Origin of the sequence: Pseudorhodoferax sp. (assembly GCF_047601025.1) — a bacterium.
In the GTDB taxonomy this organism is placed as follows: domain Bacteria; phylum Pseudomonadota; class Gammaproteobacteria; order Burkholderiales; family Burkholderiaceae_C; genus Pseudorhodoferax.
The window spans coordinates 56,141-111,487 of the sequence record NZ_JASGJZ010000001.1 but is presented as its reverse complement, the minus strand read 5'-3'; the positions used below and the strand labels follow the sequence as shown (position 1 = coordinate 111,487).

Here is a 55,347-nt window from a genome sequence, read left to right as displayed (position 1 = left end):
CCACCAGGTCGTCATCGTCTGCGGCGAGACCGGCTCGGGCAAGACCACGCAGCTGCCCAAGATCGCGCTGGCCATGGGCCGCGGCCGGCTGAACGCGCCGCAGGGCAAGGGCCGGCTGATCGGCCACACGCAGCCGCGCCGCATCGCCGCCAGCTCGGTGGCCAAGCGCATCGCCGAGGAGCTGAAGACGCCGCTCGGCGAGGTCGTGGGCTTCAAGGTGCGCTTCCAGGACCGGCTGTCGCGCAACGCCTCGGTCAAGCTGATGACCGACGGCATCCTGCTGGCCGAGACGCAGACCGACCCGCTGCTCAAGGCCTACGACACGCTGATCATCGACGAGGCCCACGAGCGCAGCCTGAACATCGACTTCCTGCTCGGCTACCTGCGCCGCATCCTGCCGCAGCGGCCCGATCTCAAGGTCATCGTCACCTCGGCCACCATCGACGCCGACCGCTTCGCCCAGCATTTCAGGAGCGGGCAGGGGCCTGCGCCCATCCTCTACGTCTCGGGCCGCATGTTCCCGGTCGAGCAGCGCTGGCGGCCGTTCGAGGAGTCGCGTGACCACGGGCTGAACGAGGCCATCGCCGAGGCGGTCGACGAACTCTGGCGCGATCCCCGCCAGGCGGGCGACATCCTGGTCTTCCTGCCCGGCGAGCGCGAGATCCGCGAGGCCGCCGACCACCTGCGCGGCCACCTGCAGCACCAGCCGGTGCTGCGCGACGCCCAGGTGCTGCCGCTGTTCGCGCGGCTGTCGCAGGCCGAGCAGGACCGCATCTTCGAGCCGCACGGCCAGCGCCGCATCGTGCTGGCCACCAACGTGGCCGAGACCTCGCTGACCGTGCCCGGCATCCGCTATGTGATCGACGCCGGCACCGCGCGCGTCAAGCGCTACAGCCTGCGCAGCAAGGTCGAGCAGCTGCTGGTCGAGCCGATCAGCCAGGCCGCGGCCAACCAGCGCGCCGGCCGCTGCGGCCGCGTGGCCGACGGCATCTGCATCCGCCTGTACGCGCAGGACGATTTCAACGCCCGCCCGCGCTTCACCGATCCCGAGATCCTGCGCAGCTCGCTGGCCGGCGTGATCCTGCGCATGAAGTCGCTGCACCTGGGCGAGGTGGAGGACTTCCCGTTCGTCGAGGCGCCCTCGAAGCGCGCCATCACCGACGGCTACCAGCTCCTCAACGAACTGGGCGCCGTGGACGAGCAGAACGTGCTGACCCCGGTCGGCGCCGAGCTGGCGCGGCTGCCGCTGGACCCGCGCGTGGGCCGCATGATCCTGGCCGCGCGCGAGCGGCAGGCCCTGAGCGAGGTGCTGGTGATCGCCGCGGCGCTGTCGGTGCAGGACGTGCGCGACCGCCCGCTGGACGCGCAGGCCCAGGCCGACCAGCAGCACGCCAAGTTCGACGACGAGAAGAGCGAGTTCAGCGGCTACCTGCGGTTGTGGCAGTGGCTGCACGACAGCCGTGGCGGGCGCCCCGCCGCCCGGCCAGCCCCCGCGGAGGGCAGCGAACCGCACGCAGGGGGGAGCGCGGCGGCCACATCCCAGACCCACAAGCTCAGCAACCGGCAGTACGAGCAGCTGCTGCGCCAGAACTTCATCAGCATGCGCCGCGTGCGCGAATGGCGCGACATCCACAGCCAGCTGCTGACCGTCGTGACCGAGCACCGCTGGAGGCTCAACGAAGTCCCTGCCAGCTACGAGCAGCTGCACAAGGCCATGCTGTCGGGCCTGCTCGGCAACGTCGGCTGCAAGCCCGAGGACGAGGACGTCTACCTGGGCGCGCGCGGCATCAAGTTCCACCGCCACCCGGGCGCGCACCTGAAGAAGCGGCCCGGCCGCTGGATCGTCGCCGCCGAGCTCGTGGAGACCACGCGGCTGTTCGGCCGCGGCATCGCCAACATCGAGCCGCAGTGGCTGGAGGAGGTCGGCGCCCACCTGCTGAAGAAGCAGCTGCTGGACCCGCACTGGGAGAAGAAGGCGGCCGAGGTCATCGCGCTGGAGCGCGCCACGCTGTACGGCCTCGTGGTCTACAGCGGCCGGCGCGTGCCCTACGGCCGCGTCGACGCGCCGGGGGCGCGCGAGATCTTTATCCGCGAGGGGCTGGTCGCCGGCGGCTGGGAGACCCGGCTGCCGTTCGCCGCGGCCAACCAGCGCACCATCGCCCAGGTCGAGGCGCTGGAGCACAAGTCGCGCCGGCAGGACGTGCTGGTCGACGACGAGCTGATCTTCGCGTTCTACGACGCGCAGCTGCCGGCCGAGGTCTGCAGCGGCCGCAGCTTCGAGGCCTGGTGGCGCGAGGCGTCCAGGGCCAACCCGAAGCTGCTGCAGCTCACGCGCGAGGAGCTGATGCGGCACGAGGCCGCCGGCATCACCACCGAGGCCTTCCCGCGCACCGTGCGCTTGGGCGGCGTGGACTGCGCGGCCAACTACCTGCACGAGCCCGGCAACGCGCGCGACGGCCTCACCGCCACGGTGCCGCTGTTCGTGCTGAACCAGGTCGCCGAGGAGCGCTGCGAATGGCTGGTGCCCGGCATGCTGAAGGAGAAGATCCAGGCGCTGCTCAAGAGCCTGCCGCAGCGCCCGCGCTCGCGCTTCGTGCCGCTGCCCGAATCGGCGGCGCGGCTGGCGGCGGAGCTGCCGTTCGCGCAGGGCAGCCTGATCGACGCGCTGCTGAAAGCCGTGCGCGACCAGACCGGGCTGGACGTGAAGCGGGCCGACTTCAAGCTCGACATGCTGGCCCCGCACCTGTTCATGAACCTGCAGGTCGTCGACGAGCACGGCCGCCAGCGCGGCATGGGGCGCAACCTCGGCGCGCTGAAGGCCGAGCTCGGCACGCAGGCGCGCGGTGCGTTCCAGGCGCTGGCGGCGCTGAAGACCGGTGCGCCGGCGCCGGCGCGGCAGCCGCCCGCGGCCGGCCCGCAGCCCGCCGCGGCGCCGGCGGCCAAGGCCCCGCCGGCCGCGCCGCAGCCGCCGGCCGGGCAGCGCCACACGCAGTGGGACTTCGGCGAGCTGCCCGAGCTGATGGAGATCCGCAAGGGGGGCCAGAGCGTGGTCGGCTTCCCGGCGCTGGTCGACGACGGCGATGCCGTGCGCATCGAGATCTTCGACGAGCCCGACCTGGCCGCCGCACGGCACCGCGCCGGGCTGCGCCGGCTGGTGGCGCTGCAGATCCGCGACGCGCTGAAGTACCTGGAGAAGAACATCCCCGACCTGCAGAAGATGGCCGTGGCCTACATGCCGCTCGGCACGCAGGAGGAACTGCGCGCCCAGGTCATCGGGCTGGCGCTGGAGCGCGCCTTCCTGGCCGATCCGCTGCCCGCGGACGCCGCCGCCTTCAAGCGCCGCGTGGAAGAGGGCCGCGGCCGCCTGACGCTGATCGCGGGCGAGGTCGCGCGCCTGGCCGGCACCATCCTCGCCGAGTACGCCGCGGCCCAGCGCAAGCTCAGGGACGCCCGCCCGCCGGCGGACGTGGCGGCCGACGTGCAGCAGCAGCTGCAGCGCCTGATGCCCAAGAACTTCCTGGCCGCAGCGCCCTGGGCGCAGCTGCAGCATTTCCCGCGCTACCTGAAGGCCGTGGCGCTGCGGCTGGACAAGCTGCGCGCCGACCCCGCGCGCGACGCGGCGCGCCTGGCCGAGCTCAAGCCGCAGGAGCAGCGCTACTGGCGCCTGGTGGCCGAGCGCAAGGGCCAGGCCGACGCGCGCATGGCCGAGCTGCGCTGGCTGCTGGAGGAGCTGCGCGTGAGCTTTTTCGCGCAGGAGCTGCGCACGCCGCAGCCGGTCAGCGTCAAGCGGCTGGACAAGACCTGGGCGCAGCTGCACCAGTGAGCCGGCGCCGCATGGGCCGGCGTCACAGGGCGCGCGGCCGCGGCGCCTTCGCACCTGGCGCGGTGGCCGCCAGCGCGTCCTGCCAGGCCTGGCGCCGTGCGGCCCGCCGCGCCGCCAGGTCGGCCGGCTTGTCCAGCACCAGCTTGTGGGGCGATCCCTGCCGCAGCGTCTGCGCGCCGATCGGTGCCGCCGCGGCCTGCAGCTGCGACTGCACGTGCGTCCGCCGCGCCTCGGCCATGGCCAGCACCAGCGGCTGCGCCGCGGGCTGGCCGGCCCAGCGGATCACCTGGCTGCAGTCGGCGCAGCGGCAGGTCCATTCGATGTCGAGCGCGTCGAGGCTGGCGTCGCTGGCGTCCGGTGCCGGGCGGGCCAGCGCCTGCCGCAGGGCTTCCGCCACGGCTGCCTGCAGGGCGCGCACTTCGGGCGCGGCTGCGGTGTTCCTCGGTAGCACCTTCCACAGCGGCGCCAGTTCGCGCAGCGGATACGCCAGGGGATGCGCCCGCAGGTGTTCCAGCAGACTGCGCTGCTGTGGCGTGGCCTGCGCCGGCCAGGGCTGCAGCGCGTCGGCCAGTTCGCACACGGCGGCCAGGCGCAGCGGCAGCGTCGCCTGGCGCTGCGCCGGCGTCGCGCGGGCGAGCGCCTTGTCGGCGCCGGCCAGCAGCGCCAGGCAGTGTGTCCGCATGGCGGCGCCCAGCGCGGCGGGTACGCCGGCTGCCGAGCAGGCGTCCAGGAACGCGCGCAGCGGGCTCGGCCACAGCCGCGGCTCCTGCTCGGCCTGGTACCAGGGCGAGGACCATGGCGATGCCGGCAGCGGGGCCCAGGCCTGCTCCAGCAGCTGCTGCGTCCAGGCGGCGCCGAACCGGCCGGCCAGCCGGGCCAGCGCCGGCGCGTCGCCGGGCTGCAGGTCGGCCCAGCGGAAGCCATCGCACAGCGCACGGGCCTGGGCCGCATCGGGCAGCGCGCAGGCCAGCTCCGCGTAGGCGGCGAGCACGGCGCGGCCGCGGTTGCGGCAGTGGAACTGCAGCGCCCCGCGCGCCGCGGCCAGGCGGCGGGCCAGCGCCTCGCCGCCGCCGGGCTGGCGGGCCAGCGCCAGCGCGTCGTCCAGCGCGGCGCCGATGTCGGAGACGAAGCGGCTGGCCTCGGCCCCGTGCGGCGTCTGCAGTACCAGGGCGGCGCGGCGGTACCAGAAGTCCAGCGTCTCGCCGTAATTGCCCATGTAGCCTTCGTAGGCCTCGTCGACCAGGAAGGACTCGCCGGTCTCGCTGAAGCCTTCGGCGTCGCGGGGCGACAGGGCCAGCGCGGCCCCGCGCCGCGGCTGGTCGTCGGCGTCGACCCAGAAGTCCAGCCCGATGTCCTCGTCGATCAGCTCGTCGGCCTCGGGCTCCTCGCGGCCGCGCCGTCCGGGCTGCATGACCGCGGTCCAGCTTTCGTGGATCTCGGCCAGCGCCAGGTGCATCCGCAGGCCCAGGGCCTGGGCGGCGGCGCGCAGCGCGTGGACGTGCAGCCGGTCGTCGCCCTTCAGCAGCGCCCAGCGCAGGCCGTGCTCGGTGTACTCGTGCTCCAGCAGGAAGGCCCAGGGCTCGGACCGGGGGCCGTCCGGCGTCTCGAACCGTGCGCGCAGCGCGGCCAGCAGCGCCGGATCGGGTGCGGACGGCCGTGCCGGCGCGCCGGGCGGCAGCACCAGGTCCAGCGTCAGCACCACGCGCCAGCCCTCGGCCACGGGCAGCACTTCGTGCCGGCAGTCCGCGTAGAAGGCGAACCAGCGCAGGCCGGGGGCCTGCAGGTGCTGCGACGCGAAGCCGGCCTGCGCGTCGCCGTGGCGCACGCGCAGTTCGCCGCCGATGTGGGCCGACGGCCAGACCAGCACCAGCGTGGCCACCATGCCGGGGTGCTTCTCGGTGTCCTGGTGCGGCTTGAAGAACTGGCCGGGGCCGTAGACCAGCAGGTTGTGCACGCGGGCCTGCAGGCCGGGCAGCCCCAGGCGCTGCGCCACGTCGGCCAGCAGCGCCGGCAGCGCGCCGTCGCGCCAGTGCAGTGCCAGCGCGCCGGCCGCGATCTCGCCGGTGTCGCGCACCCGCCGGTCCAGCCGCGTGGCTTCGCGCAGGCCGTGGCGGGCCGGCGTGCTGGCGCCGTGCAGGGCCTGGGCGGCGGCCGCGGCGAGCGGCTGCGCCAGCGGGCCGACGCCTGCGACCTCCACGGCCAGGGCGTCGAGCGCCAGCATGCCCTCGGCGCTGAAGCCGGGCGTCCCGGCAGGGGCGGTCTCGCGCGGCAGTTCCTGCAGCGCGCGCAGGATGGGGGAGAGGCTGTCGGACGGGGCGTGCATGGCGGTCGATCGGTCGGGCCGGGCATTGTCCCGCTACAGTGGCCGCCTGCCCCACGACTCCCACCACCATGAGCACCCTCGAACCCGCCGACATCTACACCGAACCGTATCCCGTCGACGTCGACACCCTGGCCAACCTCGGCCCGCTGCGCCCGCTGGCCGGCATCTGGGAGGGCCAGCGCGGGCTGGACGTCAAGCCCAAGGCCGAAGGCCCGAAGAAGCAGGCCTACGTCGAGCGCATCGAGCTGCAGCCGATCGACCCGCAGACCAACGGCCCGCAGCTGCTGTACGGCCTGCGCTACCACACGCACATCACCAAGCCCGGGCAGGTCAAGACCTACCACGAGCAGGTCGGCTACTGGCTCTGGGAGCCGGCGACCGGCACCGTGATGCACACGCTGACGATCCCGCGCGGGCAGACCGCCCTGGCCGGCGGCACCGTGTCGCCCGACGCCACCTGCTTCACGCTGGAGGCGACGCAGGGGCACGCGTACTTCGGCATCTGCTCGGCGCCGTTCCTGGAGCACAACTTCCAGACCGTGAAGTTCACGATCACCGTCACGGTGAACGCGGACGGTACCTGGAGCTACGACGAGGACACGGTGCTGATGATCCGCGGCCAGGCCGAGCCGTTCCACCACACGGACCGCAACCTGCTGGTCCGCAAGATCGCCGAGCCGACACCCAACCCGCTGGCCCGCCCGCCGGCCGCCTGAGCCCGGCCGGAGCAGCCGCCACGGCCGGGCCCGCCGCGACCTACAGCCGCGCCAGCCGCTCCAGCGCCGTGCGCAGCGTCGTTTCTTCCTTGGCGAAGCAAAAGCGCACCACGCGCTGGTCGAAGCCGCTCTCGTAGAACGCCGACAGCGGGATCGCCGCCACGCCGATCTCCGCGGTCAGCCACAAGCAGAACTCCGACTCGCTGAGCGGGCTGACCTGCGAGATGTCCACGCACTGGAAGAAACTGCCCTCGCTGGGCAGGATGCGGAACTTGGTGCGCGCCAGGCCCTCGCGGAACAGGTCGCGCTTGCGCTGGTAGAAGGCCGGCAGCTGCAGGTAGCGCTGCGGGTCCTCCATGTAGCGGGCCAGGCCGTGCTGCATCGGCGTGTTGACCGTGAACACGTTGAACTGGTGCACCTTGCGGAACTCGGCCGTCAGCGGCGCCGGCGCGGCCACGGCGCCGACCTTCCAGCCGGTCACGTGGTAGGTCTTGCCGAAGCTGGAGACCACGAAGGCGCGCGCCGCCAGGCCCGGGAAGCGCGCGGCGCTCTCGTGCTGGCGGCCGTCGAACACCATGTGCTCGTAGACCTCGTCGCTGATCAGCAGGACGTCGGTCGGTGCCAGCAGGTCCTGCAGCCGCAGCATGTCCTCGCGCGACCAGATCGTGGCGCTGGGGTTGTGCGGCGAGTTGACCAGGATCGCGCGGGTGCGCGGCGTGATGGCCGCGGCGATGCGGTCGAAGTCGGGCCGGAAGCTCCCCGGCGTCAGCGGCACGCGCACCACGGTGCCGCCGGCCAGCTCGATGTTGGGCACGTAGCTGTCGTAGCAGGGCTCCAGCACGATGACCTCGTCGCCCGGCCGCACGACGGCCAGGATCGCGGTCAGGATGGCCTGCGTGGCGCCGGCGGTGATGGTGATCTCGTCGGCGGCGCTGTAGCTGTGGCCGTGCAGCGCCGCGATCTTGGCCGCGATGGCCTCGCGCAGCGCCGGCACGCCGGCCATCGGCGGGTACTGGTTCAGGCCCGCGCGCATGGCGTCGGCCACGGCGTCGACCAGCTGCGGGTCGCAGGGAAAGTCCGGGAAGCCCTGGCCCAGGTTCACGGCGTTCTTCTCCGCGGCCAGCGCGGACATCACGGTGAAGATGGTGGTGCCGACCTTGGGCAGCTTGCTCTGCAGGGTGGGGGTGCGGGGTTCAGAGTTCATAGTCGTTGCCGTGGCCGGCCATCGCCTTGGCCACGAGATGGCGGTCCAGCCGGTCGCTCAGCAGTTCGGCGAAACGATAGACGAAATTGCGCAGGTAGGCGCCGCGCTTGAAGGCCACGCGCGCCACGTTCATGCCGAACAGCTGGCCCATCGGCCGCGCCACCAGGTCGGAGTTCGGGTCGTCGCGCACCGCCATCTCGGCCACGATGCCCAGGCCCAGGCCCAGGCGCACGTAGGTCTTGATCACGTCCGAATCGATCGCCTCCAGCGCGATGCGCGGCGCCAGGTGGCGCTGCGCGAAGGCGTGGTCCACCCGGGTGCGGCCGGTGAACGAGGGGTGGTAGGTGATGATGGGCTCGGCCGCGATGTCCTCCAGCGTCAGCCGCTCCTTCTGGGCCAGCGCATGGTCGCGGGGCAGCACCAGCATGTGCTGCCATTCGTAGCAGGGCAGGGTCAGCAACTCGTCGTAGTTGGACAGCGATTCGGTGGCGATGCCGATCTCGGCCACCTCGTCGATCAGCATGCGGGCCACCTGGTCCGGCGCGCCCTGGTGCAGGCTCACGTTGACCTTGGGATAGGCCTCGCGCAGCTTCGCCACCGGCACCGGCAGCACGTAGCGCGCCTGGGTGTGCGTGGTCGCGATCGACAGCGTGCCGCTGTCCTCGGCGCTGAACTGCTCGCCGATGCGCTTCAGGTTGCCGACCTCGCGCATGATCAGCTCGATGCTGCGCAGCACGTGCTGGCCCGGCTCGGTGATGCGCTTCAGGCGCTTGCCGTGGCGCGCGAAGATCTCGATGCCGAGTTCTTCCTCCAGCTCGATGATGGCCTTGGAGACGCCGGGCTGCGAGGTGTGCAGGGCCTTGGCGGCCTCGGTGAGGTTCAGGTTGCGCCGCGCAGCTTCTTGGACGAAGCGAAACTGGTGCAGATTCATAATGATTTCGCCTAAAGACGAGCTTCATTATGACTTGATTCGTCTATAGGAGAGCCAGTTCGGCGAACAGCTCCAGCGCGCGCGGATGCTCGCCGACCGGGGGCAGCACCTGCACGGCCAAGTCCGGGTGCTGCGCGCGCACGCGCCGGGCCAGCGCCGGCAGGTCCTCGCGCGCATGGCGGCCCAGGCCCAGGAACATCGGCAGGATGCGCAGCTCGTCCACGCCCAGCGCCGCCAGCTCGGCGGCGGCGGTGGCGAGGTCCGGCGCGCACAGCTCCAGGTAGGCGCAGCGCACCGGCACGCCCGGGGCGCGCCCGGCGACGCGCGCGGCCACGGCCTCGATCGGCGCGCGCCAGGCCGGGTCGCGCGAACCGTGGCCGAACAGCACGACGCCCTTCATCGCCGCAGCACCAGCCAGCCGAAGGCCGCCAGCGAAATGGCCGAATAGATCAGCCCCGGCGCCGCGGCCGTCAGCCAGGGCTGCCAGTTCTGCAGGTTGCCGATGTAGCCGAACACGTTGTTCAGCAGGAAGAAGCTGATGCCGGCCATGACGCCGCCGAACACGTAGCCGGTGATGCCGGTGTTGCGGAAGTGCAGGTAGGCGAACGGCAGCGCCAGCACCACCATCACGACGCAGCTGACCGGGTAGAACACCTTGCGCCAGAACTCGATCTCGAAGCGCTGGGCCGACTGCTGGTTGGCGTTCAGGTGCTGGATGTACTGGAACAGGTCCAGCGTGCTCATGCGGTCGGGCTTGAGCAGGGCGGTGGTCACCATCTCGGCGGTGATGGTGGTCGGCCAGCGCAGCGTGGGCAGCTGCTCGCGCTCGATGCGGGCCTGCGCGCCCTCGTGCCGGTAGACGGTGCGGCGCACGTTGTCCAGCTCCCAGGCGCCCTGGGTGAAGCGCGCGCGCTCGGCCTGCACGGCCGAGCGCAGCGCGTTGCGCGCGTCGAACTCGAAGATGCGCACGCCCTGCATCTGCCCGTCCGGCGCCAGCGCGGCGACGTTGGCCGCGTAGGAATGCTCCTGGCCGCCTTCCTTGAGCCAGGCGCCGGTCTGGCCGATGGTGATGCGGCCCTGGTAGCGCGCCTTCAGCAACTGGCCGGTGCGGTCGGCCAGCGGCGCCAGGTAGTCGCCGACCGCGAAGGTCAGCACCACGAACGCGAGGCCCAGCGTCACTAGCGTGCCGAGCGCACGCCAGGGGCCGAGGCCGCTGGTGCGCAGGATGGTGTATTCGGAGCTCTGGGCGAAGCGCGCCATCACGAAGATGGTGCCGATCAGCAGCGTGATCGGCAGCAGCTCGTACAGGTGGTTGGGCACCTGCAGCGCCACGTAGGCCAGCGCGTGCGTGAGCTGGTAGCCGGCGGCGCCGTAGCGGCCCACGTCCGACAGCTCGTCGACGAAGTCGAAGAAGAAGAACAGCGCCAGGAAGCCCAGCGTGACGAAGCCCACCGCGGTCAGCTGCTCGCGGTAGATCAGGCGGCGGATGGTCTTCATGCCGGTGCTCCGGCGGTCGGCGCGGCGGCGCGCCGGCTGCGCAGCCAGCCGCGCAGGCTGAAGCGGTAGTGCCGCTGCGCCAGCGCGGCCAGCGCCAGCAGCAGCACGCCGCCGTGCAGCGCCAGCAGGAAGGGCACGAAGCCCATGCGGCCGGCCGCGATCCAGCTCTGGCCCAGGTTGATCAGGTTGTAGTAGGCGACGAACGCGAACAGCGACAGCACCAGGTTGCCGCTGCGCGCCGAGCGCGGGTTGCCGCCGGCCAGCACCAGCGACAGCAGCAGGAAGTTGAAGGCCGCCAGCGCGAAGCCCAGCCGCCACGACAGCTCGGCCAGGTTGGCCGGCGAGGGGTCGGCCAGCAGTGCCGGCGTGGCCAGCGTGCGCGGGTTCGCGCGCTGCGGGCCGCTCGCGCCGCCGTCGCCGATGCGCGTGCCGTATTCCTGGAACTCGCTGATGCGCATGCCGTCCTTGCCGGGGGTGGTCTCTAGCCGCTGGCCCTCGGTCAGCAGCACGAAGCGGTCGTTGCCGCGCACCTCGGTGCGGGCCGCGCGCGCGGAGGTCACCGACTCCTTGTCCTTGTCCTGCTGCGACATGAAGACGTTGGTCACGCTCTGGGCGCTGGGCGAGTCGCGGTCCACGAAGAACACGCGGCTGCCATCGGCCGACTCCTGGAACTGGCCGGGAGCCACGCGCTCCACGTCGCTGCGCTGCTCGAAGCGCGTGCGCAGCTCCTGGATCTGCAGGTTGGCCCAGGGCCAGACCAGCAGCGCCAGGCTGGCCACCACCAGCAGCACCGGCCAGGCGAAGCGCAGCATCGGCCTGAACAGGCTGGCCAGGCCGCGGCCGGCGGAGAACCAGATCACCATCTCGCTGTCGCGGTACATGCGCGACAGCGTGGCCACGCAGGCCACGAACAGGCTCAGCGTCAGGATGGTCGGCAGGTGGCCGAGGATGGTGTAGCCCAGCACCAGCATCACGTCCGAGGGGTTCACGCGCCCCTTGGAGGCCAGTCCCAGCGTGCGGATCAGCAGCATCGTCATCACGATGGTGATCAGGGCGACGAAGGTGGCGCCGAAGCCCCGGGCCAGCTCCTTGCGCAGGGAGGAATGGAATAACATCGCCGCCGGATAAAAGGCGGGATTATGAACTTCGAACTCAAGTCCCTCGACGCCGCCGGATGCGCTGCCGCCAAGTGCGACGCGCTGCTCGTGCTTGTGCCCGAGGACTTCAAGCCGGGCGCCGACGCGCTGTCCGGCTGGATCGCACAGGCCCGCAAGGCGGGCGACTTCGAACCCAAGCCCGGCAAGACGCTGGCCCTGTACCGCCCGCAGGGCGTGGCCGCCACGCGCGTGGTGCTCGCCGGCAGCGGCGACGGCGCCGCGCGCCAGGTGCGCCAGGCCGTGCTGGCCGGCATGGGCACGCTGCGCCAGGCGCGGCGCCTGGTGCTGGCGTGCGCCGGGCCCTGGGCCGAGTCGGCGCTGCGTGCCGCCCTGTGCGCGGTGGCCGACGCCACCTACGCCTACACCGCCACCAAGTCCCGGCCCGAGCCGCGCAAGCTGGCCCAGGTCGTCGTGGCCGTGGCCGACGTGGCCGCTGCGCGCGCCGCGTTCGACCAGGCCGTGGCCCTGGTGGCCGGCGTGGAGTTCGCCAAGGAATGGGGCAACCGGCCGGGCAACCACGCCACGCCCGCGCTGATCGCCGGCGCCGCCAAGAGCCTGGCGCGCCACGGCGGCATCCAGTGCGAGGTGCTGGGCCCGCGCGAAGTCGCCAAGCTCGGCATGGGGGCCTTCATGGCGGTGGCCCAGGGCTCGCAGGAGCCGCTGCGCTTCATCGTGCTGCGCTACAACGGCGGCGCGCGCGGCACGGCGCCGACGGTGCTGGTCGGCAAGGGCATCAGCTTCGACACCGGCGGCATCTCGATCAAGCCGGCCGCCGAGATGGACGAGATGAAGTTCGACATGTGCGGCGCGGCCAGCGTGCTCGGCGTGTTCCGCGCGCTGGCCGAGCTGCGGCCCGCCGTCAACGTGGTCGGCCTGATCGCCAGCTGCGAGAACATGCCCGACGGCCATGCCATCAAGCCCGGCGACGTGGTCACCAGCATGAGCGGCCAGACCATCGAGATCCTGAACACCGACGCCGAGGGCCGGCTGATCCTGTGCGACGCGCTGACCTACGCCGAGCGCTTCAAGCCCGCGGCCGTGATCGACATCGCCACGCTGACCGGCGCCTGCGTGGTCGCGCTGGGCGGCGTGCGCAGCGGCCTGTTCGCCAACGACGACGCGCTGGCCGCGGCGCTGCAGGCCGCCGGCGAGGAGGCGCTGGACCCGTGCTGGCGCCTGCCGCTGGACGACGACTACGCCGATGGCCTGAAGACCCATTTCGCCGACGTGGCCAACGTCGCCGGCCGCGCCGCCGGCGCCGTGACGGCGGCCAAGTTCCTGCAGCGCTTCGCCGGCCAGCAGCCCTGGGCGCACCTGGACATCGCCGGCACGGCCTGGAAGAGCGGCGCCGCCAAGGGTGCGACCGGCCGGCCCGTCGGCCTGCTGCTGCACTACCTGCTGCAGGCGCAGCCCGCCGCCAAGGCGGCGCCGGCCCGCAAGCGCCGCAGCGCCGCCGCTGGCTGAGACCCGCCGTCCCGGGGCCATGACCGAGGTCGCGTTCCACTTCAACGCCCCCGACAAGCTGGCCTACGCCTGCCGCCTGCTGCGCAAGGCCCTCGTCCGGCAGACGCGCGCGGTCGTCACCGGCCCGGATGCGCTGCTGGGCCGGCTCGACCAGCAGCTGTGGACCTTCTCGCAGCTGGACTTCGTGCCGCACTGCCAGGCCGGCAGCCCGCCGCGGGTGCTGGACGCCTCGCCGGTGGTGCTGGCGCCCGACCCGCTGCAGGCGCCGGTGCACCCGGTGCTGGTCAACCTGGGCGACCTGGTGCCGGCCGGCTTCGAGCGCTTCGAACGGCTGATCGAGGTCGTCAGCGGCGATGCGGAAGACCGTGCGCTGGCGCGCGAGCGCTGGCGCCACTATGCCGCGCGCGGCTACGCCATCGTGCGGCACGACCTGGACCTCCAGCGGTGACCGGTCCGCAGCAGCCGCCCCGCACGCCGCCGCGCTACGTGCCGGTGCTGACCGAGATCGCCGATGCGCCGCCGGCGGTTCCGGCCGGCCCGACTGCCCCGGCCGCCGCGGCGGTGGTGCCCGCCGCCTCCGCCGGGCCGCAGCTTCCGCCGCCGGCCCCACCGCTGGCCGACGCGCAACTGCTCGAGCATGCGCTGGGCCGCATCGACGAGGCGGTCGAGCGCCAGGTGCAGCGGCTGCTGCCCCGCCTGCGCCAGGAGATCGGCGCCGCCGTGCGCCAGGCCCTGGCCGAAGCCCTGGCCGCCGCGCCGCCGCCGCGCCAGGGCCGGTGAAACCCCTGTGGGTTTTCTGCCGAGCCGGCGCCGGCCGGCCCGCGAACGGCCGGGGCGGCGCGGTATAAACACATTTTTCGTTCGTTCCGTCTCTGGAGGATTGATATGCAGTTGAAATGGACCGCGGTCGCCCTGGCCGCCATGGCGCTGGTCGCGTGCGGCAAGAAGGAAGAGCCCGCTCCGGCTCCGGCACCCTCCGCGGCTGCTCCGGCTCCGGCAGGCGAGACCATCACCGTCAAGATCGGCCACGTCGCGCCCACCAGCGGCCCGATCGCCCACCTGGGCAAGGACAACGAGCTGGGCGCGCGCATGGCCATCGACGAGCTCAATGCCGCCGGCTTCAAGATCGGCGACAAGGTCGCCAAGTTCGAACTGCTGGCCGAGGACGACGCGGCCGATCCCAAGCAGGGCACGGCCGTGGCGCAGAAGCTGGTGGACAGCCAGGTGCAGGGCGTGGTCGGCCACCTGAACTCCGGCACCACCATCCCGGCCTCCAAGATCTACAGCGACGCCGGCGTGCCGCAGATCTCCCCGTCGGCCACCAACCCCAAGTACACCCGCCAGGGCTTCAAGACCACGTTCCGCGTGGTGGCCGACGACGTGCACCTGGGCGGCACGCTGGGCAAGTACGCCGTCAACGAGCTGAAGGGCAAGTCCATCGTCGTGATCGACGACCGCACGGCCTACGGCCAGGGCGTGGCCGAGGAATTCGAGAAAGCCGTCAAGGCCGCCAACGGCAATATCGCCGGCCACGAGTTCACGACCGACAAGTCCACCGACTTCAACGCCATCCTGACCAAGCTGAAGGCGGCCAAGCCAGACATCCTGTTCTACGGCGGCATGGACGCCGTGGCCGGTCCGATGCTGCGCCAGGCCAAGCAGCTGGGCCTGAAGGTCAAGTTCATGGGCGGCGACGGCATCTGCACGACCGAGCTGGCCAAGCTGGCCGGCGATGCGCTGGCCGACGACCAGGTCGTCTGCGCCGAGGCCGGCGGCGTGGACGGCGACCTGAAGGCGGGCGTGGACAAGTTCAAGGCCGACTTCCAGCAGAAGTTCAACGTCGACGTGAAGCTGTACGCGCCCTACGTGTACGACGCGGTCAAGGTGCTCGCCACGGCCATGCAGAACGCCGGCTCGCCCGCGCCCGAGAAGTACCTGCCCGAGCTGGCGAAGATCGACTACAAGGGCATCACCGGCAACATCGCCTTCGACGAGAAGGGCGACATCAAGAACGGCGCGCTGACGCTGTACACCTACAAGGGCGGCCAGCGCGAGCAGATCGCCGTGGTGCGCTGACGTTCTCCCGGCACTGCCGGCAGCGTGATGAGAGGGCCTTCGGGCCCTCTCGTCGTTTCAGCGCCGCGGATCGACCGCCGCCGCCAGCCGCGCCGGCACGGGCAGCGGCTCGCCGTGCAGCCGGGCGGCCAGCAGCTCGGCCATCAGCGGCGCCAGCGTGAGGCCGCGCGCGCCCAGCGCCGTCAGCCCCCACAGCCCGGGCGGCGCCAGCGGGCCGGCCAGCGGCAGCCGGTCCGGCGCGGCGCAGCGCACGCCGGCCCAGGCCTGCGGCGGCGGGTGCTGCGCCAGCGCCCGGGCCGTGGCCGGCAGCAGCACGGCCAGGCGGTCCAGGTTGTAGGCCAGGTCCGCGTCGCGCACGTCCGTGCGCTCGTCGCCGCGGCCGAAGCTGGAGCCGGTGATCCACCGCGGGCCGTCGTCGCCCGGCACCGGCGCGATGAAATGGCCGTGGCCGTTGACCGGCCAGGGCGGTGCCGGCAGGTCCGGCGGGCACGGGCCGAAGCTGACCTGGCCGCGCACGGCGCGCAGGTCGGGCGGGGCATCCAGCGCGGTGCGCAGCAGCGCGGCGCTGCCGCTGCCGCCGGCCACGACCAGCAGCGCGGTGTCGCCGAGCACGGCGCCGCCGGCGCCCTGCAGTTGCCAGCCGCGGTCCGTGGGCTGCAGGCGGGCGACGGCGCAGCCGCCGCGGAACGCGATGGCCGGATGCCGCAGCAGCGCCTGCACCAGCCGCGCCGGCCGGACCCAGCCGGCGAGCGCATGCCAGCGTGCCGGTGCGTCCGCGTCGAGCCCGGCGAGGCGCAGCAGGTCGGCGGGCGCAGGGCGGCTGAAGCGGTCGTCCGGCGTGCCGGCAGGCCGTGCGCCGGCACTGCGCAGGCGCCGCTCCAGCACGCCGCTCAGCGCGAAGTCCACGCCCGGCGCCAGCAGGCGCTGCAGCAGCGTGGCCGTGCAGCGTGCGCCGGCGCGCGTGAGCTGCGACAGCGGCGTGTCCTCGGCCGTGTCGTGCGGCGCGAACAGGCCGGCGGGCAGGGCCGAGGCGCCGGCCGCCGGCGCCGGGGCGGCGTCGAGCACCTCGACTTGCCAGCCACGCTCGGCCAGCGCGCGCGCCACGCAGGCGCCGGCCAGGCCGGCGCCGAGTACGGTGCAGCGGCCGGGCGCGGGCAGCGGCCCGGCATGCTCCCAGGGCTGCGGGCGGTGGCGCGGCGTCCAGGTCGGTGCGTAGACGGCCTGCAGCCGCTCGCGCTTGGGCGGCACGCCGGGCACGCGCTCGCACTGGAAGCCACATTGCGCCAGCGCGTCGCGCACGGCGCGCGCCACCGTCCAGGTGGCGAGGCGGGTGCCGCGCCGGCAGTGGCGCGCGACGGCTTTCAGCGTGGCGAGGTCCCAGATGCCGGGATTGAGCGCCGGGCTGAAGCCGTCGAGGAACACCGCGTCGGCCTCGCCGGCCAGCTCGCGCAGCATGGGTGCGGCCTCGCCGATGGCCAGCGTCAGCAGCACGCGCCCCTGCTCGAAGCGCAGGCGGTGCACGCCGGGCCGCAGGCCCCAGTACTGCGCGGCCAGCTCGGCGGCCAGCGGCTGCAGCTCCGCGTGCGCGGCCACGCTGCGCAGCAGGTCCTCGGCCGAGGCCGGGTGCGCCTCGACCGAGACGAAGTGCAGCCGCCCGGGCCGCGCGGGGTCGCCGCGCCAGGCGTGCCAGGCGACCAGGAAGTTCAGTCCCAGGCCGAAGCCGGTTTCCAGGATCGTCCAGTGCGGGTGCTGCGCCCAGGCGCCGGGCAGGCCGCAGCCGTGCAGGAACACGCCGCGCGCCTGGTCCAGGCCGCCGCCGGCCTCGGAGCGGTAGCGGTCACCGTAGCGCGGGTTGTAGGGGGCGCCGTCGGCCAGCCACTCGACCGGCTCGCTCACGCGTTCACTGCGCGGGCGGGACGTAGCCTTGCGCGACGTCGGCGCCGGCGCCGAAGAAGTGGTTCTCCATCTGCCGCGCCAGATACTGGCGGGCGCGCTGGTCGGCCATGTTCAGCTTGTTCTCGTTGATCAGCATGGTCTGCTGGCGCAGCCAGGCGGCCCAGGCCTCCTTGCTGACGTTCTCCCAGATGCGCTTGCCCAGCGGGCCGGGGTAGGGGGGCAGGTCCAGGCCTTCGGCTTCGCGGCCGAGCTTGACGCAGTTCACCATGCGTGCCATGTCGAATTCCTCCGTGCGGGCCGTGGGCGGCCCGGTGCAAACCGCGGGATTATCGGCCGCCCAGCAAGTCCTCCGTGATCAGCCGCCAATGCGCCGGCTCGACCGGCGTGATCGACAGGCGGTTGCCGCGCCTGAGCACCTGCAGCTGCGCCAGCTCCGGGTGCGCGCGCAGCTCGGCCAGGCCCAGCAGCCGCGTCTTGCGCAGCGCCTGCACGTCGCGCAGCAGCCAGCGTGGCGCCTCGGGTTTGGACGCCGGGTCGTGGTAGGGCGAGGACGGGTCGAACTGCGTCGGGTCCGGATACGGGCCGGAGGCCACGCGCGCGATGCCGGCGATGCCCGGCTCGGGGCAGCTGGAGTGGTAGAACAGCACGCCGTCGCCGACCTGCATCGCATCGCGCATGAAGTTGCGCGCCTGGTAGTTGCGCACCCCGGTCCAGGGCACGGTGCGGCCGGGCGCGGCCAGCGCGTCGTCGATCGAGCATTCGTCGGGCTCGGACTTCATGAGCCAGTAGCGCGGGGCGTCGGAATTCATGGCGGGCGGCGGGTGGCGGGCGGATACGTCCCGCGCGAGCATGCCACAGCGGCACCGCCGTGCTGGTGCTGCGCGCCGCCGCGCCAAGCGCGTAGAGTCGCCAGCCCATGCTGAGCCACCGCCAACTGCGCTACTTCGTCGAGATCGTGGACGCCGGCGGCTTCAGCGCCGCGGCCGAGCGGCTGTTCATCGCGCAGTCCGCGCTGAGCCGCCAGGTGCGCGAGATGGAGCAGGCGCTGCAGGTCCCGCTGCTGCTGCGCGACAGCCGCAGGCTGCAGATGACGGCCGCCGGCCGGGCGCTGTACGCGGATGCGCGCCGCATCCTGGCGGCGCTGGAGTCCGCCGTCGCGCATGCGCGCCACGCCGGCCGCGGCACGGCGGGCCAGCTGCAGCTGCTGCATTCCAGCTCGGTGCCGCTGGACGCGCGGCTGCAGGCCGTGCTGCGCGCGCACGCGGCGCAGCAGCCGGGCGTCGCCATCGAGATCGCGCAGGCCTCCTCCGAGGCGCAGGCGCTGGAGATCCACGAGGGCCGGGCCGACCTGGGGCTGGCGCGCGCGCCACTGCTGCGCCGCTACGAGGGCGTGGCCTACCAGCCGCTGTGGCGCGAGCCGCTGCTGGCGCTGGTGCCGGCCGGCCATGCGCTGGCGGGCGCGGCGGCGGTGCCGGTGGCGGCGCTGCGCGGGGAGGCGTTCGTCGCCACGCCGCACCTGGAGCGCGGCGGCCTGGGCCAGTGCGTGGCCGCGCTGTGCCGCGCGGCCGGCTTCGCGCCGCGGCCCGCGCCGGTGCGCTCGCGCAAGTGGACGCAGCTGGCGCTGGTGCAGGCCGGCCTGGGCATCGCGGTCGTGCCGCAGTCCATGGCGCGGCTGGCGCCGCCGGGCGTGCAGGCGCTGGCGCTGGACGACGCACAGGCCACGAGCGAGGTCGTGGGCCTGTGGCGGCACGACGCCGGCGAGATGGTGCAGCGCTTCGCCGCGCTGCTGCGGGCCGCGATCTGATTTCGAGAAGCTCGGCGGCCGTTTTCTGTATTGGCGCCGGCGCGCGGCGGCCGCTAGATTGCCCGGCATGGATGCCGTTCTCGCCGCCTTGCCGATCCCGCCCGACCAACTGCTGCCGGCCCTGGCCGGCGTCACGGCGGCCTACGTGGTGTTCGGCCTGGCCGGCTTCGGCACCGCGCTGGTGGCCGGGCCGGTGCTCGCCCACTGGTGGCCGCTGGCCACCATCGTGCCGCTGCTGGCCTTGCTGGACTGCGCGGCGGCGGCCCTGGGCCTGCTGCGCGACGGGCGCCAGGCCGAGCGCGGCGAACTGCGCCGCCTCGTGCCCTGGATGGCGCTGGGCAGCCTGGGCGGCGCGGCGCTGCTGCTGGCGGGCCGGCCGCAGGCGCTGCTGCTGGCGCTGGGTGTGTTCGCGGCGGGGCATGCGTGCTACCAGCTGCTCGTGCGCCGGCCGCAGCGCCGCTTCGGCCCGGGCGCGGCGCTGCCGTTCGGCCTGGTCGGCGGCCTGTGCTCGGCGCTGTTCGGCAGCGGCGGCTTCCTCTACGCGATCTACCTGTCCGGCCGCGTGGCGGAGCCGACGCGCCAGCGCGTCACGCAGTCGGCGCTGATCGGCCTGTCCACGCTGACGCGGCTGGTGCTGTTCGCGCTGGCCGGCGTGTACGCGCAGCGCGGCGTGCTGGTGCTGGCGGCCTGCCTGCTGCCGGCCATGCTGCTGGGCAGCGCGATCGGGCGCCGGCTGGTGCTCGGCATGCCGCGCGAGCGCTTCCTGCGGCTGGTGCACCTGGTGGTGCTGGGCTCGGGCCTGTCGCTGCTGGCGCGCTACGCGGCGGGTTGAGCCGGAAATCCCGGTCCGCCGTGCTCAGCGCGAGGCCGGCGTGCCGGGCGCACCGGCGGCCGGGGCGGCATCGGGCACGCGGCGCGCCTCGAACGCGATCGGCGGATTGCTGCTGTGCCCGCCGCTGATCTCCAGCCTGAAGGCCAGCACCTCGTCGGGCGGCTGGCCGCGCAGCTCGGCCGCGTAGGCGTGCGTCAGCTCCTTGCTGGAGTCGCCGACGCGCTCGATGCTGTGCGTCTCGAAGTGCAGGTTGCCGCCGTCCACGCGCAGCCGGCCGATGGCGCGCGGATAGCCCAGGAAGGTGGCGCTGCCGGTCAGTTCGCCGGCATGGCGCTGGAATTCGAAGCGTTCGTCGTAGCGGTCGCCCCAGGCGTACCGCACCGGGCCCTGCCAGCTGCCGACGAAGCGCGCCGCCGCGTCCGCCGGCGCGCCGCCGCCGGACCGCCAGGCCACGCCGGCGGCCAGCGCCGCCACCAGCACGGCCGCCAGCACGCCGCCGACCAGCAGCGGCCGGCGCGCGCGGCGCGGTGCGCCGTCGATGCCGGCGGCCAGGCGGTCGACGTCGGCGTCCCAGTGCGGGTCGCCCAGTTCCAGCGCGTTGCGCCGCGCCAGCGCCTTCAGCGGCTCGGGCAGCTCGGCCTCGGCGGGCATGCGCGTGCCGGGCAGCAGCACCGGGATCACCTGCGCGCCGCCGTGCAGCGCCACTTGCACTTCCAGGCGCACGAAGTCCTGCGGGTCGTCGATGCGGCGGGCGCCGCCCGGCGCCTCGCCGGCCCAGCGCGGGCCGATCAGCACCAGCACCGTGCGCGCGCCGGACAGGCTTTGGCGGATGGTGTCGACGAAGTCGGCGCCGGGCGGGATGTCGAGCAGGTCGCGGAACACGCTGCCGTGGCCCAGGCGCTTCTCCAGCGCTTCTTCGAGCCGGCCGGCGTAGCCCGCCGCGTCGTCGCGCCGGTAGGAGATGAACACGCGCTCCGCTGCGGCCATGGCGCGTCTCCTACAGCATGGTCAGCGGCGTCGGCCCGTCCGGCGGGGCGAACAACCGGTCCAGCTCCGCGCGCAGTCCGTCCGGCAGCGGGCGGTCGCGCGCGGCGGCGTTCTGCCGCACGCGCTCGGCGCTGCCGCTCTTGGGGATCGCGACCACGCCGTCCTGCGCGAGCAGCCAGGCCAGCGCGGCCTGCGCCGGCGCCAGGCCGTGGCGCTGCGCGCAGGCGGCCAGCGCCCGGTGGCGCAGCAGCCGGCCCTGGTCGAATGGCGAATAGGCCATGACGGGCAGGGCGTGCTCGCGCTGCCAGGGCAGCAGGTCCCATTCGATGCCGCGCTCGCCGAGGTGGTAGAGCACCTGGTTGGCCTGCGCCGCCTGGCCGCCGGGCGTGCGCCACAGCTGCTGCATGGCCCGCGCGTCGAAGTTGCTGACGCCGAAGTGGCGGATCTTGCCGGCGCGGCGCAGCGCCTCGAAGGCCTCCACCGTCTCGGCCAGCGGCACGCTGCCGGGCCAGTGCAGCAGGTACAGGTCGATGGTCTCCACGCCCAGGCGCCGCAGGCTGGCCTCGCAGCTGCGCGGCATGGCCCGGGCCGAGGCGTTGTGCGGGTAGACCTTGCTGACCAGGAACACCTCGCCGCGCCGGCCGGCGATGGCTTCGCCGACCAGCTGCTCGGCGCGGCCGTCGCCGTACATCTCGGCCGTGTCGATCAGCGTCAGCCCCAGGTCCAGGCCCTGGCGCAGCGCGGCGATCTCCTCGCCGCGCCGGGCCGGGTCGTCGCCCAGGTTCCAGGTGCCCTGGCCGAGCGCGGGCACGGCTTCGCCGCAGGGGAGCCGCCGTTGCAGGCGCATTGGCCCGCCCTCGGGCCTGCGGCCCGGTTCCTCCGGGTGGGCATGCGCCCCTTCGGGCGGCGGGGCGGGGCTCATGCCGGCGCTTTCGGCGGCGTGTCGAAGTCGCGCGCGTCGTGGCGCTCGCGCAGTTGGCCGGCCGGGCCGTCCGCGGTGCGGTTGACCATGCGGCCGCGGCGCACGGCCGGCCGCGCGGCGATCTCGGCCGTCCAGCGCTGCAGGTGGCGGTATGCCTGCACCTGCAGGAACTCGCCGGCACCGTACAGCTCGCCCAGCGCGAGCTGGCCGTACCAGGGCCAGATGGCCATGTCGGCGATGGTGTAGGCGTCGCCGGCCACGTAGCGGCTCTCGGCCAGGCGGCGGTCCAGCACGTCGAGCTGGCGCTTGGTCTCCATCGCGTAGCGGTCGATCGCGTACTCGATCTTGGCCGGCGCATAGGCGTAGAAGTGGCCGAAGCCGCCGCCCACGAACGGCGCGCTGCCCATCTGCCAGAACAGCCACGACAGGCACTCGGCCCGCCCTGGCGCACCGGCCGCGGGCACGAAGGCGCCGAACTTCTCGGCCAGGTACAGCAGGATCGCGCCGGACTCGAACACCCGCACCGGCTGCGCGCCGCTGCGGTCCACCAGCGCCGGGATCTTGGAGTTCGGGTTGACGGCCACGAAGCCGCTGCCGAACTGCGCGCCCTCGCCGATCGGGACCAGCCAGGCGTCGTACTCGGCGCCATCGTGGCCGGCCGCCAGCAGCTCTTCCAGCAGCACCGTGACCTTCACGCCATTGGGCGTGCCCTGCGAGTACAGCTGCAGCGGGTGGCGGCCCACCGGCAGCTCCTGCTCGTGCGTGGCGCCGGCCACGGGCCGGTTGATGTTGGCGAAGCGCCCGCCGCTGGCCTTGTTCCAGGTCCAGACGGCTGGCGGGGTGTAGGGCGTCGTGTCGTCGTCGCGCATGCGGTGGGTCCTTTCGTGGTGTGGCGCGGCCAGTCTATGCAGGCTGGCGCGGCGTGCCGGCATCGAGCAGAAAGTCCGTGACCTCGTCCGAGAAACGCTTGCGCCGGCCGTCGAGCAGCACCGTGTCCGCCGCCTGCGGGTCGGGCCGGGCGCCGGGCATGCCGTGCGCGACCAGCGCCTGCGCGCAGCCCAGCCAGTCGCCGGGGCCGTCGGGCCGGTTGACCGAGGCCCAGGACAGCGTGCCGCTGCAGTCGTCGCCGAAGCCGTGGCGCTCGGTCCACTGCGCGCCATGGGCCAGCAGCAGCCGGGCCATTTCCGCATCGCCGCGGAACACGGCGTGGTTCAGCGCCGAGGCCTGCCAGTCCCCGCCCGGCGTGGCGACCGGCCAGCCCAGCCGCAGCATGCAGCGCACGCCGTCCAGGCAGCCCGTGGCCGCCAGTTCGGGCAGCAGGCGCAGCTGCGCGGGCGCCAGTGCGGCCGGCCAATCCGGATGCCGGGCCTGCAGGCACCGCGCCTCGGCCTCGTCGCCGCGGGCGCAGGCGGCGACGAACAGCTCGTCCGGCGCCTGCGCCGCGCTGGGCGGCAGCAGCCCGGCCGCGGCCAGCAGCGCCGCCACCTCGGGCAGGCCGTGGCGCAGCGCCAGCGTGGCGGCGTCGGTGCCGTCCGGCGTGCGGGCGCGCGGGTCGGCGCCGGCGCGCAGCAGCGCGGCCACGTGCGCGGCCGAGCGGCGCCGGCGGATCGCCCACAGCAGCGGGCGGCCCCAGTCGCTGGTGGGCGGGCCGGCCGCCGGCTCGTTCGGATCGGCGCCGTGCGCCAGCAGCAGTTCCAGCTGGGGCAGGGCGTCCAGGTCCAGCACGCGGTACAGCGCGTTGGTGCCGGTGACGCGCGCGCCGGCTTCGAGCAGCAGCCGCGTGCATTCCGGATGCTCCAGCGCGTGGTAGAGCGATTCGCCGTCGTTCGGGTCGGCCCCGGCGGCCAGCAGCAGGCGCGTCAGCGCCGCGTCGTGGTTCTGCCCGGCCGCGCCGTACAGGGCCGAGAGCCGCTCGGTCGCGGAAGGCGCCTGCAGCGAGGCCGGCGGCCAGCGGCTGCCGACCTGCTGGCCGGGGTCGGCGCCGGCCGCGAGCAGCCGCTGCGCGCAGGCGTGCAGCCCGGCGCGGAAGGCCGGCAGCCGCAGCAGGCTGGAATGCGTGACGGCCAGCAGCGGTGGCAACTGCAGCGGCCCGCCCGGCCGGTGCACCCAGCCGGCGTCGCGCGCGATCGCGGCCTCGACGGCCGCCAGGTCGCCCACCGCGCAGGCCAGCAGCGGATCGCCCGCGGCCAGCCCGGGCTGCGCGGCCAGCAGCCGCGCGGCGACGGCGGGCTGCGCGCCATCCAGGCTGCCGGTGAGGTCGCCGGCATAGACCAGGCCCAGCCAGTGCCGCTGCGCCTGCGCCGGGTCGTCGGCCAGCGCCCGGCGCGCGGCGACGAAGCCGGCCAGCTCGGCCCAGGACGCGAAGCCGTATTCGCGCGCGAGGCAGGACTGCGCGTCGTGCAGCCTCCAGTCCATGGCGGCCAGCGCCGCGTCGTCATGGCCGGCGGCGGCTGGCAGATGGCCGCGCAGCCGCGCCAGCGCGGCCGGCGTGCCGGCGCGGGCCTCGGCCGCCAGTTGCTTGGCCTGTTTCTTCAGATGGCCCAGGTCGGGCCGCAGGGGCATGCGCTTCACGAGCACCTCCGTGCAGGAACGCCGACGGCCCGCAAGTCCGGCTGCACAAAGGCGAAGTGCCTGGCATGTGTCTGCAAGTGGGTTCCACCCTTCCCGCGGGCCCGGGCGCGGCTTGCACCGCGGGGGACGATGGTAGCGGTGGCCGCAGCGATCCGCCGCGACCGTCCCGGCCGGCCCATGCCCGCGGGTATCAGATGATGGCCTGCAAGCCCTTGTCTGCAATCACGTTGAGCAGCTTGAGCGCCGGCCCCGTGGGATGCGTTTCGCCTTGCTCCCACTTGCGCACCGTCGAGGCCGAGGTGTGCAAGTGCAGCGCGAATACCGGCTGGCTGAACTTCAATCTTTCGCGCAGGTGCCTGATGTCGTCAGCACTGAACTCCCGTACCGGAGGCGGGCAAATGGCGTCGAAACTGCGCATCGTCACCTTGCTGATTGCCCCCGCCTTGTGGAGCACGGCGAGGTCGTCGCGCAGGGATTCAATGATCTTGCTCACAATGCACCTCCAGTAGTACGCCTGCCCGCAATGCAATGGCCAGGTCCCGGGCAGACAGTTCCAGGAACACCTTGCCTGCGAATTGCAGCGCCTTCTTCTCCTCCTGCGTGATGTTCGCCTTGCTGTTCTTGGAGAACCCATGCAGGAACACGCATCGGCTGCCGATCCGCATCGACAGCAGCGTGCGGTAGCCGCCACTCTTGCCCGCACCGGGTCGAGCGACCCGCTTCTTGTAGAGGAAGCCACCCAAGTCCGCGTCCATCAGGCCGCACTCCATTTCCTGGACCGCCTTGCACAGCACGGCATCGGGTAGTTTCTCGCTTGCCTGCCATCGCGCAAAGTCTTTGCGCTTGAGGATTTGCGTCGTCACGATCCCGAAACTCTACCCGAAACGGGCATGTTTTTCCATGCGCTACTTCGGCCGGTGTACTGGGCCATGCGTCCACCATGGCTCGGTGTCGACAGCCATCCGAGGGGCAACTGCTGCGCGGCACCGCATCGCCGTCGGGGTTCCAGCCTGGCGCGCCTCCTCAATCTGCCGGATCGCCGCGGCGCAGCCCCAGCACGCGCAGCATCCACGCATCGCGCTCGCGCGCCAGCTGGTCCGGGCTGCGGCCGGCGGCGGCCTGCTGCATCTGCGCGACGAGCAGCGCGCGCGTGGCCGCGTCCAGCGTCGGCTGGCCGAGGTCGGCCCACCAGTGCTCGACGGCGGGGCCGAGGCGGTCCAGGAAGCCGGCCATGCCCTGCGGCCCGCCGGACAGGTGGAAGATCGCGTGCGGGCCGCACACCGTCCAGCGCGCGCCCAGGCCGTCGGTCACGGCGCGGTCCACGTCGGCCACGGTGGCGTAGCCCTCGGCGACCAGGTGCACGGCTTCGCGCCACAGCGCGGCCTGCAGCCGGTTGACCAGGTGGCCGGTGGCCTCGCGCCGCAGGCGCACGGTCTGCTTGCCCAGCGCGCGGTAGAAGGCTTCGGCGCGGTCCAGCGCGGCCGGTGCGGTCTGCGCGCCGCCGACCAGCTCGACCAGCGGCATCAGGTAGGCCGGGTTGCAGGGGTGGGCGACCAGCAGGCGCTGCGGATGGCGCAGCCCGTGCTGCAGCGCCGAGGGCATGAGGCCGGAGGAGCTGGACATCAGCAGCGCATCGGTTGGCGCGGCGGCCTCGATGTCGCGGTAGGCGCGCTGCTTGAGCGCCAGGTCTTCCGGCAGCGCCTCCTGGATGAAGGCGGCCCCGCACACGGCGTCGCCGATGCCGTGCGCCAGCACCGGCGCGGTGGGCGCGGCCGACAGCGTGCCCAGGGCCTGCATGGCGGGGCGGGCGCGCTCCAGCATGGCGTCCAGCCGGGCGGCGGCACCGGGAGCGGGATCGGCCACCCGTACCGGCAGGCCAGCCAGCGCGAAGAAGGCGGCCCAGGCCGCGCCGATGGTGCCGGCGCCGATGACGGCCACCGGGCCGGCCGGCAGGTCGGCCGCCGGGGCTGCTGTGGGGTGGGTCGCGGGCGGCATGGAGGTCAGACGCCCAGGTAGCGCTGCACCGCCTGCCGCTCGGCCTGCAGCGCGGCGCCGTCGCCCTGCCAGACGACGCGGCCTTTCTCCAGCACCACGTGGCGGTCGGCCAGCGCCTCCAGCGGGCCCAGGTGCTTGTCCACGACCAGCATGGCCAGGCCCTCGCGGCGCAGTTCGCCGAGCACGCGCCAGATCTGCTCGCGCACCAGCGGGGCCAGGCCTTCGGTGGCTTCGTCCAGGATCAGCAGGCGCGGGTTGGTCATCAGCGCGCGGCCGATGGCCAGCATCTGCTGCTCGCCGCCGGAGAGCTGGGCGCCCAGGTGGCCGGCACGCTCGGCCAGCCGGGGGAACCAGCCGTGGATGCGCTCCAGCGTGAAGGGCCGCGCGGCGTGCCGGCGGTCGGCGGCGGTGGCCAGCAGGTTCTCGGCCACGGTGAGCGTGGGGAACACCTGGCGGCCCTCGGGCACCCAGCCCAGGCCGAGCCGCGCGATCTCGAACGGCGCCAGGCCCGCGGTGTCGCGCCCGGCGAAGCGGATGCGGCCGGCCCGGCACGGCAGCAGCCCCATCGCGCAGCGCAGCAGCGTGCTCTTGCCCATGCCGTTGCGGCCCAGCAGCGTGACGATGCGGCCTTCGCCGACGGCCAGGTCCACGCCGTGCAGCACGCGGCTGGCGCCGTAGCCGGCGGCCAGGCCCTGGATGTCGAGCAGCGGCGCGGCCGCCGTCATGCCTGCCCCAGGTAGGCGCGGCGCACGGCCGGGTCGGCCTGCACCTCGGCCGGCGCGCCGCTGGCGATGGCGCGGCCGTCGACCAGCACGCTGACGCGGTCGGCCAGGCGGAACACGGCGTCGATGTCGTGCTCGACCAGCAGCATGGCGTAGCGGCGCTTGAGCTGCAGCAGCAGTTCGACCATGCGCTCGGATTCGCCCTGGGCCATGCCGGCCAGCGGTTCGTCCAGCAGCAGCACGCGCGGCTGCAGGGCCAGCGCCATGGCCAGCTCCAGCTGGCGGTGCTCGCCATGGGCCAGGGCCGCCACGTCCGCATGTGCGCGGCCGGCCAGGCCGACCTGCTCCAGCGCGGCCAGGGCCGGACCGGTCAGCGCGGGCTGGCGGTGCACGGGCGTCCAGGCGCCGAAGGATGCGCCGGCGCGCGCCTGCACCACCAGCATCACGTTCTCCAGCACGGTGAAGCCGGGCAGCAGCTGCGTGATCTGGTAGGAGCGGGCGATGCCGGCGCGCGCGCGGCGCGCCACGCTCCAGCGCGTGACGTCGCGGCCGTCCAGCAGCACGCGGCCGGCGTCGGGCCGCAGCTCGCCGGTCAGCAGGCCCATGGCCGTGGTCTTGCCGGCGCCGTTGGGGCCGATCAGCGCGTGCGTCTCGCCCGGCGCCAGCGCGAGCTGCAGGCCGTCGGTGGCCAGCAGGCCGCCGAAGCGCTTGACCAGGCCCTCGGCCTGCAGCAGCGGCGCGGCGTCGGCGGCCGGCGTGCGGGCGGGCCGGGGCGCCGCGGTGCGGGCCTGCGCGGGCAGCGGGGCGGGGTGGGCGGCGAGGTCCACCGGCATACCGTCGTCCGTACGCGCTGCGGGGCGAGCACTTCGGGGTGATCCGGCGGCGTTTGCTGGACGACCTTCGCCCGTACGGGCTGCGGTGCGCGCCTCTTCGGGCGGCCGGCCGAGGCTCATGGCTTGCCCTCGCGCCGCAGCACGGCGCCCCACAGCCCGCGCCGCGACAGCAGCGCCACCAGCACGATGGCCGGGCCGAGGATGGCCATCCAGTGCTGCGTCAGGCTCGACAGCCATTCCTCCAGCAGCAGCAGCGCCGCGGCGCCGACCAGCGGCCCCATGACCGTGCCCATGCCGCCCAGCACCACCATCAGGATCAGCTCGCCCGAGGCCTGCCACGACAGGTAGGACGGCGAGGCGAACGCCGTCAGGTTGGCCAGCAGCCAGCCCGCCACCGTGCAGGCCAGCGCCGAGGCCACGTAGGCCGCCAGCTGGTAGCGCAGCCGCGCGAAGCCGGCCGCCAGCATGCGCCGTTCGTTGGCGCGAAAGCCGCGCAGCACCATGCCGAAGCGCGCGTGCGCCGCGCGCCAGGCGGCCAGCATGACCAGTGCCAGCACGGCCAGCGCCAAGTAGTACAGCGCGGCCTTGCCCTCCAGCGCCGGCCAGGGCGCGAGCTGGCTGCGCTGCTCCAGCGGCAGGCCGTCGTCGCCGCCGTAGGCCTTCAGGCTCACCGCCAGGAAATAGAACATCTGGCCGAAGGCCAGCGTGATCATGATGAAGCCCATGCCGCGCGTGCGCAGCGAGACCAGGCCCAGCGGCACGGCCACCACGGCGGCCAGCGCCAGCGCGATGGCCAGCTGCGCCCAGCCGTCCGCCAGGCCGTGGAAGGCGGCGATGCCGGCCGCGTAGGCGCCGATGCCGACGTACAGCGCATGGCCCAGGCTGACCAGGCCGCCGTAGCCCAGCAGCAGGTTCAGCCCGCTGGCCGCGATGGCGAACACCACGATGCGCGTGGCCAGCGTCAGCCAGAAGCTGGAGCCGGCCCACTGCGCCAGCAGCGGCATGGCCAGCAGCAGGCACCACAGCGCGCCGGCCAGCCAGGGGCGCGGCGCGCGCCACGACAGCGGTTCGGGGAACATGCGGCTCACCGCCGGGCCGGGAACAGCCCGCCGGGCCGCACCGCCAGGATCAGCGCCATGCACAGGTAGATCAGCATCGAGGCCAGCGCCGGGCCGGCCGCGTCGGCCACGCTGCGCTCGAACAGCGCGCGCGTGAGCTGCGGCATGTAGGCGCGGCCCATGGTGTCGACCAGGCCGACCAGCAGCGCGGCCAGGAAGGCGCCGCGCACCGAGCCGATGCCGCCCACCACGATGACCACCAGCGCCAGGATCAGCACGTTGTCGCCCATGCCGGACTGCACCGCCACCGTGGGGCCGACCAGCCAGCCGGCCAGCGCCGCCAGCCCGGCGCCGACTGCGAACAGCGCCGTGTTCAGCAGCCGCGCGTTTACGCCCAGCGCGGCCACGGTGTCCGGGTGCGTGGCGCTGGCGCGCACCAGCATGCCGGCGCGCGTGCGGTGGATCAGCAGGTGGATGCCGGCGGCCACCGCCAGGCCGGCCGCGATGATCGCCAGCCGGTAGGCCGGGTAGCTGAACTCGCCGAACTGTACCGCGCCGGCCAGCCAGGCCGGCGGCGCCGCGAACAGCGGCTGCGCGCCCCAGACCATGCGCACCACCTCGTTGAAGAACATGATCAGGCCTAGCGTGGCGAGCACCTGGTCCAGGTGGTCGCGCGCGTACAGGCGGCGCAGCGCCAGCCGCTCCACGGCCACCGCCAGCAGCATCGCGCCGGCCACGCCGGCCAGCCCGGCCAGCAGGAACGAGTCGGTGCGCGCCAGCGTGGCCGCCGCGAAGTAGGCGCCCAGCATGTAGAAGGCACCGTGGCTCAGGTGCACGAAGTTCATGATGCCGAACACCAGCGTCAGGCCGGCGGCGAGCAGGAACAGCAGCATGCCGAACTGCACCCCGTTCAGCAGCTGGGCGAGGAACAGGCTCACTTCATCGGGCAGTCTTGCACGTACGCGTCGTGGTGCGCCGTCAGCTGCCGCGTGACCGTCTTCAGGTTGGCGTTGCCCTTGGCGTCGCGGGCGACCTGGAACACGTGAAAGTCCTGCACCGGGAACTGGTTCGGCCCGAAGCGGAAGCTGCCGCGCACGGAGGCGAAGTCCGCCGCCTTCAGCGCGGCGCGCAGCGCGGCGGCGTCGGTGCTGCCCTTGGTCTTGCGCAGGGCCGAGCCGATCAGCTGCGCGGCGTCGTAGGCCTGGGCGGCGTATTCGGACGGCGTGCGCTTGTACTGCGCCTCGAAGTCGGCGACGAAGCGGCGGTTGGCCGGCGCCGGCAGGTCCGGCCCCCAGACGGAGGCGTGCAGCACGCCCAGCGCGCTGTCCTTCAGCGCGGGCAGCGTGGTGCCGTCGGTGGTGGACACGCTCAGCAGCGGGATCTTGCCCATCAGCCCGGCCTGCTGGTAGGCGCGCACGAAGGCCACGCCCAGGCCGCCGGGGTAGAAGACGTAGACCGCGTCGGGCTTCTCGGCGGCGATGCGTGCCAGCTCGGCCGAGAAGTCCAGCTGGCTCAGCGGGGTATAGACCTCGTCGGCCAGCGGCCGGGTGTAGCTGCGCTTGAAGCCGCCCACGTAGTCCTTGCCGGCCTGGTAGTTCGGCGCCATCGCGACGATGCGCTGGTAGCCCTGGTCGACGGCGTAGCGGCCCATGGCCTCGGCGGTCTGGTCGTTCTGCTTGGCCACCACGAACAGGTTGGGCGTGCACTGGCTGCCGGCCAGCGGCGCCGGCCCGGCGTTGGCGCCGACCACGATGACGCCGGCCGAGGTCAGCTTCTTCGTGACGGCCATCATCACGTTGGCGAAGGTCAGGCCGGTGACGATGGGCACCTTCTCCTTCTCGATCAGCTCGTCGGCGATCTGGCTGGCGACCTCGGGCTTGAGCTGGGTGTCGCGCCGCAGCACCTGCACCGGCACGTCGCCGAGCTGGCCGCCGTTCTGCTGCACGGCGAGCATGAAGCCGTCGAGCATGTCCTGCCCGAGCGCGGCCTGCGGGCCGGACAGCTCGGCCATGAAGCCGATCTTGACGGGAGCGGGGGAGGGTTGCTGGGCCTGCGCCGGATGGGCGAGGCCCAGGGCGAGGGAGGCGAGCACGCTGGCGAGCAGTTTCACGGCAAGAGTCCTGAAGTCGTTCTTCTGCCGGGCGATGGCGTGCGGCTGGTCGTCGGCGGGCCGCATTGTTCATCAAATCGGGTTATCCCGCAGAAATCTCCGTGCGGCGCTGGTGCCATGTGCGTCGGCTATCGTCGGGCGCCATGGCTTCCTCCGCGATCGTGCGCGCGCACTGGGCTGCGCGCTTCCTGTTCTTCTGCGCCGGCTTCCTGTTCGCCACCTGGGGCGTGCACATCCCCACCGTCAAGGCGGTCTATGGACTGGGCGTGGGCGCCATCGGCGGCCTGGTGCTGGCCGCCGGCATCGGCTCGGTGGCGGGCCTCACGCAGGCCGGCTGGCTGATCGCGCGCCACGGCGCGCGGCGCGTGGCGTGGTGGGGCGGCATGCTGTCGGCCGTGGCCATCGCGTTGCTGCTGCAGATGCCGCACCCGGTGGCGCTGTGGGCGCTGCTGGCGCTGTACGGCGCGGCCAGCGGGCTGCTGGACGTGGCCATGAACGCCGACGCCTCCGAGCTGGAGCGCGCCGCCGGCCGGCCGCTGATGAGCGCCTTCCACGGCATGTTCAGCCTGGGCGGCATGGCCGGTGCGGCGCTGGGCGCCGCGCTGCTGCAGGCCGCCGTCGCGCCGCGGCTGCACCTGTGGGCCGTGGCCCTGGGCAGCGCGGCACTGCTCGCCTGGAGCGTGCGGCAGATGCTGCCGGCGCCGCCGGCCGGGCCGCACGAAGCGGTGCACGGCCGCTTCGCACTGCCGCGCGGGCAACTGGCGCTGGTGGGGCTGCTGGCCGCCCTGGGCTTCGTCGTCGAGGGCGCGATGTACGACTGGAGCGTGCTGTTCCTGCAGGCCGAGCGCGGCGCGCCGCAGCAGCGGGCGGCCATGGCCTACGCCAGCTTCTCGGCGGCGATGGCGGCCACGCGCTTCCTGGGAGACCGGCTGCGCGTGCGCTGGTCGGCCGTGGGCCTGCTGCGCGCCAGCGCGCTGCTGGCCGGCGCGGCGCTGGCGCTGGTGCTGCTGTCGGACAGCGTGGCGCTGGCGCTGCTGGGCTTCGCACTGGTGGGCGTGGGGCTGGCCAACGTGGTGCCGGTGCTGTTCAGCGCGGCGGCCCGGGTGCCGGGCGTGGCGCCGGCGCAGGGCATCTCGGCCGTGGCCGCCGTGGGCTACTGCGGCTTCATGGTCGGGCCGTCCATCATCGGCTTCGTGGCCCATGGCAGTTCGCTGACGGCGGCGCTGGGCATGGTGGTGGGGCTGGCGCTGCTGCAGGCGGCGCTGGCGCGGCGCGCGCTGCGGGCCTGAGCGGCCCTGCCGGAGGCAGGGGCGGGGCGGCCTTTGCTATGGTGGCTCCTCTTCCACATCTCTTTCACATCGAAAGGACATTCGACCATGGCTGGAATCGAGATCGCCGTCATTGTCGGCAGCCTGCGCAAGGATTCGTTCAACCGCAAACTCGCCACGGGGCTGGCCAAGCTGGCGCCGGCGGACTTCGCGTTCAGGCAGCTGCGCATCGACGACCTGCCGCTGTACAACCAGGACGACGACGGCAACCCGGCCGAGAGCGTGCAGCGGCTGAAGTCCGAGATCCGCGCGGCGCAGGGCCTGCTGTTCGTGACGCCGGAGTACAACCGCTCCTTTCCCGGCGTGCTGAAGAACGCGATCGACCACGCCTCGCGCCCCTACGGCAAGAGCGCCTTCCCGGGCAAGCCGGCCGGCGTGATCGGCGTGTCGGTCGGCGCCATCGGCACGGCGCTGGCGCAGCAGCACCTGCGCAACGTGCTGGCCTACCTGGACGTGCCCACGCTGGCCCAGCCCGAGGCCTTCGTGCAGGCCAAGGACGGGCTGTTCGATGCCGACGGCGGCATCGGCCCGGCCGGCCGCGAGTTCCTGCAGGGCTGGATGGACAGATACGTGGCCTGGGTGCGCCGGCACGCCGGCTGAGGACGATCGGCCGGTGCGTACCGGCCGCTACGCGCGTTTACAGAACTTCATCGGCCGGTCGTCGGCCGCCATGGACGGCGAACGTTGAATGGGCCTGTCGCAACTCGCCTCCGGAGGCCCCTCATGAAACGCCTGTCCCTTCTCGCCGTGCTGGCCGTCGCCGGGCTCGGCGGATGCGTGGTGGCCCCGGTCGGGCCCGGCTACCCCTACCGCGGCCGGCCCGTCGTGGTGGCGCCGGTGCCGCCGCCGGTGGTGGTCGTGCGTCCGGGCTACGACGATCGCCGCGGCGGCTACGGGCGAGGGTACTACCGGCGCGATGACGGCCGGCGCTGGTATCCCAACGATTGATCCCCGATCCGTGCGGAACCAACGGCGGCCTGCCGGCTCCATCGCCGACAATTCCGGCCGCCGCCGCCCGCGGGGCGGCAGTCGACGACGAAGCGCTGCACGAAGAAGGGATGGGAATGCTGTTGCGAATGTTGGATGAAGCACCGCGCAAGGTGCTGGCGTTGGCGAGCCTCGCCTGCGTGGCGCTGCTGGCCTTCGGCCTGTACCTGCAGCACGTCGGTGGCCTGGAGCCGTGCCCGATGTGCATCGTGCAGCGCTACGCGCTGGTGCTGGTGGCCGTGGTCGCGGGGCTGGCGGCGCTGTTCCGTTCGCGCGGCGCCCACATGGCCGGCGGCGTGCTGGCCCTGGCGGTGGCCGGGTTCGGTGCCTTCGTCGCGGCGCGCCAGAGCTGGCTGCAGTGGTATCCGCCCGAGGTGGCCAGCTGCGGGCGCGACCTCTACGGGATGATCGAGACCTTTCCGCTCAAGCGCGCGGTGCCGATGATCTTCGCCGGCGGCGGCGATTGCGCGGCCGTCGACTGGACCTTCCTGGGCGGCTCCATCGCCAACTGGTCGTTCCTGTGCTTCGTCGGCTTCGCGCTGCTGATGCTGGTGTTGGTCTGGCGCGGCCTGGCGCGGCGTTGAGCGTCCGCCTGCCGGGCTGTCGGCGCCCGCCTACAGCCGCAGGTGTCCGCGCCTGACCGCGCCGGGCGCGGTGCCTGCGCTACCGTCGCAGTCTCATCCAAGGGGAGTGCCGGTCCATGTCGAGCGCCATGCTGCACGCCGTCGAGGCGATGCCACGCAACCAGTCCCGAGAACCGCTGGCGGACGCCGCCGCGGCCGAAGCCGCCCGCTACGCGGTGCTGCGCCGGCTGGGCTCGGCGATCCGGCACCAGATCGCCGGTGCCTTGCAGCCGGTCGGCATGATGGCGACCCTGCTGGAACGCCGCCTCAAGGCGCCTGAGCCCAGCATGGAGTCGCTGCGCCGCAACAGCGGCGAGCTGAGCACGCTGTCGCGCGCGGCGAGTGCCGAGTGCGTCGCGCTGATGGGCTGGCTGGCGCCGCGCGAGGACGAGGCCGTTCCGCTGGCGGCCGGCGTGCACGAGTGTCTGCACTTGATGGCCACGGAGCTGTCGTTCCGTGGTTTCTCGGTGGCGGACATGACCCTTCAGGTGCAGGCGGAGGTGTCACGCCCGGCGCTGCGCGCCGTGCTGCCTGCGGCCCTGATGGCCTTGACGGATGCCGCGCCGTCGCCGGCCGAGGTCCGCATCGATGCGCGCAGCGCCGACGGTACCGCGGTCGAACTGGAATTGGCGCTGCTGCCCCAGCAAGGCGAGCCACCGCCGCCGGCCAAGGCCTACCGCCCCATCGCCTGGCCGGACGTGCAGGCGCTGGCGCAGGCCGAGGGCGTGGGACTGGAGTGCACTGGCGACCGTGTGGTGCTGCGCTTCGCGTACCAGCCGCGCGGCGCTGTCAACTGAGGAAGGCAGCCCGCGTGGACGCATCGGCGGCTGGGCCCGCGCCGCGACCGATGCAGGACGGCGCTGCGGGCGGATGCGAACGGAACGCTGCCCGCAGCGCGCCCGTTCAATCGATCAGCTTGTTCTTCAGCGCGTAGTAGGTCAGGTCGCTGTTGGAGTTCAGGTTGAGCTTTTCCATCAGCCGCGTGCGGTAGGTGCTGACGGTCTTCACGCTCAGCGACAAGGTCTTGGCGATGTCGCCGGCCGTCTCGCCCTTGGCCAGCTTCAGGAACACCTGGAACTCGCGTTCGGAGAGCTGCTCGTGCGGCGCCTCGTCGCCCTTGCGGTTGATCTGCTGGGCCAGCAGTTCGGCCACCGTCGGCGTGATGTAGCGCCGGCCCATGGCCACGGTGCGGATGGCGTTCACGATCTCCATCGGATCGCATTCCTTGTTCAGGTAGCCGCTCGCGCCCTGGCGGATCAGGTTCATCGCGTAGTGCTCTTCGGGGTAGCCCGACAGGATCAGGATGCCGAGGTCCGGCGCCTTGGCGCGGATCATCGCGAGCACGTCGATGCCGGTCTGGCCGGGCATGGACAGGTCCATCAGCAGCACGTCCATCTCGGTGTTGCGCACCAGGTCGATGGCTTCGCGGCCACTGGCGGCTTCGCCGACCACGCGCAGATCCACATGGTCCGAGAAGAACTGCCGCAGACCGGAGCGAACGATGGCGTGGTCATCGACGATGCCGACTTTGATCATCTGGGCCTTTCCGACAAGACGTGTTTTTGCTGGCTGGCAGTGTGGCCCGGGGGCCTGGAAGCGTCTGTAGGACAGCGGCCCAATTTCAGCCGATGGCGCGGGCGTGGCGTCCCAAGGCCGGGTAGTTCGGGTCGGTGTAGCCCGGTGTCGAGGGATGGCCCGGCGGCACCAGGCGGTCGATCAGCGCCTCGTCCTCGGCGGTCATGGCGCCTTCCTGCGCGGGCAGGTAGTCCAGCCACTGCGCCAGCGTGCGCGGCCCGGCGATGACCGAGGACACCACGCCGCTGCCGAGCACCCAGCGGGTGGCGAACTGCGCCAGTGTCAGGCCCTGGGCCCGGGCATGGCCCTGCAGTTCCTGGGCGATGCGCAGCGACTCCTCGCGGAACTCGGTCTGCAGCACGCGCGGGTCGCCACGGCCGACGCGGCTGTCCGGGGCCGGCGCCTGGCCCGGCAGGTACTTGCCCGACAGGATGCCGCGCGCGGCCGGGCTGTAGGGCACCACGCCCAGGCCATGGTGGCGGCAGGCCGGCAGGATCTCGACCTCGGGCATGCGGTTCAGCAGGTTGTAGTAGGGCTGCACGACGGCGGGGCCGGGCATGTTGAGCCGCGCCGCCAGGTGCACCGCCTCGGCGATGCGCCAGCCGCGGAAGTTCGACAGGCCCCAGTAGCGGATCTTGCCGTCGCGCAGCAACTGGTCGAGCGCGCGCAGCGGCTCTTCCAGGTCCATGCCCTCGAAGTCGCGGTGCAGGTAGTAGATGTCGATGTGGTCGGTCGCCAGCCGGCGCAGGCTGGCCTCGGCCGCGGCCAGCACCCAGCGGCGCGAGTACCGGCCGTGGTTCGGCGCGTCGGCCATCTGGTTGCCGAGCTTGGTCGCGACGATCCAGTCGTGGCGGCGCGCGGCGAGGATGGTGCCCAGCATTTCCTCCGAGGCGCCGCGCGTGTAGACGTCGGCCGTGTCGAGGAAGTTCACGCCCTGGTCCTGGGCGTGGGCCACGATCTCGGTGGCCTCCGCCAGCGGCGTCTGGTCGCCGAACATCATGGTTCCGAGGCACAGGGCGGACACCTTCAGGGGACTCTTGCCGAGCGGGCGGTATTGCATGGGATGGAGCTTTCGGATGGCGTGGCGCGGGAGGCCATGCTAGCGCCGGCCGGCGGCCCCGGGCTCAAGGCACGCAAGAAAGCCCTCGGCCGCGCATCGGCGGCCGAGGGCTTCGCAAAGTTGTCAGATGGCCGGGCCGACGACGCTCAGCGCGCGAGCATCGCGTCCAGTTCCTTGCAGGACGGGGCGCAGACGGCCTGGGACTTGCCGATCACCTTGCGGGTACCGAGCTGCGACCGCAGGCGGTGCTTGCCGCACAGGAAGCAGGACATCGTGGACCCGCCCATCGATGTCCCGGCAGTGAAGGGCGAACCGGAGACCTTGGTCTTGTAGCGCAGCCCGTCGGCCAAGATTGCGGTTTTCACTTCAGCTTTGGCCATCGGCGGAACTCTCCCTGGGTGTGTGCATTGCGCGCTGGATCATGGTCCTGGCGGCTTGCTCGGCTGCCACGGATGCTTCCAGCGGCGAGCGGCACAGGCCAGCGACCTCGTACTGCGTATTTTCGTACAACTCGGAGGCCGCTGGATGGGCGGCCAGCAAATCCCGCAGTGCATCGCTTGGTTTCGCGTCGCGCAGCGCCTGTTCGAGGCGGCGCACCACGCTGGCGTACTGGCCGGGGTCGACGGGGACCGTGCTGTGCTCCAGCCGGTCCAGCAGCGCAGCCAGGACGCGCAGCGGCAGAAGTTCCGGGTGCTGGAAAGTGGGGGCTTGCAGGGCTTTCATGCCTGCCAGATGGTGATGGCAGGCGGCGATTGCAAGACCGCCGGTTTGGGAGGCGCCAACGTGCGCGCGCCGCCCTGTCCGGCCGGCGAGGCGGCCTGACAGGGCGGCGCGAGGGGACAGTGCCGGTCAGTGCGAGGAGGCTGCCGACGCGCCCAGGCCGGTTTCCGAACGTACCTGCTGCGCCGGGAACACAGCGCGCTCCTGCTCGGCCTGGTGGCTACGGTCGGTGACCGAGAACAGCCAGATGCCGACGAAGCCGATGAGCATCGAGAACAGCGCCGGCGAGGTGTACGGGAACGGCGCCGAGCCGGCCGGGTGGCCCAGCGTAGCCTCCCACACCGACGGCGACAGCACCGTCAGCACGACCGAGGAGATCAGGCCCAGGAAGCCGCCGATCACCGCGCCGCGCGTCGTGCAGTCCTTCCAGATGATGGACAGGAACAGCACCGGGAAGTTGGCCGAGGCCGCCACCGCGAAGGCCAGCGAGACCATGAACGCGATGTTCTGCTTCTCGAAGGCGATGCCCAGCAGCACCGCGACGATGCCCAGCGCCACCGTGGTGATGCGCGAGACGCGCAGCTCGGCCGCGCTGTCGGCCTTGCCGTGCTTGAACAGCGTGGCGTACAGGTCGTGCGAGACGGCCGAGGCACCCGACAGCGTGAGCCCCGCCACCACCGCCAGGATGGTCGCGAAGGCCACGGCCGAGATGAAGCCGTAGAACACGTTGCCGCCGACCGACTTGGCCACCAGCACGGCCGCCATGTTGGAGGCGCCGGCGCCGCCGTGGATCACGCCCGTGACGGTGTCGGCGAACTCGGGGTTGGTCAGCACCAGCGTGATCGCGCCGAAGCCGATGATGAAGATCAGCAGGTAGAAGTAGCCGATCCAGACCGTGGCCCAGCCGACCGACTTGCGCGCTTCCTTGGCGTCGGGCACGGTGAAGAAGCGCATCAGGATGTGCGGCAGCCCGGCCGTGCCGAACATCAGCGCCATGCCGAAGGAGATGGCGGAGATCGGGTCCTTCACGAAGCCGCCCGGGCCCATGATGGACAGGCCGGCCGCGGCCGCCTGCTCGGGTGTCTTGCCGCTGTTGGCCGCGAACTGCGTGCGCACCTCGACCGACTTGGCGAACAGCGCCTCCGGCGAGAAGCCGAACTGCGCCAGCACCATCAGGGCCATGAAGGTCACGCCGGCCAGCAGCAGGCAGGCCTTGATGATCTGCACCCAGGTCGTGGCCGTCATGCCGCCGAACAGCACGTAGACCATCATCAGCACGCCGACGATCACCACCGCGACCCAGTAGTCCAGGCCGAACAGCAGCTTGATCAGCTGGCCGGCGCCGACCATCTGCGCGATCAGGTAGAAGGCCACGACCACCAGCGTGCCCGAGGCCGCGAACGCGCGGATCGGGCCGGGCTTGAAGCGGTAGCCGGCCACGTCGGCGAAGGTGAACTTGCCCAGGTTGCGCAGCCGCTCGGCCATCAGGAAGGTCAGGATCGGCCAGCCCACGAGGAAGCCGATCGAGTAGATCAGCCCGTCGTAGCCGGTGGCCATCACGGCCGCCGAGATGCCCAGGAACGAGGCCGCCGACATGTAGTCGCCCGCGATCGCCAGGCCGTTCTGGAAGCCCGTGATGCCGCCGCCGGCGGTGTAGAAGTCGGCCGCGGACTTGGTGCGCCCGGCCGCCCATTTGGTGATGTAGAGCGTGGCCAGCACGAAGACCGCGAACATGCCGATCGCGATCCAGTTGGTCGGCTGCTTGGCCACCTGGCCGACGTCGCCGCCGGCGGCCATGGCCGCGCCGGCCGCGCCGGCCAGCAGCAGGCCGGCGGCCAGTTGGAACAGGGGAGTGCGGCGCGTGCTCATTTGGTGGCGTCCTTCAGGATCTCGGCGGTGTCGCGGTCGAACTCGCCGTTGGCGCGGCGGATGTAGATCAGCGTGATGACGATGGTGAAGACGATGACGCCCAGGCCGAGCGGGATGCCGATGGTCGTCACGCCGTTGCCCAGCGGCTTGGCCAGGAACGGCTTGTCGAAGGCGATCAGGCCGATGTAGCCGTAGTAGACGATCAGCATCAGGATCGTCAACGTCCAGCCGAAGCGGTTGCGTTTGCGCCTGAGCGCCTGGTATTTGGGGTGGGATTGGATCTTGTCCACCACGGGATCGCGCATGCTTGTCTCCGGGAAGTGAAGGCGGCGCGATCTTCGTTGCGGCGCTGCCCCCTGAGGCGGTTTCGCAACCATTCGTCACAAAAACGTGAAAAGCGGGCTTACTCCCAACTGACGTCGGCCGCGAACAGGTAGCCGGCGCCGTAGACGGTCTTGATGATGGCCGGCTCGTGCGGGTCGGCCTCGATCTTGCGGCGCAGGCGGGAGATGCGCACGTCGATGCTGCGGTTGGTGGGCAGAAGGTCGCGCTCGCCCATCAGCTGCTCGCGCGTGAGGATCTGGTGCGGCCGCTCGACGAAGCAGCGCAGCACCTGGGTCTCGGCCGTGCCCAGCAGGTGCTCGCTGCCGTCGGGCGCGCGCAGCACGTTGGCCGCGCAGTCGATGCGCCAGCCGAGGAAGCTGGCGTAGCGGCGCTGGCCCGGCGCCGTGCCGGAGGCGGCGCTGCGCCGGCGCAGGATGCTGCGCACGCGCGCGACCAGCTCGCGCGACTCGAACGGCTTGGTCACGTAGTCGTCGCCGCCCAGCTCCAGGCCCATCACGCGGTCGGCCGTGTGGCCGCGCCCGGTGAGGATCAGCACGCCGGCGCTGGAGCCGGCGGTGATGCGGCGCATCAGGTCCAGGCCGTCCATGTCGGGCAGGCCCAGGTCGACGATGCACAGGTCGGGCTTTTCGTACTGCAGCCGGCGCAGCACGGCGCCGCCGGTGGAGAACACCTCGCAGGCGAAGCCGAATTCGCGCAGCGTGCCCAGCACCAGCGCGGCGACGTCGGCGTCGTCCTCGATCACGTAGACCAGCGCCGGCGGCGCGCTCGCGTCGTTGCCGGCGCGGTGTTGCATTTCTGTACTCACGTCAGTCTCCCTTGTTCGATGGCGGCGGCGAGCTGCTCGGTCGTGAACGGCTTGCGCAGCAGCGGGCTGCCGGGCGCGCTCGGCCAGTCGTCCGGCACGTTGCCGGTCATGATCACGATCGCCTGCGCCTGGCGGCCCTCGCGCGCCGTGCGGGCCAGTTCCACCCCATCCAGCGGGCCGGCCATGACCAGGTCGGTCAGCAGCAGCGAGATGTTGGGCGTGGCGGCCAGCAGCTTGCCGGCTTCCTGCGGCTGCTCGGCCTCCAGCACGACGTAGCCCAGCTCCAGCAGGTGGCGCCGCACGACGCGGCGCACCTGCGCGTCGTCGTCGACCAGCAGCGCCAGGCCGCGTTCGCGTCCCGGTGCGCCGGGGCTGCCCGGTTCCTCGTGCGGTGCCTCGGCAGGCGGCTGCGCCGCCGGCAGCCAGACCGACAGGGTGGTGCCCTCGCCGGGCGTGCTGTGCACGTCCACCGCGCCGCCGGACTGCTTGATGAATCCGTAGACCACGGCCATGCCCAGGCCGGTGCCGCGGCCGGGCCGCTTGGTCGTGAAGAAGGGCTCGAACAGGTGCGCCTGGGTGTAGGCGTCCATGCCGATGCCGTCGTCCTCCACGTCGATGCGGATCGCATCGCCGGGCGACAGCTGCAGCGGCGTGGCGGCCTGGGCGTCGATGCGGGTGGCACGGGCGTGCAGGCGGATGCGGCCGCCGCGGCCCTTGGCCTCGCAGGCGTCGCGCGCGTTCAGCACCATGTTGATCAGGGCCTGCTCCAGCAGCGTGGCGTCGATCCAGGTCCACAGCGGCGCGCTGCCGGCGTCGATCTCCAGCGCCAGCGATTCGGGCAGCACGCGCCGCACCAGCCCGGCCACGGTCTCCAGCAGCGCGCCGACGCTGACCGACTGCGCCTCCAGCGGCTGGCGCCGGGCGAAGCTCAGCAGGCCCTTGACCAGGTCGGCGCCGCGCCGCGCCGCGCCCAGCGCCGGCAGCACGTACTCGCGCGTGGCCTCGTCGCCGGCGCGGGCCTCGGCCATGGCCGCCAGGTTGCCGATGACCACGGTCAGGATGTTGTTGAAGTCGTGCGCCAGGCCGCCGGTCAGGTGCGTCAGCGATTCCAGCTTGTGCGCGCGCGCCAGCAGCACCTGGGTGCGGCGCTCCTCGGTGATGTCGAAGGTCAGCTCGAAGCAGCCGGTCACCAGGCCGTCGGGCGTGCGCTCGGGCACCAGCGAGGTCCGCACCATGCGCTGCTCGCCCTGGCGGGTGCGCAGCTCGTATTCGAAGCTCTGCGCTTGGCCGCGCAGCGCGCGCAGCACGCGCGGGCGCACCACGGCATAGACCGCCTCGCCCAGGAACGCACGCGCGCTGGCCCGCGCCGGCTGCTGCGTGTCGACGTGGAACCAGTCGTGGTAGCCGCGGTTCAGGTAGCGGTAGACGCGGTCGGCGTCGAAGAAGCCCACCAGCGCCGGGATCGAGTCCATCACCAGGCGCACGCGCTTCTCGCTGCGCTGCAGCTCGGCCGTGCGTGCCGCCACGCGCGCCTCCAACTCGTTGTTCTGGGCGCGGATCGTGGCCTCGGCCTGGCGCTGCAGCGTCACGTCCGAATACAGGGTGACGAAGCCGTGGCCGGGCACCGGCTCGCCGCGGATGTGCAGCACCCGCCCGTTGGGGCGGACACGTTCGATCTCGTGCGGCTCGAAGGTGCGTGCGGCGCGCACGCGCTCGGCCACCAGCTGCTCCGGGTCGCCGGGGCCGTACTCGCCCCGGCACGCGTTGTAGCGGATGAAACTCTCGAACGATGCGCCGGCGAAGCCCATGCGGTCCGGGAAATCCAGCAGCCGCAGGTAGGCCCGGTTCCAGGCGACCAGCCGCAGATCGCGGTCGAAGATCGACAGGCCCTGGTCCAGCAGGTCCAGGCCGGTCTGCAGCGAGTGGTAGCGCTCCAGCGGGGGCAGGGCGCTCGCGTCCGACGGCGTGTGGACAGGATTCATGGATGGCGCGGGGCTGTATGCCGAGCGTAACGCCCACCGCAGGGGCTGTCACGCTGCAAACATTTGTTAATGTTGGAGCACGGTCGTGCAACGTTCATGGGCGATCCTAGCGCCACGAACCGCTGGCGATGTGGTGCAATCGCCGCCGATGGGCGTCGCCGGCCGCGCCCTTTTGTGCCTAACGCTGCAGGAGACGACATGACCGAACAGACCGCCACCCACCTGTATCCCCCGCCGGAGCAACTGGCCCGCGATGCCCACGTGGCAGGCCGCGCGGCGTACGACGCGCTGGTGGCCGAGGCCGAGGCCGATCCCGAGGCCTACTGGGGCCGGCTGGCACGCGAGTTCGTCAGCTGGAAGAAGCCGTTCACGCAGGTGCTCGATGCCAGCGACGCCCCGTTCTACAAGTGGTTCGCCGACGGGCAGCTGAACGTCTCGTACAACTGCCTGGACCGCAACGTCGAGTGCGGCCTGGGGAACAAGACCGCGCTGATCTTCGAGGCCGACGACGGCCAGGTCACCAAGGTCAGCTACCAGGAACTGCTGGAGCGCACCTGCCGCATCGCCAATGCGATGCGCTCGCTCGGCGTCAAGAAGGGCGACCGCGTCGCCATCTACATCTCGATGTCGATCGACGGCGTGGCGGCCATGCAGGCCTGCGCGCGCATCGGCGCGATCCATTCGGTGGTGTTCGGCGGCTTCTCGGCCCATGCGCTGCGCGACCGCATCGCCGACACCGGCGCCTCCCTCGTGGTCACGGCCGACCAGCAGGTGCGCGGCGGCAAGCAGCTGCCGCTGAAGGCCATCGTGGACGAGGCCATCGGCCTGGGCGGCTGCGAGAGCGTGCGCAACGTGCTGGTGGTGCGCCGCACCGGCGGGGCGGTGCCGTTCCAGGCGCCGCGCGACCTGTGGATGGACGAGCTGACCGAAGGCCAGCCGACCACCTGTGAGCCCGAGTGGGTGGAGGCCGAGCACCCGCTGTTCCTGCTCTACACCTCCGGCTCCACTGGCAAGCCCAAGGGCGTGCAGCATTCCACCGGCGGCTACCTGCTGCAGGCGGCGCTGACGACGCGCTGGACCTTCGACCTGAAGGACGACGACGTGTTCTGGTGCACGGCCGACATCGGCTGGGTCACCGGCCACAGCTACATCACCTACGGCCCGCTGGCGCTGGGCGCGACCGAGATCGTGTTCGAGGGCGTGCCCACCTATCCGGACGCCGGCCGCTTCTGGAAGATGATCCAGGACCACAAGGTCACGGTGTTCTACACGGCGCCCACGGCGATCCGCTCGCTGATCAAGGCCGCCGAGGGCAACGACGATGTGCACCCCCGGCAGTACGACCTGTCCAGCCTGCGCATCCTGGGTTCGGTGGGCGAGCCGATCAACCCGGCCGCCTGGGAGTGGTACCACCGGCACGTGGGCGGCGGCCGCTGCCCGATCGTGGACACCTTCTGGCAGACGGAAACCGGCAGCCACATGATCACGCCGCTGCCGGGCGCCACCGACCTGGTGCCGGGTTCCTGCACGCTGCCGTTCCCCGGCATCGCCGCGGCCATCGTCGACGAGACCGGCAACGACGTGCCGAACGGACAGGGCGGCATCCTCGTCGTCAAGCGTCCCTGGCCGAGCATGATCCGCACGATCTGGGGCGACCCCGAGCGCTTCAAGAAGAGCTACTACCCGGCGGAGCTGAAGGGCTACTACCTGGCCGGCGACGGTGCGATCCGCGATGCCAAGACGGGCTACTTCACGATCACCGGCCGCATCGACGACGTGCTGAACGTCTCGGGCCACCGCATGGGCACGATGGAGATCGAGTCGGCCCTGGTCGCCAAGACCGACCTGGTGGCCGAGGCCGCCGTGGTCGGCCGGCCCGACGAGACCACCGGCGAGGCGGTCTGCGCCTTCGTCGTGCTCAAGCGCCCACGCCCGCACGGCGAGGAGGCCAAGCAGATCGCCAAGGAACTGCGCGACTGGGTGGCCAAGGAGATCGGCCCGATCGCCAAGCCCAAGGACATCCGCTTCGGCGACAACCTGCCCAAGACGCGCTCGGGCAAGATCATGCGCCGCCTGCTGCGTTCCATCGCCAAGGGCGAGGAGATCACGCAGGACACCTCGACGCTGGAGAACCCGGCGATCCTGGAGCAGCTGGCGCAGTCCAACTGAGGGCAGTGTGCTTGTCCATTGACCTGAGTCCTTGGACAAGCGCCGCCGAATCCGCTAAAACCGGAGCCATCGCCGCCTCAGGGGGCGGGGCGGACCGCCCCGTCCTGCGGCCCATGTCCACTCCGTCATGTCATCACATCCAGGAATGCGTCCGCGCGCCGGCGGCTCCACGCCGGCAGAGTTGCACCGTTGGCCGGAACTGGGTCTCTTCGACTTTCCGGTCGCGGGGACCGAGGGCTACCAGCCTGCCTTGAAGCGCGCGCTGGCCGAGCAGGGTGGCCAGTGCGAGGCCACGCTGCACGCCACGCGCAACGTCGGCGAGCCGGTCGAGGTGCGCGTGGCCGGGCACCGCGTGGGGTTTCTGCACGATGGCGATGGAACGCGCTTCCAGCGCCGGCTGGCCTACGAGAGCCGGCCCGGGCAGACCAGCGTGTGCGGCGCACGCATCGCACCGCAGGATGCCGAGGCCCGGGGGGACCGCGTGGTCTACACGATCTGGCTGGACCTCAAGCCGTTCCGGCACTGAGCCCCGGGGCCTTCGGCGTATCCGAGGGCGCGGGCAGCAGCAATTGCGCATCGCGTGCCACGCGCACGCAGTCCTTCAGGTGCTGTTCGCCCAGCAGGCGGATCGAGCCGTAGCCGATCGCCGCCGCGAGGACCTGGCCGGCCAGCGGCACGTACTTGGACGCCTGCCTGGCCGTCATCCGCAGCCCCACGGTCTTGGCGGCCCGCAGCACCAGGTCGCGCGTGATGAATTTCCCGACCAGCAGCGAGCCAACCAGCTCCACCGCCTTGCGCACGGCTTCGCGCTGCGCCGGCTCCAGCCGGGCGATCTGTTCGGGCGTGAGGCCGAACTCGGCGTTCATCGCCGGGATCATGCGCACCAGCACCGCGGCGTCCGTCGCGAAGTCCACGCCCGGCAGCGGGACGGCGCTGGCCGCGGCGGCCAGCAGGGCCTTGCGGTGCAGCAGCCGGCGCGCGCGGCGCACGGCTGCGACGAGGCGGGGATCGCCGCCGGCCAGCTGCAGCGCGCTCGGCATGGCGGCGTCCGGCGAATTACTTGCCCTTGACCATGCCGTAGATGATCAGCAGCACGATGGCGCCGATGATGGAGGCGATCCATCCCGCCGGCGCGCCTGGCGCGTACCAGCCCATCTTCTGCCCGGCCCAGCCGGCCAGCAGCGAGCCCGCGATGCCGAGGATGGAGGTCATGACGATGCCGAGCTTGTCGTCGCCGGGCTTGAGGGCCCGGGCCAGCAGGCCCACGATGAAGCCGACGATGATGGTGCCGATCAGTGACATGGTTGCGCTTTCCGGAAAGTTGGTTGTGCCGGCCACTGTAGCCGAACCCGCCTGACAGATCTGTCAGGAAGCTTCCAGTCGTTCCGACAGAAGAAGCCATTCTTCTTCCTGGGCCGCCAGTTCCTCGCCGATCTGCTTGAGCCGCCGGCCGGCCTCGGCCAGGGCCGTGGGCGGCAGCGGTTCCGACAACCGCTGTTCCAGCCCGGTCTTCTCCGCGATCAGCGCGGCCATGCTGCGGTCCAGCTGCTCGACCTTGCGGCGCAACGGGCGCAGCGCCGCGGCCTGCTCCTGGCGCCGCTGGGCCTCGTGGCGGCGCTGCGCGCCGGCCGATGCCGCAGGAGCCGCCGACGCGGCCGCGGGCTTGAGCGCCTCGCGCTGGCGCCGGGCTTCCTCCAGCAAATAGCGCTGGTAATCGTCCAGGTCGCCGTCGAACGGGCTGATGCCACCGCGGGCGACCAGCCAGAACTCGTCGCAGACGGCACGCAGCAGCGCCCGGTCGTGGCTGACCAGCATGACCGTGCCCTCGAATTCGTTCAGCGCGATGGACAGCGCCTCGCGCGTGGCCAGGTCCAGGTGGTTGGTCGGCTCGTCCAGCAGCAGCAGGTTGGGGCGCTGCCAGACCAGCATGCACAGCACCAGGCGGGCCTTCTCGCCGCCGCTCATGCTGCCGACGGCCTGGTGCACCATGTCGCCGCCGAAGTTGAAGCTGCCGAGAAAGCCGCGCAGGTCCTGCTCGCGCGTGGCCTGGCCGCTCAGCCGGCCGGCCGCCTCGCTGTCGCGCGCCAGGCGGACCATGTGTTCCAGCGGGTTGTCGTCCGGGCGCAGCACGTCCAGTTCCTGCTGGGCGAAGTAGCCGATGTTCAGCCCCTTGCCCTCGGTGATGGTGCCGGCGATCGGCGCCAGCGCGCGCGCCACGGTCTTGACCACGGTGGACTTGCCCTGGCCGTTGGCGCCCAGGATGCCGATGCGCTGGCCGGCCAGCACCGACCTGCCGACGCCGCGCACGATCACGGTCGGCGGCATGCCGTCGGCGGCGGGCGGGTAGCCGAAGTCCACGTCGCGCATGGACAGCATGGGGTTCGGCAGGTTGGCCGGTTCCTGGAACTCGAAGCTGAAGTCGGCCTCGGCCAGCAGCGGCGCCACGCGTTCCATGCGGGCCAGCGCCTTGACGCGGCTCTGCGCCTGCCTGGCCTTAGTGGCCTTGGCCTTGAAGCGGTCGATGAACTTCTGCAGGTGGGCGATCCGCTCCTGCTGGCGCGCGTAGGCAGCCTGCTGCTGCTCCATCTGCTCGGCGCGCATGTCCTCGAAGCGGCTGTAGTTGCCGCCGTAGCGGTTCAACTGGCCATGCTCGATGTGCAGCGTCACGCCGGTCACGGCGTCCAGGAACTCGCGGTCGTGGCTGATCACCAGCAGCGTGCCGGCGTAGCGCTGCAGCCAGGATTCCAGCCAGACCAGGGCGTCCAGGTCCAGGTGGTTGGTGGGCTCGTCCAGCAGCATCAGGTCCGACGGGCACATCAGCGCGCGCGCCAGCTGCAGCCGCATGCGCCAGCCGCCGGAGAAGCTGTCCACCGCGTTGTCCAGCTGCGTCGCGGCGAAGCCCAGGCCCAGGATCAGCGCCTGGGCGCGCGCCCGGGCGTCGTGCTCGCCGGCGTCGTGCAGCTCCATGTACGCGTGGGCCATGCGCTCGCCGTCGCCGCTGGCCTCGGTCGCGGCCACCTGCTGGCGCGCGGCCAGCAGCACGGTGTCGCCCTCGACCACGAAGTCCGTGGCGCCCTGGTCGGTCTCGGGCATGTCCTGTGCGACCTGGGCCAGCCGCCACTGCGGCGGCACCGAGAACTCGCCGGCGTCCTCGTGCAGGCTGCCGTTCAGCAGCGCGAACAGGCTGGACTTGCCGGCGCCGTTGCGGCCGACCAGGCCGACCTTCTCGCCGGGATTGACGACGGTGGAGGCGCCGTCGAGCAGCACCTTGGTCCCGCGGCGCAGGACGAGGTTCTTCAGGATGATCATGGGGAGCAGAGGGCTTCGGCCGTGAGCAGCAGCACCTGGTCTGCGCCGGCGCTGGTCTCCAGCCAGACGGCTTGGAGCGACGGGAACGCCGCCTCGAAGTGCGCGCGCTCGTGGCCGATCTCCAGCACCAGCACGCCATGCGGCGACAGCCGCGCCGGCAGGCCGGCCAGCAGGCCGCGGACGAAGTCCATGCCGTCGGCGCCGCCGTCCAGCGCCAGCGCCGGTTCGGCGCGGTACTCCGGCGGCAGGGCCTGCATGCTGGCGTGGTTCACGTAGGGCGGGTTGCACAGCACCAGGTCGTAGCGGCGGTCCAGGGCGGCCAGGCCGTCGGACGCGATCAGCCGGATGCGTCCGGCCAGGCCGTGGCGCTCGACGTTGATCCGGGCCACGGCCAGCGCGTCGGGCGAGAGGTCGGCCGCATCGACCTGCACCTCGGGCCAGGCCAGCGCCGCCAGCACCGCCAGGCTGCCGTTGCCGGTGCACAGGTCCAGCACGTGGCGCGTGTGTTCGCCGAGCCAGGGGTCGATCGTGCCGTCGGCCAGCAGCTCGGCGATGAAGGAGCGCGGCACGATGGCCCGCTCGTCCACGTAGAACGGCACGCCCTGCAGCCAGGCCTCGCGCGTCAGGTAGGCGGCGGGCTTGCGGCTGGCGATGCGCTCGTCCAGCAGCGCGGCCACCGCCTGCCGCTCGGCCGGCGCGACGGGGCGCGCGGCCACGTCGTCCAGCGCATCCAGCGGCAGGCCCAGGCGCCACAGCACCAGCCAGGCGGCCTCGTCGAAGGCGTTGGTGGTGCCGTGGCCGTAGGCGACGCCGGCGGCCTCCAGCCGTGCCGCGCCGGCCTCGACGAGCTGCAGGACGGTCGTCGTCACCGCAGCGACCGGTCCAGCCGTTCCAGCACGCCGCGGTAGATGTTCTTCAGCGGCTCGATGTCGGCCACGGCCACGTGCTCGTCGATCTTGTGGATGGTCGCGTTCGGCGGGCCGAGTTCGATCACTTCGGGGCAGATCCGGGCGATGAAGCGTCCGTCGCTGGTGCCGCCCGTCGTGGACAGCTCGGTCGCGAGCCCAGTCTCGGCCGCGATCGCGTCGCGCACGGCGTCGACCAGCGGGCCGGGCGTGGTCAGGAACGGCAGGCCGCCGACGGTCCAGTCCAGCCGGTACTCCAGGCCGTGGCGGTCCAGCACCTGCCGCACGCGCTGCTGCAGGTCCTCGGCCGTGGATTCGGTGCAGAAGCGGAAGTTGAAGTCGATCACCACCTCGCCCGGAATCACGTTGCTGGCGCCGGTGCCGCCGTGGATGTTGCTGATCTGCAGGCTGGTCGCGGGGAAGAACGCGTTGCCCCGGTCCCACGCGGTCGCGGTGAGCTCGGCCAGTGCCGGCAGGGCCTGGTGGATCGGGTTGCGCGCCAGCTGCGGGTAGGCGATGTGGCCCTGGATGCCCAGCACCGTGAGCCGGCCGCTCATGGTGCCGCGGCGGCCGTTCTTGACCATGTCGCCGGTGCGCTCGACCGAGGTCGGCTCGCCGACGATGCACCAGTCCAGCCGCTCGCCGCGCGCACGCAGGCGCTCGCAGACGACGACCGTGCCGTCGCGCGCCGGGCCTTCCTCGTCGCTGGTCAGCAGCAGCGCGAGCGACAGGGCCGGCGCCGGCGTGGCGGCCAGGAACTCCTCGGCCGCGACGACGAAGGCGGCCAGCGAGGTCTTCATGTCGCTGGCGCCGCGGCCGTAGAGCCGGCCGTCGCGGTGCGTGGGCGTGAACGGGTCGCTGCGCCATTGCGCCAGCGGGCCGGTGGGTACCACGTCGGTGTGGCCGGCGAAGACCAGCGTGCGGCCCGCCGCGTCCGTGCCGGCGCGGCGGGCCCACAGGTTGGTCACGCGGAAGTCGTCCGGCCCGCTGACGATGCGCTCGCAGGCGAAGCCGTGCGGTGCCAGCCGCTCGGCGATCAGGGTCTGGCAGCCGGCGTCGTCGGGCGTGACGGAGGGCCGGGCGATCAGCTGCTCGGCCAGGCGCAGGGTGTCGTGCATGGGAGGGTCAGGATTTCACGTCGAGCGTGATTTCGGTGAAGGAGGGCTGGTCGTCTTCTTCGGGCGGCGGGTCCGGCACCACGGCCTTGGACGTGAAGTCGTTCTGCAGCCGCCACAGCAGGTTGGTGGCCGAATCGGCGTGGCTCATCCCCTCCTGGCGGTCGACCACGCCGTCCATGACCAGCCGGGCGATGTCGGCCTCGAAGGTCTGCGAGCCTTCGGCGATGGACTTCTCCATGGCGTCCTTGACGCCGGTGAAGTCGCCGCGTTCGATCATCTCGGCGACCAGCCGCGTGTTCATCATGACCTCCACGGCCGGCACGCGATCGCCGCGCGCCGTGCGGAGCAGCCGCTGCGAGACCACGGCCTGCAGCGCGGCCGCGAGGTCGCCCAGCATGGTCGGGCGCACCTCGACCGGGTAGAAGTTCAGGATGCGGTTCAGCGCCTGGTAGCTGTTGTTGGCATGCAGCGTGGCCAGGCACAGGTGGCCGGTCTGCGCGTAGGCGAGCGCGGCCGACATGGTCTCGCGGTCGCGGATCTCGCCGATCAGGATCACGTCGGGCGCCTGGCGCAGCGCGTTCTTCAGCGCCAGCTGCAGCGACTGCGTGTCGGTGCCGACCTCGCGCTGGTTGACGATGGACTTCTTGTTGCGGAACAGGAACTCGATCGGTTCCTCGATCGTCAGGATGTGGCCGCTCTGGCGTTCGTTGCGGTGGTCCAGCATGGCCGCCAGCGTGGTGGTCTTGCCGGCGCCGGTGGCGCCGACCACCAGCAGCAGGCCGCGCCGGCGCAGCACCAGCTCGCCCAGCACCGCGGGCAGCTGCAGCGATCCCAGCGGCGGGATCTCGCTGTGGATGTAGCGCGCGACCACGGCGCAGCTGCCGCGCTGGCGCATGGCGCTGATGCGAAAGCGCCCGACGCCGTTCACGGAGATCGCGGTGTTCAGCTCGCCGGTGCGGTCCAGCTCGTCGAGCTGGCCGTCGGGCACGACCTCGGCCAGCAGCTTGCGCGGTGCGTCGACCGGCAGCAGCTGGCTGTTGATCGGGACCGTCAGCCCGTTGATCTTGATCTGCGCCGGCGCGTTGGCCGACAGGAACAGGTCGGAGGCTTTTTTCTCCTGCATCAGGCGCAGGATGCGTTCCATCGTGCTCATGTCCGGTCCTGCGCGGGGGCGCTCGGCTGCTTCAATCGCGCAGCAGGTCGTTCAGGCTGGTCTTGGCACGGGTCTGCGCGTCGACGGTCTTGACGATCACGGCGCAGTAGGTGGTGTAGGCCGTGCCGTCGGCGGTCTTCTTGGGCAGGCCGCCGCTGACGACCACGCTGCCGGCCGGCACGCGGCCGTAGAGGATCTCGCCGGTGGCGCGGTGGAAGATCGGCGTGCTCTGGCCGATGTACACGCCCATGCCGAGCACCGAGTTCTCCTCGACGATCACGCCTTCGACGACCTCGGAGCGCGCGCCGATGAAGCAGTTGTCCTCGATGATGGTCGGGTTGGCCTGCAGCGGCTCCAGCACGCCGCCCAGGCCCACGCCGCCGGACAGGTGCACGTTCTTGCCGACCTGGGCGCAGCTGCCGACCGTGGCCCAGGTGTCGACCATGGTGCCTTCGTCGACGTAGGCGCCGATGTTCACGTAGCTGGGCATCAGGATCGCGCCCTTGGCGACGTAGCTGCCGCGGCGCGCCACGGCCGGCGGCACCACGCGCACGCCGCTGGCCTTCAGCTGCGCTTCGCTCAGGTCGGAGAACTTGGTCGGCACCTTGTCGTAGAAGCCCAGCTCGCCGGCCTTGACGACCGCGTTGTCCTTCAGGCGGAAGGACAGCAGCACGGCCTTCTTGATCCACTGGTGCACGGTCCACCGGCCCACGCCTTCGCGCGTGGCCACGCGCAGCGTGCCGCCGTCGAGCTCGGCGATCACGTGCTCGACGGCGTCCTGCACCTCCTGCGGCGCGGACTGCGGCGACAGCGCGGCGCGGTTCTCCCAGGCGTTGTCGATGATGGTTTGAAGCTGTTGGCTCATGCTGCTGTGTTGGATCTGGATTGGATGAATCGGACGATGCGCTGCGCGGCTTCCACGCATTCGGCGGTCTCGGCCACCAGGGCCATGCGCACCCGGCCCTGGCCGGGGTTGGTGCCGCCGGTGGCGCGCGCGAGGTAGCTGCCGGGCAGGACCGTCACATTGTATTGAGCGAGCAATTCGCGGGCGAAGCGCTCGTCGCTGCCGGCCACCGGCTCGCCCGGGCGCAGCGGCACGCCGGCCCAGAGGTAGAAGCTGGCGTCGGGCAGGCGCACGTCCATCACCGCCGACAGCAGGGGCGTGACGGCGGCGAACTTCTCGCGGTACAGGGCGCGGTTGGCCTCGACGTGGGCCTCGTCGTTCCAGGCCGCGATGCTGGCGGCCTGCACCGCCGGGCTCATCGCGCTGCCGTGGTAGGTGCGGTAGAGCAGGAACTGCCTGAGCAGCGCGGCGTCGCCCGCGACGAAGCCCGAGCGCATGCCGGGCACGTTGCTGCGCTTGGACAGGCTGGTGAAGGCCACGATGCCGCGCAGGTCGCCATGGCCGAGCCGCGCCGCGGCCTCCAGACCGCCCAGCGGCGCGGCGTCGCCGAAGTAGATCTCGCTGTAGCACTCGTCGGAGGCGATGACGAAGCCGTGGCGTTCCTGCAGCTCGAACAGCTTGCGCCATTCGTCCAGCGGCATCACGGCGCCGGTCGGGTTGCCCGGAGAGCAGACGAACAGCAGCTGGGTGCGGGCCCAGACCTCGGCCGGCACGCTGTCCCAGTCCACCGCGTAGTTGCGCGCCGGGTCGCTGGGGGCGTAGTACGGCGTGGCGCCGGCCAGCAGCGCCGCGCCCTCGTAGATCTGGTAGAAGGGATTGGGGCAGACCACGGTGGCGCCGGGGCGCGTCGGGTCCAGCACGGTCTGCGCGAAGGCGAACAGCGCCTCGCGCGAGCCGTTCACCGGCAGGATCTGCGTGGCCGGATCCAGGGCCAGGCCATAGCGGCGCTGCAGCCAGCCGGCGCAGGCCGCGCGCAGCGCCGGCGTGCCGGCCGTGGCCGGATAGCCGGCCAGGCCGTCGTGCAGCGCATCGGCCAGTGCCTGCTGGATGAACGGCGGGGTGGGGTGCTTGGGCTCGCCGATGCCCAGGCTGATGGCGCGCAGGTCCGCGGGCGGCGTCACGCCGGCGAACAGTTGCCGCAGCCGTTCGAACGGATAGGGCTGCAGGCGGTCGAGCAGGGGATTCATGGCGCGCGATTATCGGCGTGCCGTTCCGCGGCGATGACCACGGTCATCCGGGCGCCTGGCGGGCCGGCGCGCCGCTGGTGCGGCCGGGGGCTTGTTGGTATGGTCCCGCCCATGGCCCCCGATCCCGCTTCCGACGCCGCGCCGGCCCGGCGGCTGCTCGTCGTCGACGACCACGCGCTGGTGCGCCTGGGCGTGCGCACGCTGGTGGCGCAGCAGTTTCCCGGCCAGTTCGAGGTGGCCGAGGCAGGCACGCTGGAACAGGGGCTGGCGCAGCTGCGCGCGGCGCCGGGCGGCATCGCTCTCGTGCTGCTGGACCTGCAGCTGCCCGACGCCAAGGGCTTCGCCGGCCTGCGCATCCTGCGCCGCGACCATCCTGGCGTGCCGGTGGTGGTGCTCAGCGGTGCGCAGGACGTGCGCATCCGCGAGGAGGCGCTGCGCCTGGGCGCGCGGGCCTACATCGGCAAGTCGGCCGACGCGGGCGGCATGGGCGCCTGGGTCGAGGTGCTGCGCCAGCAGGCTGTTGCGCCGGCCGCCGCCGGCGGTGCCTCGCCGGCGGCCGAGGCGCTGCGCACCGCGCACGGGATGGGCCTGAGCCCGCGCCAGGTGCAGGTGCTGGAGCTGCTGCTGGCCGGCCTGGACAACCAGGCCATCGCCGAGGAGACCGGGCTGACGCTGGGCACGGTGAAGAACTGCGTGTCCTCGGTGTTCCTGGGCTTCAACGTGCGCTCGCGGGCCGAACTGCTGGGCCTGTTCCCGACGTGAACGCCGCGCCCGGCACGGCGCCGTACTGGCGCCGGCTGATGCTGCACGAGGCGCTGGTGGATGCCGCCGCCCGCGGCGAGCCCAGCCTGCTGCGCGTGCGCCGCGCCCAGCTCGACCTGCTGCTGCAGAAGTACAGCCTGGCGGCCTCGGCCGCGGCGGTGCTGTTCGCGCTGGTGCTGTGGCTGCTGTTCTACGTGCTGGCGCCGTCGCCGCGCGTGTTCCTGTGGGCGCTGGCGGTGCATGCGGTGCAGGCGCTGCGCTTGCTGCACACCCGGCGCGTGCTGGCGCGCGGGCCGCTGCCGGACGCCGCGCTGGGCCCGGAGCTGCATCGCCAGACGCAGCTGCTGTGGCTGCTCGGCGGCGCCTGGGGCCTGGCGCCCTGGCTGGTGATGCAGCACGGCGACACGGCGTCGATGGCGCTGATGACGGTGTTCATCATCGGCATGGTGTCCAGCGCGGCGGCGGTGCTGAGCTCGCACCGCCAGACCGTGGCGGCCTTCGTCGTGCCCGCCATGACCGGGCTGGTGCTGGCGCTGGCCTGGTCCGGCGGCTGGGTCGGCTGGACCATGGCGGTGGCGCTGGCGCAATACACCTCCACGCTGCTGAAGTGGACGGCGCAGCAGGTGGACCTGCTGGTCGATGCGCTGCAGGCGCGCTTCCACAACGAGGAGCTGGCGCGCCGGCTGGCCGAGCAGGTCGAGCGCGTGGAAGCCGGCAGCCGCGAGAAGACGCGCTTCCTGGCCTCGGCCAGCCACGACCTGCGCCAGCCGCTGCATGCGGTGTCGCTGTTCACCGCCGTGCTGGAACATGCGCTGGCCGAAGGCCCGCAGGCCGAAACGGTGGCGCGGCTGGGCCATTCGGTGCGCATGCTGGGCACCTCGCTGGACGGCATGCTCGACGTCTCGCGGCTGGACGCCGGCGCCGTGCAGCCGCGCATCGAGACGCTGGCCGTGCACCCGCTGTTCGTCTCGCTGCAGAACACCTACGGCGGACGCGCGCAGGAGAAGGGCCTGCGCCTGCGCATCCGCGCGCCCGGCGACCTGCACGTGGCCAGCGACCGGCTGCTGCTGGAGCGCCTGCTGGGCAACCTGCTGGACAACGCCGTCAAGTACACCGAGCGGGGCGGCGTGCTGGTCGCGGCGCGGCGCACGCGCGACGCGCAGGGCGCGGCGGCGGTGCGCTTCGAGATCGTGGACACCGGCGTCGGCATCGCCGGGGACCAGCAGGCGCAGGTGTTCGAGGAGTTCTACCAGGTCGGCAATCCGCAGCGCGACCGCGCCCAGGGGCTGGGCCTGGGCCTGTCTATCGTGCGCCGGCTGGCGGCGCTGCTGGCGCATCCGCTGCGGCTGCGGTCGCGGCCCGGCCACGGCACCTGCTTCTCGGTGCTGGTGCGGGCGGTGCCGCCGGTCGCCGCGGGCGCGCCGGTGCCGGGCCGTGCGGCCGCCCGCCGGCCGCTGCCGGCCCACGTGCTGGTGCTGGACGACGAGGTCGACAGCGCCGGCGCCACGGCCGCCTGGCTGTCGGCCCAGGGCTGCCGCGTGACCGTGGCGACGGCGATGGCGCCGGCGCGCCAGGCGCTGCAGCGGCACCACGACATCGGCGCGGTGGTGGCGGACTTCCGCCTG

At 72.5% G+C, this 55,347-nt stretch carries 54 protein-coding genes (2 of these 54 only partly in view); 17 read left to right on the top strand and 37 right to left on the bottom strand.

Annotated features, from left to right (window positions below; all coding sequences use genetic code 11):
- Positions 1-3,823, top strand: the 3' portion of a protein-coding gene (gene hrpA, locus QM782_RS00540; protein WP_415200991.1) for an ATP-dependent RNA helicase HrpA. It extends 95 nt beyond the left edge of the window; the window shows 3,823 of its 3,918 coding nt (coding positions 96-3,918); the start codon falls outside the window, past its left edge; its stop codon occupies positions 3,821-3,823.
- Between the two features lie 22 nt (positions 3,824-3,845).
- Here hrpA and QM782_RS00535 read toward each other — a convergent pair whose 3' ends face one another.
- Complete coding sequence (locus QM782_RS00535; protein WP_415200990.1) at positions 3,846-6,146, bottom strand: 2OG-Fe(II) oxygenase; 2,301 nt, start codon at positions 6,144-6,146, stop codon at positions 3,846-3,848.
- A gap of 68 nt (positions 6,147-6,214) precedes the next feature.
- Here QM782_RS00535 and QM782_RS00530 point away from each other — a divergent pair, with 68 nt between their 5' ends.
- A complete protein-coding gene (locus QM782_RS00530) occupies positions 6,215-6,862 on the top strand; it encodes an FABP family protein (protein ID WP_415200989.1) in 648 nt (215 codons plus the stop codon).
- Between the two features lie 40 nt (positions 6,863-6,902).
- Here the strand turns inward: QM782_RS00530 and QM782_RS00525 are convergent, their stop codons facing one another.
- The 5 genes from QM782_RS00525 to lptF are packed head-to-tail and all read right to left on the bottom strand — an operon-like array spanning position 6,903 to position 11,609.
- A complete protein-coding gene (locus QM782_RS00525; protein ID WP_415200988.1) occupies positions 6,903-8,066 on the bottom strand; it encodes a pyridoxal phosphate-dependent aminotransferase in 1,164 nt (387 codons plus the stop codon).
- Positions 8,056-8,997, bottom strand: coding sequence for a CysB family HTH-type transcriptional regulator (locus tag QM782_RS00520; RefSeq protein ID WP_415200987.1), 942 nt, complete (start codon positions 8,995-8,997; stop codon positions 8,056-8,058). The genes QM782_RS00525 and QM782_RS00520 overlap by 11 nt, the downstream gene beginning before the upstream one ends.
- A gap of 43 nt (positions 8,998-9,040) precedes the next feature.
- Complete coding sequence (locus tag QM782_RS00515) at positions 9,041-9,397, bottom strand: sirohydrochlorin chelatase (RefSeq protein ID WP_415200986.1); 357 nt, start codon at positions 9,395-9,397, stop codon at positions 9,041-9,043.
- Positions 9,394-10,494, bottom strand: a complete 1,101-nt coding sequence (lptG, locus tag QM782_RS00510; protein WP_415200985.1) for an LPS export ABC transporter permease LptG — start codon at positions 10,492-10,494, stop codon at positions 9,394-9,396. The genes QM782_RS00515 and lptG overlap by 4 nt, the downstream gene beginning before the upstream one ends.
- Positions 10,491-11,609 carry an LPS export ABC transporter permease LptF gene (gene lptF / locus QM782_RS00505; protein ID WP_415200984.1) on the bottom strand — a complete coding sequence of 373 codons (1,119 nt, stop codon included), beginning with the start codon at positions 11,607-11,609 and terminating at the stop codon, positions 10,491-10,493. The genes lptG and lptF overlap by 4 nt, the downstream gene beginning before the upstream one ends.
- Before the next feature lie 24 nt (positions 11,610-11,633).
- On the opposite strand from lptF, the gene QM782_RS00500 reads away from it, so the two are divergent.
- The 4 genes from QM782_RS00500 (at position 11,634) to QM782_RS00485 (ending at position 15,191) form a co-directional block, all read left to right on the top strand.
- The gene (locus QM782_RS00500) at positions 11,634-13,115 is read left to right on the top strand and encodes a leucyl aminopeptidase (protein WP_415200983.1); all 1,482 of its coding nucleotides are present in this window, start codon (positions 11,634-11,636) and stop codon (positions 13,113-13,115) included.
- Positions 13,116-13,134: 19 nt separating this feature from the next.
- Positions 13,135-13,563, top strand: coding sequence for a DNA polymerase III subunit chi (locus tag QM782_RS00495; RefSeq protein WP_415200982.1), 429 nt, complete (start codon positions 13,135-13,137; stop codon positions 13,561-13,563).
- The gene (locus QM782_RS00490) at positions 13,560-13,895 is read left to right on the top strand and encodes a hypothetical protein (protein WP_415200981.1); all 336 of its coding nucleotides are present in this window, start codon (positions 13,560-13,562) and stop codon (positions 13,893-13,895) included. The genes QM782_RS00495 and QM782_RS00490 overlap by 4 nt, the downstream gene beginning before the upstream one ends.
- A gap of 105 nt (positions 13,896-14,000) precedes the next feature.
- Positions 14,001-15,191 carry a branched-chain amino acid ABC transporter substrate-binding protein gene (locus QM782_RS00485; protein WP_415200980.1) on the top strand — a complete coding sequence of 397 codons (1,191 nt, stop codon included), beginning with the start codon at positions 14,001-14,003 and terminating at the stop codon, positions 15,189-15,191.
- Positions 15,192-15,248: 57 nt separating this feature from the next.
- Here the strand turns inward: QM782_RS00485 and mnmC are convergent, their stop codons facing one another.
- From mnmC to QM782_RS00470, 3 genes are read right to left on the bottom strand one after another with little or no spacing between them, the layout of a single operon-like run.
- Positions 15,249-17,087 carry an FAD-dependent 5-carboxymethylaminomethyl-2-thiouridine(34) oxidoreductase MnmC gene (mnmC, locus tag QM782_RS00480; RefSeq protein WP_415200979.1) on the bottom strand — a complete coding sequence of 613 codons (1,839 nt, stop codon included), beginning with the start codon at positions 17,085-17,087 and terminating at the stop codon, positions 15,249-15,251.
- Between the two features lie 4 nt (positions 17,088-17,091).
- Entirely contained in the window at positions 17,092-17,364 is a 273-nt protein-coding gene (locus QM782_RS00475) for an oxidative damage protection protein (RefSeq protein ID WP_415200978.1), read from the bottom strand.
- Between the two features lie 49 nt (positions 17,365-17,413).
- The gene (locus QM782_RS00470) at positions 17,414-17,896 is read right to left on the bottom strand and encodes an EVE domain-containing protein (RefSeq protein ID WP_415200977.1); all 483 of its coding nucleotides are present in this window, start codon (positions 17,894-17,896) and stop codon (positions 17,414-17,416) included.
- 107 nt (positions 17,897-18,003) lie between these two features.
- On the opposite strand from QM782_RS00470, the gene QM782_RS00465 reads away from it, so the two are divergent.
- Positions 18,004-18,891 carry a LysR family transcriptional regulator gene (locus tag QM782_RS00465; protein WP_415200976.1) on the top strand — a complete coding sequence of 296 codons (888 nt, stop codon included), beginning with the start codon at positions 18,004-18,006 and terminating at the stop codon, positions 18,889-18,891.
- A gap of 67 nt (positions 18,892-18,958) precedes the next feature.
- Positions 18,959-19,723, top strand: coding sequence for a TSUP family transporter (locus QM782_RS00460; RefSeq protein ID WP_415200975.1), 765 nt, complete (start codon positions 18,959-18,961; stop codon positions 19,721-19,723).
- A 24-nt stretch (positions 19,724-19,747) separates the two neighbouring features.
- On the opposite strand, the gene QM782_RS00455 is transcribed toward QM782_RS00460, so the two are convergent.
- The 12 genes from QM782_RS00455 to QM782_RS00400 form a co-directional block, all read right to left on the bottom strand.
- Entirely contained in the window at positions 19,748-20,710 is a 963-nt protein-coding gene (locus QM782_RS00455) for a toll/interleukin-1 receptor domain-containing protein (protein WP_415200974.1), read from the bottom strand.
- Positions 20,711-20,720: 10 nt separating this feature from the next.
- Complete coding sequence (locus QM782_RS00450; protein ID WP_415200973.1) at positions 20,721-21,557, bottom strand: aldo/keto reductase; 837 nt, start codon at positions 21,555-21,557, stop codon at positions 20,721-20,723.
- 71 nt (positions 21,558-21,628) lie between these two features.
- Positions 21,629-22,501, bottom strand: a complete 873-nt coding sequence (yghU, locus tag QM782_RS00445; protein WP_415200972.1) for a glutathione-dependent disulfide-bond oxidoreductase — start codon at positions 22,499-22,501, stop codon at positions 21,629-21,631.
- Positions 22,502-22,535: 34 nt separating this feature from the next.
- Complete coding sequence (locus QM782_RS00440) at positions 22,536-24,203, bottom strand: ankyrin repeat domain-containing protein (RefSeq protein ID WP_415200971.1); 1,668 nt, start codon at positions 24,201-24,203, stop codon at positions 22,536-22,538.
- A 190-nt stretch (positions 24,204-24,393) separates the two neighbouring features.
- Complete coding sequence (locus QM782_RS00435) at positions 24,394-24,696, bottom strand: helix-turn-helix domain-containing protein (protein ID WP_415200970.1); 303 nt, start codon at positions 24,694-24,696, stop codon at positions 24,394-24,396.
- Positions 24,680-25,066 carry a type II toxin-antitoxin system RelE/ParE family toxin gene (locus QM782_RS00430; RefSeq protein ID WP_415200969.1) on the bottom strand — a complete coding sequence of 129 codons (387 nt, stop codon included), beginning with the start codon at positions 25,064-25,066 and terminating at the stop codon, positions 24,680-24,682. The genes QM782_RS00435 and QM782_RS00430 overlap by 17 nt, the downstream gene beginning before the upstream one ends.
- A gap of 160 nt (positions 25,067-25,226) precedes the next feature.
- Complete coding sequence (locus QM782_RS00425; protein WP_415200968.1) at positions 25,227-26,198, bottom strand: 3-hydroxyacyl-CoA dehydrogenase NAD-binding domain-containing protein; 972 nt, start codon at positions 26,196-26,198, stop codon at positions 25,227-25,229.
- 5 nt (positions 26,199-26,203) lie between these two features.
- Positions 26,204-26,905, bottom strand: coding sequence for an ABC transporter ATP-binding protein (locus QM782_RS00420; protein ID WP_415205555.1), 702 nt, complete (start codon positions 26,903-26,905; stop codon positions 26,204-26,206).
- A 14-nt stretch (positions 26,906-26,919) separates the two neighbouring features.
- On the bottom strand, positions 26,920-27,753 hold the full coding sequence (locus QM782_RS00415; RefSeq protein ID WP_415200967.1) for an ABC transporter ATP-binding protein: 834 nt from the start codon (positions 27,751-27,753) through the stop codon (positions 26,920-26,922).
- 116 nt (positions 27,754-27,869) lie between these two features.
- Positions 27,870-28,832 carry a branched-chain amino acid ABC transporter permease gene (locus QM782_RS00410; protein ID WP_415200966.1) on the bottom strand — a complete coding sequence of 321 codons (963 nt, stop codon included), beginning with the start codon at positions 28,830-28,832 and terminating at the stop codon, positions 27,870-27,872.
- Positions 28,833-28,837: 5 nt separating this feature from the next.
- Entirely contained in the window at positions 28,838-29,749 is a 912-nt protein-coding gene (locus QM782_RS00405) for a branched-chain amino acid ABC transporter permease (protein WP_415200965.1), read from the bottom strand.
- Positions 29,746-30,921, bottom strand: coding sequence for an ABC transporter substrate-binding protein (locus QM782_RS00400; RefSeq protein ID WP_415200964.1), 1,176 nt, complete (start codon positions 30,919-30,921; stop codon positions 29,746-29,748). Before QM782_RS00400 ends, QM782_RS00405 begins: the two co-directional genes overlap by 4 nt.
- A gap of 143 nt (positions 30,922-31,064) precedes the next feature.
- Here QM782_RS00400 and QM782_RS00395 point away from each other — a divergent pair, with 143 nt between their 5' ends.
- The 5 genes from QM782_RS00395 to QM782_RS00375 all read left to right on the top strand — a co-directional run bounded on the left by QM782_RS00395 (position 31,065) and on the right by QM782_RS00375 (position 34,656).
- Entirely contained in the window at positions 31,065-32,210 is a 1,146-nt protein-coding gene (locus QM782_RS00395; protein WP_415200963.1) for an MFS transporter, read from the top strand.
- 87 nt (positions 32,211-32,297) lie between these two features.
- Complete coding sequence (locus QM782_RS00390; protein ID WP_415200962.1) at positions 32,298-32,849, top strand: NADPH-dependent FMN reductase; 552 nt, start codon at positions 32,298-32,300, stop codon at positions 32,847-32,849.
- A gap of 123 nt (positions 32,850-32,972) precedes the next feature.
- The gene (locus tag QM782_RS00385) at positions 32,973-33,197 is read left to right on the top strand and encodes a hypothetical protein (protein WP_415200961.1); all 225 of its coding nucleotides are present in this window, start codon (positions 32,973-32,975) and stop codon (positions 33,195-33,197) included.
- Between the two features lie 116 nt (positions 33,198-33,313).
- Positions 33,314-33,820, top strand: coding sequence for a disulfide bond formation protein B (locus tag QM782_RS00380; protein WP_415200960.1), 507 nt, complete (start codon positions 33,314-33,316; stop codon positions 33,818-33,820).
- A 116-nt stretch (positions 33,821-33,936) separates the two neighbouring features.
- Positions 33,937-34,656, top strand: a complete 720-nt coding sequence (locus tag QM782_RS00375) for a hypothetical protein (RefSeq protein WP_415200959.1) — start codon at positions 33,937-33,939, stop codon at positions 34,654-34,656.
- Positions 34,657-34,762: 106 nt separating this feature from the next.
- On the opposite strand, the gene QM782_RS00370 is transcribed toward QM782_RS00375, so the two are convergent.
- The 8 genes from QM782_RS00370 to QM782_RS00335 all read right to left on the bottom strand — a co-directional run bounded on the left by QM782_RS00370 (position 34,763) and on the right by QM782_RS00335 (position 42,215).
- Positions 34,763-35,395 (bottom strand): response regulator, encoded by a 633-nt coding sequence (locus QM782_RS00370; protein ID WP_415200958.1) that lies wholly within the window; start codon positions 35,393-35,395, stop codon positions 34,763-34,765.
- An 85-nt stretch (positions 35,396-35,480) separates the two neighbouring features.
- Positions 35,481-36,494, bottom strand: a complete 1,014-nt coding sequence (locus QM782_RS00365; protein WP_415200957.1) for an aldo/keto reductase — start codon at positions 36,492-36,494, stop codon at positions 35,481-35,483.
- A gap of 146 nt (positions 36,495-36,640) precedes the next feature.
- Positions 36,641-36,874 (bottom strand): hypothetical protein, encoded by a 234-nt coding sequence (locus QM782_RS00360; RefSeq protein ID WP_415200956.1) that lies wholly within the window; start codon positions 36,872-36,874, stop codon positions 36,641-36,643.
- Positions 36,861-37,217: a hypothetical protein gene (locus QM782_RS00355; protein WP_415200955.1), complete on the bottom strand. Its 357-nt coding sequence runs from the start codon at positions 37,215-37,217 to the stop codon at positions 36,861-36,863. The genes QM782_RS00360 and QM782_RS00355 overlap by 14 nt, the downstream gene beginning before the upstream one ends.
- Before the next feature lie 126 nt (positions 37,218-37,343).
- Complete coding sequence (locus QM782_RS00350) at positions 37,344-39,083, bottom strand: cation acetate symporter (protein ID WP_415200954.1); 1,740 nt, start codon at positions 39,081-39,083, stop codon at positions 37,344-37,346.
- The gene (locus tag QM782_RS00345; protein WP_415200953.1) at positions 39,080-39,388 is read right to left on the bottom strand and encodes a DUF485 domain-containing protein; all 309 of its coding nucleotides are present in this window, start codon (positions 39,386-39,388) and stop codon (positions 39,080-39,082) included. Before QM782_RS00345 ends, QM782_RS00350 begins: the two co-directional genes overlap by 4 nt.
- 98 nt (positions 39,389-39,486) lie before the next feature.
- Positions 39,487-40,233: a response regulator transcription factor gene (locus tag QM782_RS00340; RefSeq protein WP_415200952.1), complete on the bottom strand. Its 747-nt coding sequence runs from the start codon at positions 40,231-40,233 to the stop codon at positions 39,487-39,489.
- Positions 40,230-42,215 (bottom strand): PAS-domain containing protein, encoded by a 1,986-nt coding sequence (locus QM782_RS00335; protein WP_415200951.1) that lies wholly within the window; start codon positions 42,213-42,215, stop codon positions 40,230-40,232. The genes QM782_RS00340 and QM782_RS00335 overlap by 4 nt, the downstream gene beginning before the upstream one ends.
- A gap of 198 nt (positions 42,216-42,413) precedes the next feature.
- Between QM782_RS00335 and acs the strand changes: the two genes are divergently transcribed.
- Positions 42,414-44,384 carry an acetate--CoA ligase gene (acs, locus tag QM782_RS00330; RefSeq protein WP_415200950.1) on the top strand — a complete coding sequence of 657 codons (1,971 nt, stop codon included), beginning with the start codon at positions 42,414-42,416 and terminating at the stop codon, positions 44,382-44,384.
- 250 nt (positions 44,385-44,634) lie between these two features.
- The gene (locus QM782_RS00325; protein ID WP_415200949.1) at positions 44,635-44,910 is read left to right on the top strand and encodes a hypothetical protein; all 276 of its coding nucleotides are present in this window, start codon (positions 44,635-44,637) and stop codon (positions 44,908-44,910) included.
- On the opposite strand, the gene QM782_RS00320 is transcribed toward QM782_RS00325, so the two are convergent.
- From QM782_RS00320 to dapC, 8 genes are all read right to left on the bottom strand, one after another.
- Positions 44,891-45,424 (bottom strand): hypothetical protein, encoded by a 534-nt coding sequence (locus QM782_RS00320; RefSeq protein WP_415200948.1) that lies wholly within the window; start codon positions 45,422-45,424, stop codon positions 44,891-44,893. The two genes, QM782_RS00325 and QM782_RS00320, sit on opposite strands and share 20 nt — an antisense overlap.
- 16 nt (positions 45,425-45,440) lie before the next feature.
- Positions 45,441-45,686 (bottom strand): GlsB/YeaQ/YmgE family stress response membrane protein, encoded by a 246-nt coding sequence (locus QM782_RS00315; protein ID WP_415200947.1) that lies wholly within the window; start codon positions 45,684-45,686, stop codon positions 45,441-45,443.
- Positions 45,687-45,749: 63 nt separating this feature from the next.
- A complete protein-coding gene (locus QM782_RS00310; protein ID WP_415200946.1) occupies positions 45,750-47,693 on the bottom strand; it encodes an ABC-F family ATP-binding cassette domain-containing protein in 1,944 nt (647 codons plus the stop codon).
- Positions 47,690-48,562: a 50S ribosomal protein L3 N(5)-glutamine methyltransferase gene (gene prmB, locus QM782_RS00305; protein WP_415200945.1), complete on the bottom strand. Its 873-nt coding sequence runs from the start codon at positions 48,560-48,562 to the stop codon at positions 47,690-47,692. Before prmB ends, QM782_RS00310 begins: the two co-directional genes overlap by 4 nt.
- Positions 48,559-49,716, bottom strand: a complete 1,158-nt coding sequence (gene dapE, locus QM782_RS00300) for a succinyl-diaminopimelate desuccinylase (RefSeq protein WP_415200944.1) — start codon at positions 49,714-49,716, stop codon at positions 48,559-48,561. Before dapE ends, prmB begins: the two co-directional genes overlap by 4 nt.
- Before the next feature lie 7 nt (positions 49,717-49,723).
- The gene (locus QM782_RS00295) at positions 49,724-50,869 is read right to left on the bottom strand and encodes a PilT/PilU family type 4a pilus ATPase (protein WP_415200943.1); all 1,146 of its coding nucleotides are present in this window, start codon (positions 50,867-50,869) and stop codon (positions 49,724-49,726) included.
- A 31-nt stretch (positions 50,870-50,900) separates the two neighbouring features.
- Complete coding sequence (dapD, locus tag QM782_RS00290) at positions 50,901-51,734, bottom strand: 2,3,4,5-tetrahydropyridine-2,6-dicarboxylate N-succinyltransferase (protein WP_415200942.1); 834 nt, start codon at positions 51,732-51,734, stop codon at positions 50,901-50,903.
- Complete coding sequence (dapC, locus tag QM782_RS00285; protein WP_415200941.1) at positions 51,731-52,960, bottom strand: succinyldiaminopimelate transaminase; 1,230 nt, start codon at positions 52,958-52,960, stop codon at positions 51,731-51,733. Before dapC ends, dapD begins: the two co-directional genes overlap by 4 nt.
- Before the next feature lie 111 nt (positions 52,961-53,071).
- Between dapC and QM782_RS00280 the strand changes: the two genes are divergently transcribed.
- Both QM782_RS00280 and QM782_RS00275 read left to right on the top strand, forming a co-directional pair.
- Positions 53,072-53,722 (top strand): response regulator transcription factor, encoded by a 651-nt coding sequence (locus QM782_RS00280; RefSeq protein WP_415200940.1) that lies wholly within the window; start codon positions 53,072-53,074, stop codon positions 53,720-53,722.
- Positions 53,719-55,347, top strand: the 5' portion of a protein-coding gene (locus QM782_RS00275) for an ATP-binding protein (protein ID WP_415200939.1). Its footprint extends 183 nt past the window's final position; only the first 1,629 of its 1,812 coding nucleotides appear in the window; the start codon lies at positions 53,719-53,721; the stop codon falls past the right edge of the window. Before QM782_RS00280 ends, QM782_RS00275 begins: the two co-directional genes overlap by 4 nt.

Coding starts and splice junctions, on each gene's coding strand:
- QM782_RS00535 (WP_415200990.1), bottom strand. CDS start 6,146: ATGCACGCCCCGTCCGACAGCCTCTCCCCCATCCTGCGCGCGCTGCAG.
- QM782_RS00530 (WP_415200989.1), top strand. CDS start 6,215: ATGAGCACCCTCGAACCCGCCGACATCTACACCGAACCGTATCCCGTC.
- QM782_RS00525 (WP_415200988.1), bottom strand. CDS start 8,066: ATGAACTCTGAACCCCGCACCCCCACCCTGCAGAGCAAGCTGCCCAAG.
- QM782_RS00520 (WP_415200987.1), bottom strand. CDS start 8,997: ATGAATCTGCACCAGTTTCGCTTCGTCCAAGAAGCTGCGCGGCGCAAC.
- QM782_RS00515 (WP_415200986.1), bottom strand. CDS start 9,397: ATGAAGGGCGTCGTGCTGTTCGGCCACGGTTCGCGCGACCCGGCCTGG.
- lptG (WP_415200985.1), bottom strand. CDS start 10,494: ATGAAGACCATCCGCCGCCTGATCTACCGCGAGCAGCTGACCGCGGTG.
- lptF (WP_415200984.1), bottom strand. CDS start 11,609: ATGTTATTCCATTCCTCCCTGCGCAAGGAGCTGGCCCGGGGCTTCGGC.
- QM782_RS00500 (WP_415200983.1), top strand. CDS start 11,634: ATGAACTTCGAACTCAAGTCCCTCGACGCCGCCGGATGCGCTGCCGCC.
- QM782_RS00495 (WP_415200982.1), top strand. CDS start 13,135: ATGACCGAGGTCGCGTTCCACTTCAACGCCCCCGACAAGCTGGCCTAC.
- QM782_RS00485 (WP_415200980.1), top strand. CDS start 14,001: ATGCAGTTGAAATGGACCGCGGTCGCCCTGGCCGCCATGGCGCTGGTC.
- QM782_RS00475 (WP_415200978.1), bottom strand. CDS start 17,364: ATGGCACGCATGGTGAACTGCGTCAAGCTCGGCCGCGAAGCCGAAGGC.
- QM782_RS00470 (WP_415200977.1), bottom strand. CDS start 17,896: ATGAATTCCGACGCCCCGCGCTACTGGCTCATGAAGTCCGAGCCCGAC.
- QM782_RS00465 (WP_415200976.1), top strand. CDS start 18,004: ATGCTGAGCCACCGCCAACTGCGCTACTTCGTCGAGATCGTGGACGCC.
- QM782_RS00460 (WP_415200975.1), top strand. CDS start 18,959: ATGGATGCCGTTCTCGCCGCCTTGCCGATCCCGCCCGACCAACTGCTG.
- QM782_RS00455 (WP_415200974.1), bottom strand. CDS start 20,710: ATGGCCGCAGCGGAGCGCGTGTTCATCTCCTACCGGCGCGACGACGCG.
- QM782_RS00450 (WP_415200973.1), bottom strand. CDS start 21,557: ATGCGCCTGCAACGGCGGCTCCCCTGCGGCGAAGCCGTGCCCGCGCTC.
- yghU (WP_415200972.1), bottom strand. CDS start 22,501: ATGCGCGACGACGACACGACGCCCTACACCCCGCCAGCCGTCTGGACC.
- QM782_RS00425 (WP_415200968.1), bottom strand. CDS start 26,198: ATGCCGCCCGCGACCCACCCCACAGCAGCCCCGGCGGCCGACCTGCCG.
- QM782_RS00415 (WP_415200967.1), bottom strand. CDS start 27,753: ATGCCGGTGGACCTCGCCGCCCACCCCGCCCCGCTGCCCGCGCAGGCC.
- QM782_RS00410 (WP_415200966.1), bottom strand. CDS start 28,832: ATGTTCCCCGAACCGCTGTCGTGGCGCGCGCCGCGCCCCTGGCTGGCC.
- QM782_RS00395 (WP_415200963.1), top strand. CDS start 31,065: ATGGCTTCCTCCGCGATCGTGCGCGCGCACTGGGCTGCGCGCTTCCTG.
- QM782_RS00390 (WP_415200962.1), top strand. CDS start 32,298: ATGGCTGGAATCGAGATCGCCGTCATTGTCGGCAGCCTGCGCAAGGAT.
- QM782_RS00385 (WP_415200961.1), top strand. CDS start 32,973: ATGAAACGCCTGTCCCTTCTCGCCGTGCTGGCCGTCGCCGGGCTCGGC.
- QM782_RS00380 (WP_415200960.1), top strand. CDS start 33,314: ATGCTGTTGCGAATGTTGGATGAAGCACCGCGCAAGGTGCTGGCGTTG.
- QM782_RS00375 (WP_415200959.1), top strand. CDS start 33,937: ATGTCGAGCGCCATGCTGCACGCCGTCGAGGCGATGCCACGCAACCAG.
- QM782_RS00370 (WP_415200958.1), bottom strand. CDS start 35,395: ATGATCAAAGTCGGCATCGTCGATGACCACGCCATCGTTCGCTCCGGT.
- QM782_RS00365 (WP_415200957.1), bottom strand. CDS start 36,494: ATGCAATACCGCCCGCTCGGCAAGAGTCCCCTGAAGGTGTCCGCCCTG.
- QM782_RS00360 (WP_415200956.1), bottom strand. CDS start 36,874: ATGGCCAAAGCTGAAGTGAAAACCGCAATCTTGGCCGACGGGCTGCGC.
- QM782_RS00355 (WP_415200955.1), bottom strand. CDS start 37,217: ATGAAAGCCCTGCAAGCCCCCACTTTCCAGCACCCGGAACTTCTGCCG.
- QM782_RS00350 (WP_415200954.1), bottom strand. CDS start 39,083: ATGAGCACGCGCCGCACTCCCCTGTTCCAACTGGCCGCCGGCCTGCTG.
- QM782_RS00345 (WP_415200953.1), bottom strand. CDS start 39,388: ATGCGCGATCCCGTGGTGGACAAGATCCAATCCCACCCCAAATACCAG.
- QM782_RS00335 (WP_415200951.1), bottom strand. CDS start 42,215: ATGAATCCTGTCCACACGCCGTCGGACGCGAGCGCCCTGCCCCCGCTG.
- acs (WP_415200950.1), top strand. CDS start 42,414: ATGACCGAACAGACCGCCACCCACCTGTATCCCCCGCCGGAGCAACTG.
- QM782_RS00320 (WP_415200948.1), bottom strand. CDS start 45,424: ATGCCGAGCGCGCTGCAGCTGGCCGGCGGCGATCCCCGCCTCGTCGCA.
- QM782_RS00315 (WP_415200947.1), bottom strand. CDS start 45,686: ATGTCACTGATCGGCACCATCATCGTCGGCTTCATCGTGGGCCTGCTG.
- QM782_RS00310 (WP_415200946.1), bottom strand. CDS start 47,693: ATGATCATCCTGAAGAACCTCGTCCTGCGCCGCGGGACCAAGGTGCTG.
- dapE (WP_415200944.1), bottom strand. CDS start 49,716: ATGCACGACACCCTGCGCCTGGCCGAGCAGCTGATCGCCCGGCCCTCC.
- QM782_RS00295 (WP_415200943.1), bottom strand. CDS start 50,869: ATGAGCACGATGGAACGCATCCTGCGCCTGATGCAGGAGAAAAAAGCC.
- dapD (WP_415200942.1), bottom strand. CDS start 51,734: ATGAGCCAACAGCTTCAAACCATCATCGACAACGCCTGGGAGAACCGC.
- dapC (WP_415200941.1), bottom strand. CDS start 52,960: ATGAATCCCCTGCTCGACCGCCTGCAGCCCTATCCGTTCGAACGGCTG.
- QM782_RS00280 (WP_415200940.1), top strand. CDS start 53,072: ATGGCCCCCGATCCCGCTTCCGACGCCGCGCCGGCCCGGCGGCTGCTC.